The organism is Nocardiopsis mangrovi (assembly GCF_042653925.1).
GTDB classification, from domain to species: domain Bacteria; phylum Actinomycetota; class Actinomycetes; order Streptosporangiales; family Streptosporangiaceae; genus Nocardiopsis_B; species Nocardiopsis_B mangrovi.
This window is the reverse complement of the sequence record NZ_JBHSFQ010000015.1, coordinates 1-57215: the sequence shown is the minus strand read 5'-3', so window position 1 is coordinate 57215 and position 57215 is coordinate 1. Positions and strand designations below refer to the sequence as shown.

Here is a 57215-nt window from a genome sequence, read left to right as displayed (position 1 = left end):
TCCTGGTCGCGGCGATCGGCGAACTGTCGGGGGCCGTGCGTGCCGCACTCGCCGACGGCATCGAGACGGCTTCGGTGCGGGTGCCCGCGCTGGGCGGTACCTTCCGCGGCGACTACGTGCTGAGCATGCTGGTCGCCGAGGCCGTGGTGCACGGCTGGGACATCGCCCGCGCCACCGGTCAGGCATGGGACCCCGACCCCGCCGCGTCGGAGCAGGCGCACACGCTGCTCGCCGACCAGATCAAGCCGGAATACCGGGGCGAGGGCATGCCCTTCGCCCCTGAAGTGCCCGTGAGCGTGGACGCCACGGCGCTGGACCGGTTGCTGGGCTTCGCGGGCCGATCGCCGGAGTGGACACCGGCACCCGCCACCGAGCGCGGGTGAGCGGTGCGGCGGACCAGGAGGGTCCCGCCACACCGCTCACCGCCGGATCGACTCCTTCAGCGCGGTGCCCCTCGCCCGTGGACGTGCCGGTCTGCGGAGGCGATCCGCCGGCCAAGGCGGTGGCGATCGGGCTGACGCGCGCGATCTGCGGCCACGACGGTAGCGACGTCGGCGTCGCCTACCGGGCACCTCGCGGACGACCGTCGCGCCGGTGGCGAAGACCGCCGGGACCTGGCCTTCGGCGTCGGCCGTTCGCGGCGATGGTGTGGCCGGGCACACGCTTGGCGAGCTTGGGCATGCGGCGCCGCGCCGGTTCCGGCGGGGCGCCGCGTGTGTCGGGCTCTTGGTGGCCGAGCCCGGCTGGGTCAGCCCGCGAGCCGCTTCTTCAGGGCCTCGGCGTCGTGGACGGCCGACATCTGCACGAACTTGCCGTCGCGGATCCGGTAGATGGCGAACTCGTCGATCTCGATCGGAGCGCCCGTGGGAGCCACCCCGAGCCATTCCTTGGTGGGGGTGCCGTGGTTGACGGAGTGGCAGGCCAGGGTTTCTCCGTTGATCGCCACCTCCTTGATCTCCCAGTGGAAGTCGGGGACCGCGTCGGTGATGCTCTTGAGCGCCGCGACGACGTCGGCGCGAGTGGCCGGCTCTCCGTGCGAGAGGATGGACTCGTGGACGAACTCGTCCATGCGGTCGAACTCATGCGCGTTGAGCGCCTCGCAGTAGCGGTCGTAGAACTCGCGCATGTCGAAGTCGGACATGACTGCCCTTCTCGCCCGGTGGCCGGGCCGTATTCGTGTGCTCATGGTTCACGTGCGATACCCGTCGCGATCTCGTCGGCCGTCTTGGTCCGCACGTAGCGTTCGGGGTCGGAGGGCGACGGTCGAGGCGCGGGGGAGCGCCGCGGAGGTCTCGACGTGGGGGAGTCGTTCGCGCACCACCCCACGGCCATGACCGCCGGCATCGCCACGGCCCGCGCCGTCGCCGCACGAGTGCGCCCGGGCGATGGTGGCGGCATGGAGCCGGGGCCGCTTCGGATGCCGCGCAGCGTGGGGCGCCTGCTCAGATCTGGTTCTCTCCGCCGTCGACGTAGAGGTTCGCGCCGACGACGTAGCTGCTCTGTTCCGAGGCGAGGAAGGCAATGGCCGCGGCTGCCTCCTCAGGCTGGCCCATGCGGCCCTTGGCCACGGTCGCGGCGACATTCTCCTTGACGGCCCGGGCGGTCTCCTCGTCGCCGAAAGCGGCGGTGCCCCCGGGAGTCTCGATCCATGCCGGCGAGACCACGTTGACCCGGATGCCGCGCCCCTTGAGCTCGTTGGACCACGTCCGCGCGAAGGACCGGACGGCCGCCTTCGACGCCGCGTACGCGCCGAACGCCTCCACGCCGCGGTCGGCCGCCGTGGAGCCGGTGAGGATCACCGAGGCTCCGTCGTTGAGCAGCGGGAGCGCCTTCTGCACGGTGAACAGCGTGCCGCGGGTGTTGACCGCGAAGGTGTGGTCGAAGTGCTCCTCGGTGGTCTGCTCCAGCGTCACGAACGCACCGACCGCCGCGTTGGCCACGAGCACGTCCAGCCCCTTGCCTCGGGCCCGGACCGCGTCGTAGAGCCGGTCCAGGTCGGCCCCCTTGGAGATGTCGCCGGCCACTCCCGTCGCCCGGTCGGTTCCGATGGTCTTGACGGCGGCCTCCAGTTCGGATTCGCGTCGGCCGGTGACGAACACGTAGGCGCCCTCGTCCGCCAGCCGCAGGGCGGTGGCCAGGCCGATACCGGTGCTGCCCCCGGTGACCACCGACGTCTTGCCTTCCAGCTGTCCCATGTGGGTGTCTCCATCACTGTCTCGATGCCGATCCGTTCGACATCGATACTGCGGGAGATCGGCGATACTATCCATGATGCAGAATCCGCCATTCTTTACGTATCGTCCAGGAGGTGTCGTCGGTGCTCGGCTTTCGGGATCCCGTGGCTGACGCGATCAGCCTGCTCCGGCCCCGCACGGTGATCGGGCCCAGCCTCCGGGCCGCGGGGGGGTGGGCACTGCGCTTCGACACGTTCCCGCACGTGCGGATCGGCGGGCTCGTGCGCGGCACGTGCTGGTTGATCCTCGACGGGCACGAGCCGGTGCTCCTGCACGAGGGTGACACCTTCATGCTGGGCAACCCGCCGCCCTACGTGCTGGCCAGCACGCCCGACGCACGCCCGCGCCCTGCGCAGCCGGTGTTGGCGGGCGCCGAAGACGGGTTCGTGCGGATCGGCCCGGAGTCCGAGGAGGACCTCTACCTCTGCGTCGGGCACATCGCGTTCGACGACGAGAACGCGGCCCTGCTGACCGATCTCCTGCCGCCGCTCGTGATCGTCCGCGTGGCCGATCCTCATGGCAATCGGCTCGCGCAGCTGATCGACCTCCTGGCCACCGAGGTCGGGGTCGCCGCCGCCGGCGGCCCGCTGGTGCAGAACCACCTCGCACAGATCCTGCTCGTGCACATGCTGCGCGCTCACGCCGGTCAGACGGACCGGCCCACAGGTTGGCTTGGCGCCCTGAACGAGGACGGCATCGGTGCCGCCCTGCGCGCCGTGCACGCGGACGTGGCCCACTCCTGGAGCCTCAAGGAGCTCGCCGACATCAGCCACATGTCGCGTTCCGCGTTCGCCCAGGCATTCAAGAGCCACGTCGGGGTCCCGCCGTTGGAGTACCTGATCCAATGGCGCATGAGCCTCGCCCGCGACGCCCTCGCCCGCGACTCGTTGTCGATCTCGGAGCTCGCACGGGCCACGGGCTACTTGTCCGAGAGCGCGTTCAGCACCGCGTTCCGCCGCGTGGTCGGCTCATCGCCCGCACAGTTCCGGAACCGGGCACGGCAGCCACCGCGCTCGGCCGCGAATGCGAGCTGAAGGAGGCGTCCTGTGCTCGGCTGCGCCACTCACGCCGGCGACGAACACACCGGCACACCGACCACCGACACCACCACCAGCGACGCGGACACGCGTCATGAACGCGACTGTGCTACTGGGGGCTGGCTCTGTCGATCACGAGCAGGAACACTTGTGCACGTCTTCGAGTACATCCGCGGTCGATCGGCCGCGAAATGTCGATGGGATTCAGTAGCAGCGCAGAGCGGTCGTCGCGCATGAGGGCGGTGCCCCAGCAGGTGGTGCGGGTGTTCTTAGGAAGCCGGTGGCCTTGCTCAGGCACGTGTCCCGGGTGGAGGGACCAGGCCGCAGGAGCGCTCAGGGGCGGCGAAGTCCCCACCCACTGCGGCTACGTCGACAGCCGTGGCCGCGGTGCGGCACGGCCGGCCGGCCGGTCCGTGTGTCTCCAGAAGTCGCTGCCCGTAGTTCCAGGTCCGGGACCTCGTGTTTCCAGAGGCTCAACGCTGTCCGTTGCTTCTCGACGCGCCGCGACACACCGCCGATTTGCCCCTGACACCGGTGTCAGGTCCTAACGTGGCCGGGTAATCCGTGCGCCCGCGTATGCCCGGACGCCGGAGGGCCACCACGAGGAAGAGGAACAGGCGATGTCGACTCTGGGGATCATCGGAAGCGGGAACATCGGGACCGCGGTCGCGCGGCTGGCGGTCGCAGCGGGCATCGACGTGGTGATCGCCAACTCGCGCGGCCCGCAGAGCCTGGCAGGACTGGTCGAGGAGCTGGGGCCGCGCGCCACCGCCGCCACCGTGGACCAGACCGCCCGCGCAGGGGAGTCGACCCTGCTCAGCATCCCGCTGACCGCCTACGGCGCGCTGCCCGAGGGGCTGCTGCGCGGGCGGACCGTGCTGGACACCGGCAACTACTACCCCCACCGCGACGGCCGCATCGCCGAACTCGACTCCGAGGAGGCGACCACGACCCAACTCGCCCAGCGGCTCCTGCCCGGCGCCCTGCTGGTCAAAGCCTTCAACAACATCATGGCCCACCACATCCCCCAGCTCGCCCGCCCCACCGGGGCCCCCGACCGCAGCGCCCTGCCCATCGCCGGCGAGGACCCCGGCGCCAAGGCCCGGGCGGCCGAGCTGATCGACCGGCTCGGCTTCGACACCGTCGACGCCGGTACCCCGGCCCAGAGCTGGCGCTTCGAGCCCGAGTCCGGCGCCTACACCCAGATCTACCTCGCCGACCCCGAGGTGCCCCTCGACCAGATGATGCAGGCCCCCGCCGCCCCGGTCTCGGCCGACGAACTGCGTGCCCTGCTGGAGTCGAGCCGGCGGGTGAGCGTGGCCGAGCGCACCTTCTGAGCACCCGGGGCCAGGACTCCACTGGTTCTGCGGTGGAGTCCTCGCCTGCCTCAGGGCGCCTCGTCCAGGATGCCGGGGGTGTCATGGGCCACGACGCTCTCGTGCAACGGCACACGCCCCATCCGGTACCGGTTCGCGGGACCCTGGGGGTCGGGCCAACCGAAGGAGACGCCGAAGAGCAGCTTCATCTCCGGCTGGATGCCCAGGGCCTCGCGCACGACGTCAGCGTAGAAGCCCAGCATCGTCTGTGGAATGCCCGCCAGGCCGCGCGCCTGCAGCGCGAGCAGGAAGGTCTGCGCGTACATGCCCATGTCACCGGCTACGCGCACCCCGTCGCCGAACCGGGGCATGAACAGCAGCGCCACGTGGGGGGCGTCGAAGAACTCCAGGTTGCGCAGCGCGGCCGCGTGGCGCCCGTGGGCATCGGAGCGCTCCACGCCCAGCGACCGGTAGTAGGCCGCGCCCTGCTCCCTGGCGCGCCGGCGGTAGGTGCCGTCGCCGAAGTCGGCGTAGTCGAAGCTGAAGTCCGGTGAGGTCCGGCCGTCCCTGTCCGCCTCCAGCAATCGGGCGCTCAGGGCGTCACGGCGCGCACCCGAGACGATGTGCACCTGCCAGGGCTGGGTGTTGCAGTTGGAGGGCGCCCTCTGGGCGTCCTCCAGCACCGCGCGGATGTCGGCCGCGGGCACCGGGTCGGGGACGAATCCCCGGACCGAGCGCCGCGCGCGCACGATGTCGGTGAAGGAGCGGGCACTGCTGGACACAACGGGTTCCTCTCGTGCGGCGGCGGCTCGGTCGTGCACCGCGAGACCGCGCCTGCCGGCTCGGGGTGGACGCGCCGCTACACTAAGACCTGACATCGGTGTCAGGGGCAAATCGGGGGGAGGTCGTCCGTGCGGATCGGGGAACTGGCCGAGCGGACCGGGGTCAGCGTGCGCTCCCTGCGCTACTACGAGAAGCAGGGCATGCTCTCCAGCCAACGCAGCGCCAGCGGGCAGCGCCACTACGATGAGCATGGCGTGAGCCGTGTGCTGTTGATCCGTCAGTTCTTCTCCGCCGGGATGAACAGCAAGACCATCGCCGCGCTCCTGCCACACGTCAAGGACCCAGGTGAGCGCTGCCCGCCGGCTGTCCTGCGCCAACTCACCGCCGAACTCGACCGCATCGACGCCCAGGCCGAGGAGATCGCCCGCGCGCGCCGGACCCTCGCCGATTTGATCAGGGCCACACAAGAGGCCATGCGCGCTACCCGGACCAGCGAATGAACATCAGGGTGAAGGGCGGCGCCGTTGCCCCGCCCTTCACCCATGGGGCGGCGGATGACCCACGACCTGAAATTCCGGCGCCACCGACATCGAGCGGAGAGACGCCTAGGCGCGCCGGGGGAGGCGCTTGCGCGCCGCCTGTACCGCGTTCCGGATCTCGTCGACGCGCAGGAGGTGGCCGGTCGCGAGGAAGAGCGGCGCGCCGATCGCGCAGCCCAGGAGAGGTCCCCCGAGGAGGACCGGAAGTTCTTCGGCCGACCATCCTCCGATGAGCCATTGGACGGCGACGGCGGCGGCGACGCAGGGCAGCGCGGCGCTGTAGAGCCGGGCGATCGTGGAGCCGATGCGCCACCCGTCCAGTCCGCCGAGGCGTCGGCTCAGGATTCGGCCGCTGACCGTCAGCCCCCACAGGTAGGAGAGCATGAAGCCCGCTGCGATGCCCATGAGGACCCGGTCGGAGGGCAGCAGCACGTAGGAGGCCGTCCCGATGGTCCCGTGCACGGCGGCGTTGGTGACGGCGATCAGCGCGGGGGTCCGGGTGTCGCCCATGGCGTAGAAGACCCGCAGCATGAGCTGGTAGACGGTGAACGGGATCAGGCCCAAGGCGAAGACCGTCAGCACGCTTCCGATGACCCGGGCGTCGTCCACCGACGTGCTGCCGCGCGCGAACACCGCGACGCTCAGCGGTACCGCGTACACGGCCAGCGCCAGACCGATGGGGACCAGGACGACCGATGACATCCGCAGCCCGCGGGAGAAGTCGCCGCGCACCTTCGCCCAGTCGTGTTCGGCCGCGTGCGCGCTCATCCGCGGCAGGAGGACCGTGATCACCGAGACCGCGATGATCGCATAGGGCAGCTGGAACAGCTGGTAGGCGTAGTTGTAGGCGGTCAGGCCGCCGCCGACTCCCGCGCCCTCGGACATGGCGACGCCAGCCCGGTTGGCCAGGTTGGCGGTGATGAGGAATCCGGTCTGCATGGCGCAGACCAGGACGAACATCCAGCCCGCCGCTTTCAGGGCCTCGCCCAGGCCCGATCCGCGCAGGTCGAGTCGGGGGCGCCAACGGAAGCCGGAGCGCCACAGGACGAACTGGACGACCGCGGCCTGCAGGAGCAGTCCGCCGGTCGTCCCCAGCCCCAGCAGAGCGATCTGGCCGTCGGTGACCGTATCGGGCGTGGCGCCGGTGCCCGCCGTCCAGATGAAGGTCGCGCCCACGCAGATGATCACGAGGTTGTTGAGCACGGGGGCCCACACGGGGGCGCCGAAGCGGTTCCGGGTGTTCAGCATGGCGCTCGACAGTCCGCTGACCCCGACGAAGAAGATCTGCGCCAAGAGGTAGCGGGCGAGCAGGACCGCGACGTCGAACTGCTCGGGGGTGAACCGCCCCGCATACAGGCGGATCAGTGCCTCGGCGGCGAGGACGGCGGTGACCGTCAGGGCGAGGAGGGCGATTACGGCGCCGGTGAACAGGCGCTGTTCGGTCGCCGTGCCGCCGTCGGCATCGGACCGGCGGCGCTTGACCAGGAACGGCACGATGACGCTGGCCATGAGCCCGCCGATGAGCAGGTCGTAGACGATGAAGGGGATGGTGTTGGCGGTGTTGTAGGCGTCCCCGAGCAGCTGTGTGCCCAACGCTGCGGCCAGCACGATGGTGCGTGCGAATCCGGTGATCCGGGAGGCCGTCGTGCCCACGGCCATCACCGCGCTGGACTTGAGGACGCTTCCCCCCGCTCCGGCGGACTCATCCGCCGGGGCTCGCTGATCGGCGGAGGGGGCCTCGGCGTGCGGCAGCGTCACGGTGCCGCTGCGGTCTCGGCCGTCGTCGGTGGTGGTCTCGCCGGACATCGGTTCCAATCTGTGCGGGGGCGGGCGCACCTGGCACAACGCGGCCGCCCGGTCCGCGGCCTCTCGGTGAACAGCGGTGGGGCCGGATCATGAGCCCGTGATCGTTGAAACGCGCCGCCGCGGGGCTCGGGCTGCGCCGGTCCCTGGTGCCGTGGGACGGCGCGGAAAACCTACTACACATGTAATTTTCCGTCGTCCGCCACCCCGGCCGAGGGGGTGGAGGCGCGACGCGAGGGCTCAGCGTCGCACAGACGGCGATGGGCTGCATGGATTCGCGCCCATGTGGACGACCGCCCACGCCGATGCGGGGGGCCTACGGCACACACGTACGCGTCACCAGCGCGAAACCCGCCCGGATCCGGCGCGAGAGCTCGGAATGCCCCCGCCTTGCTCACTCTTCGGTGCCGTTGATCGTGTACAGGTCCACCCTGCCGCGCGCTTTCGGTTTCGGACGCAGAATGGCCAGGTAGAGCCCCGGTGCATCGGCGTCCATGCCGGTGGCGACGACCCGGTATCCGCGGCCGCGCGGTCGCATGATCGTGCCCGCCGTCCCCGCGGCACCCGCAGCGGTGACCAGGTCGGTCGCCGGGGTGTGCGACATGTGGCGACTCGCCTTCTTCTACTACTTATTTAGTAGATAGTATCGGCGGCTCACGGCCGCCCCATCGATCGGGCGCGGTGCTCTCGGCAGTCTAGCTATTACACGTGTAGTAGGTTGACGCCATGACTTCCACCTCGACCACGGAGGCCCCGAGGGTGTCTCTTCGCGTTATGGAACTCAGTGACGTTCCGGCTGCCGTGCACCTGCACCGGTCCAACCTGCCGACGGGGTTCTTCGTCGAACTCGGGGAGCGGTTCCTCGGCCGCTACTACCGCACCTTCCTCACCAGCCCAGCCGCGGTGGCGCTGGTCGCCGAAGTCGAGGGGCGGCCCGCCGGCTTCCTCGTCGGCTGCACCGACGAGATCGTGCACCGCCGCCACATCATGCGCCTGGACCGCTGGCGGCTCGCCCGTGCCGGCGCGGCCTCGCTGCTGGTCCGGCCGGAACTGACGGCGCGCTTCATGCGCACCCGCGCGCAGCGCTACATCCGCGGGATGCGGCGCGCCACTGAGGGACAGACGGCGGTCACTTCCGGCCGCACCGGGATGCTGAGCCACATCGCCGTGGACGCCTCCCATCGGCGCACGGGTGTCGGCGCGGCACTCGTGGCCGGGTTCACCGACATCGCCCGCGTGCACGGGGTGGACCGCCTGCGCCTCTACACCGCCGGAGACAACGAACCCGCCCAGCGCTTCTACGAGCGCCTGGGCTGGGAGAAACAGGAAGAGCAGCCCGACATGGACGGCAAGCTGTGGACGCACTTCGTCCTGGAACTGACGTGAGACCCTGGATCCTCCTGCCGCTCCTCGCGGTGACACTGGCAGCCACCGCGTGCGGGGGCGGGTCCGGCCCCGCGGACGCCCCGCCGCCGTCACCCACCGCGGCCGTCCTGCCCGATGTGGCGTCCTACACGGTCGCCTCCACCGAGCCGGCGCCGGACGTCAAGACAGCGGCGGCGGCCTACCTGGAGACGCTCCTGCGCTATGGAGCGGGTGACGGAACGCGGGAGGCGGCGCAGCAGCGCCTCGATGAAGCGGGGCTACCGACCGCCCCGTTGGACGGCGCGGCCGACCTGCTCAGCGGCTCAGCGGCGGGCACCGCGGAGATCATCTATCCGCAGCTGGGGGGTCTCACCGGGAACCGGGCCTCGGTCATGACCGTGGTCACCGTGCACCTGCTCGACGGGGGCGAGCCGACCTCCACGACGCGCGTGGTCGACGTCCGCCTGGCCAAGACAGGGGAGACCTGGGCGGTCTCCTCGATCGAATCGATCGGCGGCGGCCCCCCTGCCGAGGCCCCGCCCCCCGCCGGTCCGTCGCCCTCGGCGGGGACATCGACCTCGGACGCCGCGGCGGCAGCGGGTGATGACCCGGGTTCGGCCGTGCTGAGCTCACAGCGACTGGATCTCCCCGACACCGTGAAGTGGGACATCCTCAGCGGCGCGATCGACGACCGCGTCCTGCGCATGCTCCTCACGCTCGGCGAGGACCACGAGCTGTCCGTCGCGGTGCTGTCGACCGGCCATCCGCACAACGTCTTCGACAGCGCATCGGTCAGCAACCACGTCCAGGGCCGCGCGGTCGACATCTGGGCCATCGACGGCGTCCCCGTCGCCGACCTCGCGGGAAGCGGGGAGCCGGACAACCCCGCGCGTACGCTGATGGAGCGCGCACTGGCCGAAGGCAGCGACGAAGTGGGCGGACCCTGGGCACTGTCGACCGCCGACGGGGCGACGTTCACCAACACCGTCCACCAGGACCACCTGCACGTAGGCTTCAAACGGTGACGCGGGCCCCTACGGCGCTCCGCGTCGGCCATAGGAATCCGGCCCAGGGCGCCTACGGGTGGCCGCCCACCCCAGGGGCCGGCGGATCGGAATGAGCTTGAGGTCGCAATCGATGCCACGGCGCAAACTCGGACAGCTCGAAGCGGAGGTCCTCGCGGTCCTGGCCGGTGCGGGCGATCACCTGTCCACGGCCGAACTGTGCGCCGAGCTCGACGGCGACCCCGCGTACACGACGGTCAACACCGTCCTCTTCCGCCTGCTCGACAAGCGCATGGTGGACCGCATACCCCGGGGCCGGGGGTACGCCTACCGCCTGGTCGTCGACGAATCCGAGGTCGCGGCGGAGCGCATGTTCGGCCACCTGCGCGTCGCCAGCGACCCCTCCGGCGTCCTCAACCAGTTCGTCAGCGGCCTCCACCCCGAGGAGGCCGAAGCCCTCCGAGCAGTCCTGGATCAGCGACGGGAGCCGTCATGAGCTGGCCTACGTTCGTCCCGGCGCTGGCGCTGACCGCGTTGAGCCTGGTCCTGGCGCGCCGCCCCCTGCCGCTCCACCCCTCCTGGTCGTCACGGCTCCTCCTCGTCATCGCCGTGACGACGGCCTTCACCGCGATCAGCACGATCACGCTGGTCGCGGCGGTGTTCGTCGCCGGGCTCCTGCCGGCCGACCTGGTCGCGGCCAGCGTCAAGGGGCGCCTGCTCATCGGGCACGGGCCGGTGAACCCCGTGATGGGATCCGCGGCGTGCGCGATGCTCGTGGTCGGGGCAAGCCGCTCGGCCTGGCTGCTGTGGCGGCAGCACGGGGAGCGCCTGCGCCTGGCGGACACGGGCGTCGTGGACGACGACCGCCCCTTCGCCCTGGCGCTTCCGGGCCCCGGCGGCGGCGTGGTCGTGTCCCAGGGACTGCTGCGGCTCCTGAGCCGGGAGCAGATGCAGGTCGTGTTCCGCCACGAACACTCCCACCTCCGGCACCGGCACCACCTCTACACCACGGCCGGAGCGATCGCGGCGCGCCTGTTCCCACCTTTGGCGGCCGTCGAGGCGGCGCTGCGGCTGAGCGTGGAGCGGTGGGCCGACGAGGACACCGCGGCGGCGGTGGGCGACCGCGCCCTCGTCGCCCACACCATCGCCGAGGTCGCGCTCGCCAACCCCGCGCCGAGCCCCACGTGGCACCCCGCGCTCGCCGGCTCCCACGTCCTCCTGCGCGTCCATGCGCTCCTGGGCGATGCCCCCTCGACGAACCCGATCGTCGGTCCCGCGCTCCTGAGCGGAACCGGCGTCGCCACGAGCGGCATGGCCTCCTCAGCCCTGCAACTCCACCACGCCGCGTCGCTCCTGCTGATCTGACGGAACCGCCGGAGCGGGGACATCGACCGCGCGTCGCCGATCCGGTCGGCCAAGTGCACCGGCATCCGCCTGCGTGCCGATACGGCTCAGGTGTCCCAGTGCACGTCGAGCCGACGCAGTGCCCTGAAATACCACTCGGGCGACCAATCCGGCTCATACCCTTCGGGCAGGCGCAGCCCCGGCAGCCGCGACAGCGCCTCCACCGCGATGCGGATCTCCAACCGTGCCAGGGCCCGTCCCAGGCAGCGGTGGATGCCCGCCCCGAAGGCCACGTGCTGCCGGGCGTTGGCGCGCCCCGGGGTGAAGTCGTCGGCCGCCGCGAACACATGCGCGTCGCGGTTGGCGGACCCGAAGAGCAGCAGCACCCGCGAACCGGCCGCCATCTCCACCCCGCCCAGGACGGTGTCCGAGACCAGGACCCGCATCATCCCCCGATGCGGGGCCTCATGGCGCAGCGCCTCCTCCACCAGCCCGGCCACGGCGCGCGGATCCGATGCCTGGTCCCAGAGGCCGTGGGTGAGCGCGGACATCACGGTGACGGCAATGGCGTCGCGAGTGGTGTGGATCCCGCCGGCGTAGAGGCCGCGAACGAACATCACGGCGTCGGCCGGATCCATGTCGGCGTCGTCGTCGGCCACCAGGCGTGCGAGTTCGGTGAGGATGTCCTCGCGCGGTTCCCGGCGGCGGTCCTCGAGGGCGTCGAGGATGTGGGCGTCGTAGTCGAGCAGGGCGTGCGCTGCCGCGACCTTGGCCGCGGGGTCGCCGACGGGGGCGGCCAGAGTGAGGAAGGCGCCGTTCCACTCGTCGAGCCGGTCGGCGTCGGCGTGGTCGAATCCGGTCAGTTCGGCCAGGGCGGTGCGGACGAAGGGGTGGGCGTATTGGGTGAGGAGGTCGGCGTGGCCGTCGGCGGCGAAACCGTCGACGAGGTCATCGGCGAGGCCGCGCAGGGCGGGGATGGCGGCGCTGATCCGCCGCCCGTGGAGGATGCGTTCGCCCACGGCGCGCAGGGGCGCGTGCTGGGGCGGGTCGGCCTGGACCATGTGCGGTGGTAGGGGGAGATGGTCCAGGATGCGCAGGATCTCGGGAGGGAGGGCATCCAGCGGGGTGAACGACTGGGCCGAGGAGAACATGTCGGGTCTGCGGAGGACCTCGGTGACCAGCTCGTAGTCGGCGACCAGCCAGACGCCGATCTCCTCGGACCAGACCACGGGGGAGTGGTCGCGGGCCCAGCGGTAGAAGGTGTGCGGGTCGGTGCGGTGTGTCCCAGTGGGGTCATAGGAGGACACTGAGTGAGGGCAGCCGGTCGAGACGGCTCGGGGGTCGGTCATGCGGTCCGCCCTTTATTGGGGGTCGAGGGCACGGAAGCCGGACGCGCCACGGGTGGCGCGCACGGGACCGCCGACGATACAGCCTGGCACTGCCTCCCCGGCGCGCGTGCGGTCGCCGCCGCGTGTGGAAGTACACGTTGACCTCGGTGGTCCCGGGCGAAAGCCGCCAGGATCGGGGGGATGGCAGTGCCCGCGGCGCTCGTGTGCGCGGCGGCTGCGTGATGAATCCAGTGTCGTGCGGTCTGTGGTGGACGGTCTCCTGAATCGCGTGCGTGAATGCGGAGATGCCGGCGCGCGAGCGCCGGCATCTCCGCACGGTCGAATGGAGCCCGGAACGCGGCGCACGGTAGGAGCTGTTCCGGCTCACCGTGCCCGGCGGCGCCCCCTGGTGCGCGACCGGTGCTTCTCGATCGTGCCGACGGGCGTCTCGGGCGGCTCGGGAACCACGCGGACACGGCGCGGCACCATGACATCGGGGCCGCCCGGCCGGCACCGGGCGGTTCGGCAGGGCAGGTCCGTCAGTGGTGGGCGATGCTGACCGAGCGGGTGTTCAGGTAGGCCTCCATCGCCTCGGGGCCGCCCTCGGAGCCGTAGCCCGAGTCCTTCACGCCCCCGAACGGCATCTCGGCCGACGGCATCGCCGGCATGTTGACCCACAGCATGCCCACCTCGACCCTGCGGGTCAGCTGGTCGGCGGCCGACAGCGACCGCGTGAAGGCGTAGCCGGCGAGCCCGTAGGACAGCCGGTTCGCCTCCGCGATCGCCTCGTCCAGGTCGCGGAAGCCGCGGATGGCGGCCACCGGGCCGAACGGCTCCTCGTTGAACAGCCTGGCCCCGGCCGGCACGTCGTCGAGCACGGTGGGCGCCCAGAAGTTGCCCGCGTCGCCGATGCGCCTGCCGCCCGCCAGTACCGTGGCGCCCCGCTCGACGGCATCGGTGTGCAACGAGGCCATCGCGTCGATCCGCCTGGTGTTGGCGAGGGGTCCCATCTCGGTGCCCTCGGCCAGCCCGTCGCCGACGTTGAGGCCGGTGGCGAACTCCGCGAGCGCCTTGGCGAAGTCCTGCCGCGCGCCCTCGTGCACGAGGAACCGCGTCGGGGAGATGCAGACCTGGCCGGCGTTGCGGAACTTCGCCTTGCTCATGGTCTTCACCGCGAGCTCGATGTCGGCGTCCTCGCAGATGATCACGGGCGCGTGCCCGCCGAGCTCCATCGAGACGCGCTTCATGTGCCGGCCCGCGAGTCCGGCGAGCTGCTTTCCGACCGCCGTCGACCCGGTGAACGTGACCTTGCGGATCACCGGGTGGGCGATGAGGTACTCCGAGATCTCGGCCGGGTCGCCGAACACCAGCGCGAGCACGCCGGCCGGCAGGCCCGCGTCCTGGAAGGCCCTGACGAGCGCCGCCGGGCTCGCCGGCGTCTCCTCCGGCGCCTTCACGACCATCGAGCAGCCCGCGGCGAGCCCGGCGGCGAGCTTGCGCACGACCTGGTTGATCGGGAAGTTCCACGGCGTGAAGGCGGCGACCGGGCCCACCGGGTCCTTGATCACCTGCTGCCGGATGGCGGGGTTGGCGCGGTGCGGGACGAGGCGGCCGTAGACGCGGAAGCCCTCCTCCGCGAACCAGTCGATGATGTCCGCGCCCGCCAGGATCTCGGCCTTGGCCTCCGCGAGCGGCTTGCCCTGCTCCTGCGTCATCAGCGCGGCGATCTCGTCGACGCGGGCGCGCACGAGCTCGGCCGCCCCGCGCATGATCCTGCTCCGCCGCGCGGGGGTGTGGTCGCGCCACACCTCGAAGCCGCGCCGCACGGACTCGGCGGCGCGGTCCAGGTCAGGGCGGGCCGCGTGGGCGACGCGGCCGATCACCTGGCCGGTCGCCGGGTTGTGCACGTCGATCGAACGCCCGTCGGCGGCGTCCAGCCACTGATCGTCGATGAAGAGCCGGGTGTCCGGATAGGTCATCGGGAAGCCTCCCTCGTGGCGCGCCGCGGCACGCGGCGTCGGTGGACGGTATTCGGCATCGCTCCCGACCGTAACCCGGAGCGGCGGTCGGGCCGCCATGTGGCCGGTCACCCGAACTCCAACCCGAACACCTCCAGCACGGTGTAGACCGCGAGCAGGAAGATGCCGATGGTGCTGATGACGAACGCCGCGGTGAGCCACCGGTTCCGCCTGAAGCGCGGGTCGACCTCCAGGGTGCGCAGCCGCCACACGGCGATGAGCACGGCGAGCAGGAAGATCCCCGTCGCGATCGCGCCGATCTGCATCATCACGAGCGGCGACCGCACGAACAGGAACATGAGCAGCCAGATCACGGGCAGGCAGGCGGTGAAGGCCCGCAGGGCCCGCGCCCGGACCCTGACGTCGTGCCAGTCGATCACGCCCAGCAGGCCGAGGGTGTCGGTCCACAGGCGCGGCACCGCGGCCGCGGACGCGATGTTGGTGGAGAACAGCACCGCGATGGCGCCGATCAGGAACAGGCCCTCCGCCCACGGGCCCAGTGTGTCGGTGTAGATCCTGGACACGGTGGTGATCACCGCGTTGCCTTCGGGAACGAGGTTCTGCGGTTGGAGCACGCTGGCGCCGACCACGTAGAAGGACAGCGTGCAGACCGTGCAGATGAGCCAGGAGACGAACACGTCCAGCTGCATCACTTTGATCCAGCCCCCGGCGCGCCGGGCACGCTCCTCGCTGCCGTCGTCGGGCCCGGTCCAGCGCCCGTACCCCTTCTCCAGGCACCAGTACGTGTAGTTGGTCATGTCGTCGGCCCCGACGCCCGTCGAGCCGAACATGGCGATCGCGAGGCCGAGGGTGCCGGCCGGGATCGCGAAGCCCAGCCCGTCGGCGAAGTCACCCGGGCTGTAGGCGAAAGGGGTGAACGGCAGCACCAGCACGATCGCCACCGTGCTCAGGGTGAAGATCGCGACCGACCAGGTGGTGATCACCTCGACCACGCTGTATCTGTTGCTCCGCAGCAGCCCGATCGTCAGCGCCGTGATGATGACGGCCCAGACGCCCAGGGAACCGCTGCTCAGCGGCTCGCCCACGATCGGCCACAGGATGGAGCAGGCGGCGGCAGTGCCGCCGATGACGCCGCCCCGCTGGAAGTTCTTGGCGACGTCGAGCCCGATCCACAGCCAGTTGATCCAGCCCATGCGCCCGATCCTGGGCGGGACGGTGCTGTACCCGGCGAGGGCGGTCCTGCCGTTGAGGATCGCCCAGCGAGCCAGTTCCATCTGGACCCATACCTTGACCGTGGCGCCCACGATCACCATCCACAGCAGGACGAACCCCGCGCGGGCACCGAGCGACGTGGTGACGATGAGCTCGCCCGAGCCCACCACGGACGCCGTCAGGATGATGCCCGGGCCCAGATAGCGCAGCCTGCCGCGCAGCGTCGTCGGCGCGTCCCTGGTGTCCTCGGCGCGGAGCCGGTAGGCGTCCTCGGGTTCCGCCTGCGGCATGTCCTGGGTCGACATGGAGTGCCTTCCTTTCCACGGCGCCGTCGCCGGTGTCCGCCGCGCGACGACGCCTGTTCACCGGGTGGCGTCGACGAGGCGCCGGGTCTGCGCCCTGAGCGCGTCGGCATCTCCGAGATCGCCGAGCAGCTGGACGCCCACGCCGACTCCGGCGCACCCCTCGGCCAGGCACGCGCGAGCGAGGTCGGCCCCGACGCCGCCGGTGGCCAGCAGCGGCACGTCGGGCAGCGGGCCCTTGAGCTGCCGGAGGTAGCCGGCTCCGACCGGGCCGATCGGGAAGACCTTGACCAGGTCGGCGCCGAGGCGCACGGCGTGGACGATCTCCGTTGGCGTGAACGCGCCGGGGACGACGCCGAGGCCGAGCGCCTTGGCCCGCTCGATCACCGCCTCGTCCACGTGCGGGCAGACGATGAACCGCGCCCCGGCGTCGGCGGCCCGCGAGACGTCATCGGCCGTCATCACCGTCCCCGCGCCGATGGGGACCTCGTCCCCGTACCTCTCGCGCAGCGCCGTGAGCGCGGCGAAGGGCTCACCGCTGTTGAGCGTCACCTCGAACAGGCGGATTCCTTCGCTGTACAGCAGATCGGTCAGCTCCAGACACCGCTCGGCGGGCTGACCGCGGTAGATCACCATCGCGCGGTGCTCCCGCACCAGGCTCAGGACGTCGTCGGACATGTGGCTCCCCTCTCGGGCCGTCAGAGATGCCTGCGGGGCACCGCGTGTCCGCGTCTGCCCGCCAGGAAGTCGAAGTCGGCACCGGTGTCGGCCTGGCGCACGTGCTCGCGGTACAGCCACGCGTAGCCGGATCCGGTGTCGTCCGCCTTGGCCGGCCCGCTCGCACGGCGACGGAGCTCGTCGTCGGGCACGTCCATGTCGATCCGGCGGGCGGGGACGTCGAGCGTGACCCGGTCGCCGGTGCGCAGCAGCGCCAGCGGGCCGCCGACTGCGGACTCGGGCGCCACGTGCAGCACGACGGTTCCGTACGAGGTACCGCTCATCCGGCCGTCGGTGATCCGGACCATGTCGCGGACGCCCGCTTCCAGCAGCTTCTTCGGGATGGCCAGGTTGCCGATCTCGGGCATGCCGGGATATCCGGACGGGCCCGCGTTGCGCACGACGAGCACGGTCGCGGCGTCCACCGGGAGGTCGGGTGAGTCGGCCTGCTCGTGGTACTCCTCGATCGTGTCGAAGACCAGTGCCGTTCCGGTGTGCCGCAACAGCTCCTCGGACGCCGCCGACACCTTGATCACCGCTCCGTCCGGCGCGAGGTTGCCGCGCAGGACCGCGGTGTGGGCGCCCGGTTCGCGCAGCGGCTCCGCGCGGCAGCGGATCACCTCGCGGTTCCAGTTCTCGGCGCCGGCGCAGTTCTCGCCCAGGCTCCGGCCGGTGATGGTGGCCGCGTCGGCGTGCAGCAGGTCGCCCAGCTCCCTGACCACCGCGGGCACTCCACCCGCGTAGGCGAACTCCTCCATGAGGAACCGGCCGGACGGCAACAGGTCCACCAACAGCGGGACCTCCGCGGCCAGGGCGTCGAAGTCGTCGAGCGAGAGCTCCACCTCGGCCCGCCCCGCGATCGCGAGCAGGTGTACCACCGCGTTGGTGGAGCCGCCGATGGCCGCACTGACGCGGACGGCGTTCTCGAACGACCTCCGGTCCAGAACGGACGAAGGGGCCAGGCATTCCTCGACCATGGACACGATCCGGCTGCCGGCGTGCTCGGCGATGCGGTGCCGCCGTGCGTCCACGGCCGGGATCGCGGCGCTGCCGGGCAGGGAGAGGCCGAGCGCCTCGGCGAGGCAGGCCATGGTGGACGCGGTGCCCATCGTGGTGCAGTGGCCGGCGCTGCGCGAGAGGCATGCCTCGGCCTCCGCGAAGTCGGCCGTGCTCATCCGGCCGGCGCGCACCTCCTCGCTGAACCGCCACACGTGTGTGCCGGATCCGGCGTCGCGGCCGCGGAACTTGCCGTTCAGCATCGGGCCGCCGGTCACCATCACCGTGGGCAGGTCGGCGCTGAGCGCGCCCATCAGCTGCGCGGGCACGGTCTTGTCGCAGCCGCCGAGCAGCACGACGCCGTCGAGCGGGTTGGCGCGCAGGCTCTCCTCGACGTCCATCGCCATGAGGTTGCGGAACAGCATGGCCGAGGGCCGCATCAGCGTCTCGCCGAGCGAGATCGTGGGGAACTCCAGCGGAGTCCCGCCCGCCATCAGCACGCCGCGTTTCACCGCCTCGGCCACCTGCCGCAGGTGCGCGTTGCAGGGCGCGAGGTCCGACCAGCTGTTGCAGATCCCGATCACCGGGCGCCCGTCGAACATCGGCGACGAGTACCCCTGGTTGTACATCTTCGACCGGTGGACGAAGCCGAGCTTGCCGTCGAGGCCGAACCACGCGGCGCTGCGCCGGCCGGACACGTCGTCGTCTGGATGCATCATCGCTCCACAGTGAGGCACATCTGCATGCAACGCAGATAGCGCAGCATATATATGTACAGTTTTACATGCAATCCTTTGGCGCAGGTCTCCCACTCGGAAACCGCGACCGGGGTCAGCTCCGCGACCCCGCGCTCACATCGGCCACGGTCACCGCGGCCACCGATGCCTCGTCGAGCCGGGCCCCGAGGCCGGGCAGGCCGGGGACGGCGATCCAGCCCTGTTCGGGTTTCGGCGGGGCGACGAGCAGCGGGTCGCGCAGGGGGTTGTCCCTGACGTCGTACTCGAGCCCGGCGACCGGTGCCGCCATCGCGGCCAGCTGCAGCGTCGCGGCCAACGCCACCGCGCCTCCGTACAGGTGCGGCAGCACGGACGTGCCGTGGGCGGCGGCGAGCTCGCAGACGGCGAGCACCTCGGTGAGCCCGCCGGTCTTGGCCAGGTCCGGCTGCAGGACGGCGATCGCGGGCGACGCCGCGAAGGCGCGGAACTCCGCGACCCCGTAGAGGTTCTCCCCGGTCGCGATGGGCAGCCCGGTGCGCCGGTGCAGCTCCTCGAGTCCGGCGAGCGGATTGCCCCGCAGGGGTTCCTCGATCCACTCCACGCCCGCGCCCCTCAGCGCGGGAGCCATCGCGACGGCCTCCGGCACGTCCCACGCCTGGTTCGCGTCGGCGTACAGCGCCACGCCCGGACCGATCGCCTCGCGGGCCTCCGCCAGGTTGCGTTCGTCCGTCGCCCGGCCGAAGCCGACCTTGAGCTTCACCGCCGTGTGGCCGGCGCCGACGCACTCGCGCGCCTTACGGCCGACGTCCTCGGGTCCGAGGCTGCTGGCGTAGACCGGGATCCGGTCCCGGACCCGGCCGCCGGCGAGCGTGCTCACCGCCGCCCCGGCCCGCAGGCCGGCGAGGTCCCACAGCGCGAGGTCCGCCCCGCTGATCGCCTGCCTGATCGGCCCTGGGGCGCCCCACTGCCTGCCCAGTGGTTCCAGGCGTGTGCACAACCGCCGGTGCACCGCCGAGATCCGGTCGGCGTCCTCGCCGAGGAGCAGCGGGAACACGCCGTCGCGCAACGTCGCGACGCGCTCGTGCGCCGCCCACGGCGGGTAGTTGATCCAGCTCTCGCCCCGGCCGGTGAGGCCGTCCTCGGTGGTCACCTCCACCAGCACGATCGATCGGTCGCGCAACGCGGAGAACGACATCGCGATCCCGTCGGCCGCCGGCGCGCGCAGCACCCGCAGGCGTGCGCCGACGATCCGCGTCACTGGCCGTCCTCCAGCTGCCGCTGGAGCACGCTGCGCAGCCGGAAGATGTGGGCCCTCGCGGCCTGTTCCGCGGCCACCGCGTCTCCGGACTCGATGGCGGTGAGGATCGCGCGGTGGTCGTCGACGGCCTGCCGCGGGCCCGCAGTCACCGTCGTGGAGCGCATGGCCAGCCGCACCTGGGCCTGCACGTCGTCGAGCACCCGGATCACCTCCGGGTTCGCGGCGGCCTCCCGGATCAGCCGGTGGAAGCGCAGGTCGGCTTCGGTGCTCGCGGCGAGGTCGGCGGTGCGCAACGCCGCCTCGTGCTCGTCGAGCGCCTCCCGCAGCGCCCGCACCAGCTTTCGGCCGGCGTTCTCGACGGCCAGCCGGGCGGCGAGCCCTTCGAGTACCTCGCGGATCTCGTAGATCGCGACCAGTTCCGCGATGCCGACCCGCGCGACGACGGCGCCGCGCCGCGGCTCCTCGCGGGCCAGCCGCTCCTGTACGAGCCGGAGCACCGCGTCGCGTACGGGGCTGCGGCTGACTTCGAGCGACTCGGCGAGGGCGGGCACGCTCAGGCGGGCGCCCGGAGGGAGCTCGCCGGTGAAGATCTTCTCGCGTAGGCGTTCGTAGACCTCATCGGCGACCCTGGCGCGGGTCGCGGGTTTCTCATTCACTCCGACCATGCGGGGAGTTTACATGTAACAAGAAAACATTACATTCCAACGGCGCCGTCGGGTCGGCGGCGCGGACCGCCGACGGCGATCGTCGGCGTCCTCGGTTGCCTCGCGCGACCCGACCCGGCGCCTACGCTGAGATCCGCCGCGCATGAACGACGACTGGACGGGCCGTGATTCCACTCGCACTCCGCTATTTCCTCGCCACGGTCGACTGCGGATCCATCAGCGCCGCTGCCGAACGGCTCAAGGTGGCGCCGTCGGCGGTGAGCCGGATGCTCAAGAAGCTCGAGACCGAGCACCGGACCGCCCTCATCGAACGGCGACCGCGCGGCGTGATCCCCACGGAGTCGGGACAGATCCTCGCGGACTACGCGCGGCGACTCCTGATCGACGCCGAACGCACCTCCATGGACATCGCGGACCTGCGGGGGGTCGGGAAGCGGAACATCGCGATCGCCGCCAATCAGTCGTTCGCCCTCGAGCTGCTGCCCGGTCTGATTCGCGAGTACCAGGAAGAGGCTCCTCAGCTGTTCTTCAGCCTCGAAGTCGCGACCTCGGACGCGATCACGCAGCAGGTGCGCGAGGGCGTGGTCGACGTCGGTGTGAGCTATGGCATCCGCCAGCCCGACGGCGTCGCGATCCTCCATGCCCAGAGGATTCCGGTACTGGCGACGATGGCCGCCGACCACCCGCTCGCCGACCGGTCCCGATTGCGCCTCACCGACGTCATCGCGTACCCGATCGCGCTCATGGGCCCCACGAGCACGCTCCGCGCCGTCATCGACAAGCGCGCGGAGGCGGAGCAGGTGACGCTCCGGCCCACCTTCACGAGCAATAACGTGGGCGCGCTCCAGGCCTACTGTTCCAGCAGCAATGCCATCGCGTTCTTCGGCCGCTCCACCGTGACGGACTCGATCGCCTCGGGGGCCCTGGCCGCGATCCCGCTGGCGGACGGCGACGTGAGCCTGCGAGACATGTACATCCAGGTCATGGACGGACGCGCACTGCCGGCGAGCGTCATGGACTTCGTCGATCGGCTGGTGGCGCGACTCAGCGAAGACATCTAATTTATGGATGTATAGTCTCTAGTTTTTCTACTTTTCATATGTCTTGCGCTCCACTAACGTTCCTTGAGCTGCCGTGATGCCCGTCACGGTCGACCGCGGAAAGTGGAGAGACCGATGAACAGTACGACGGTGCCCGCACGGCCGGACGGCGCCGAGACGAGCGGTCAGCGGATCCAGCGCCGGCTCATCGGCGCGGCGACCGCGGGGATGGTGATCGGCTGCGTCGCCGTCGGTTTCGTCTCCGACGGGCCGACCGCCTGGGGCCTCCTGCCGATCGTCCTCTACACCTTGCTCTGCCTCTGGGGGGTCAACATCCTCCTGGCGACGGTCGCGGCACTGCTGTCCGCGTTCGCGATCCTCCAGCCGTCCCCACTGGACGCGGCCACGGTCCTCACCGACGGTCTCGCCGACAATGTCACCGCGATCGGCCTGATCAGCGTCCTCGGCGCAGGTCTCGGCGAGGTGCTGCGGACCACCGGGGTGGCCTCGCTCCTGGTCCGCGGCGTCATGCGCGTCATGGGTGAGAAGAGCGGGATCGCGGTGATCATCGGGATGATGGCGGCCAGCCTCATCACGGTGGCCATGCTCGGCACCGTGGGCGGATCCCTCGCGATCATCGCGCCGATCCTCATCCCCATCGCCGCGCGCATGGGCATCACGCGCGCGACGATCGCCGTCATCTTCCTCTACGCCGGCTGCGCGGGCCTCGCTCTCGGCCCCTTCGCCGGGTCGAACATAGCGATCATGGAGGCCGCGGAGGTGAGCTACGGCCAGTACCTCCTCCACGGCGCGATCCCCCTGGCCCTGCTCTCCGTGACCGTGGGCTACTTCATCATCCTGTGGGTGCAGAAGCGCTCCTTCGCCGATCAGGACTTCTACAGCGAGGCCGAGACGGTCGGCGACGAGCCTCCCCCCGCCGTCCGTTCGAGGTTCGCCACGGGAGTCTTCGTCGCCGGCCTCGTCGCCTTCATCGCCTACGCGATGATGAACGAGGCCAGCACCGCTCTGCCCCTGCTGGCGCTGCCGAGCATCGCACTGCTCACCGCACTCGCCGCCGGGCAGTCGCTGACCGCCACGGTCACGCACTTCTGCCGGGGAGCCGGCGCGTACGTCCATCTGTTCCTGCTTTTCTGGATGTTGGCGACGATGTTCGCCCTCATCGACCGGATCGATCCCTTCACGCCCATATTCGACGCGTTCGGCGGCCAGCTCTCGGCGACTTCCCCCTTCGCGTTCTCCGTCCTCGTGGGCCTCGTGGGGCTCATCGGCGTGCCGGGTGCCTCCGCCGCCGTCGTCGTCCTCGTCGACCAGGTGTTCGGCGACGCCGCGGCGGCCACCGGCATATCGCCCGCGGCGTGGATCGTCGTCCTCCTCTTCGCCTCGAAAGGTGACACCTACGGACCGTTCCCGAACCCGAACATGGTCACGTGCATGGGCATGGCCCGGTACGACAGGCTGCGCTTCATGCTGCTGAGCGGGTGGATGCTCCTCATCCCCGCAGCGCTGATGTACACCGCCATCCTCTTCTTCATCACGTGACACCCCGCGCACGACCGTGCCCCCAGCCCGGCACGACAGCAGAAGGACACCGAATGTCAGTTCTCACAACCGCCGGCACGTGGGCCTCAGCGCACGACGGACGCTGGAGCGGTGTCGTCCTCGAGCGCGCCGAACACGGCGTCGCCGACACCCTCGCCGCCATCATCGCGGCCGGCTCCGACCCCGTCACACGGAAGGTGCGCGACGCGGCGGCGGCCTCGGGCGCCGGCGCCTCGCGCACCGTCGGTTCGGAGCAGGCGCTGACCGCATCCTCGGCGGCGCTGGTCAACGGCACCGCCGCCCACGTGCTGGAGCTGGACGACAACTTCTATCCCGCGCTGACCCACGCGTCGGCCGCCATCCTGCCCGCACTCCTCGCGATCGGTGACGAGACGGAGGCCTCGGGCGCGGACGTCCTCGACGCCTACATCGTCGGCCTCGAACTCCACGCGCTCCTGGGCCGCGGAGTCAACCGCTCGCACTACTTCGCGGGCTGGCATCCCACGGCGACGGTGGGCTGCATCGGGACCGCGGGGGCATGCGCCCGCCTGCTGGGGCTCGACGGCGAGCGGACGACGCAGGCGATGAGCATCGCGGTGAGCATGGCGGCGGGGAACAAGGCGCAGTTCGGAACCGAGGTGAAGCCCCTGCAGTGCGGGACCAGCGCCCTGCACGCCGTGCTCGCGGTGCGGCTCGCCGAGGCCGGGATCGAGGGCAACCCGGAGGTGCTCGAGGACCCGCAGGGGTTCCTCGCCCTCTACGGCGGCCCCCATCCGCGCGGGTGGGACGAACCATTGCGCAAGCTCGGGAACCCGCTCGCGCTCGACGAGTACGGACTGGCGCCGAAGCGCCACGCCTGCTGCGGGTCGGCGCACAACACCCTCGACAACCTCCTCGATCTGCGCGCGGAACACGGCTTCGCCGTCGAGGACATCGAGGAGATCGACGTGCTCATCGGCGCGAGCAACCGCAAGAACCTGCGCTTCGACGACCCCCGCGACGCATTCGAGGCGCGCTTCTCCCTGCAGTACAGCGTCGCGGTGCTGCTCCTGCGGGGTGAGGTCACCCTCAAGGACTTCACCCCGGACGCCGTGGCCCGTCCGGAGGTGAGGGCGCTGTTCGGCCTCACGAAGATCAGGGCGCTGTCCTTCGATGAGGAACCGCTCGACCCGGACGTGCGGCCGGCGCACAGCGTGCGGGTCACCCTCAAGGACGGACGGGTGCTCACCCGGGAGAGGGTCTTCGCCAAGGGCATCAAGCAGGACCCGTTCAGCGACGCCGAGCGCGCGGCGAAGGTCCGCGCCTGCACCGAGGACCGGCTCGAACCGTCGGCCTACGCCGCACTCGTCCGCGAGCTCGCGTCGATCCGCTCGCTTCCGTCGATCCGCTCGCTCACGGCGATACTCGCGGAGGCGAAGGCATGAGCCTGGAATCCGCCACCCGCTCGCTCACGCGATGGTTCGACGACGGAGGATTCGCCGCCGACCTCTCGCGCCGCATCGGCTACCGGACGGTGAGCCAGGGCACGGCCCACCGGGCCGACATCGACGCCTACCTCGCCGAGGTCGTCGTCCCCGAGCTCACCGCGATGGGCTTCACCTGCCGCGTACTCGCCAACCCCGTACCCGGCGGCCCGCCCTTCCTCCTGGCGGAGCGGCACGAGGGCGGACATCGGCCGACCGTGCTCACCTATGGCCACGGCGACGTGGTCGACGGCCAGGACGCCCTTTGGTCGGCCGGCCTCGACCCGTGGACGATGACCGAACGCGATGGCGCGTGGTACGGACGCGGAGCGGCCGACAACAAGGGCCAGCACGCGGTGAACTTCGCCGCCCTCCGCGAGGTGATCGCCGCACGGCAGGGGAGCCTGGGCTACAACGTGAAGGTGCTCTTCGAGATGGGGGAGGAGTGCAGCTCGCCCGGTCTGCGCGAGGTCGCCCGGGCGCACGAGGACGAACTGCGCGCGGACCTCTTTCTCGCCTCCGACGGTCCGCGGCTCGTCGAGGAGTCGCCCACGATCTTCCTCGGCTCACGCGGGTCGGTCGTGTTCGAACTCTCCTACAGCGCTCGTGAGACGGCACTGCACTCCGGGAACTGGGGCGGCATCGTCGCCAACCCGGCGGTGGTCCTCTCCCACGCGATCAGCGGTCTCGTCGGACGCCGAGGGCGGATCGAGGTCGCCGGCCTCCTGCCCCCGGAGATCCCCGAGGATGTGCGAACCGAGTTGGCCGCGCTGCCCATCGACAGCGCTCACCTGGGCCGGAGGATCGACGAGGACTGGGGGCAGCCCGGTCTCACGCCCGCCGAACGGCTGCTCGGGTGGAACACCCTGGAGGTGCTCACCCTCCACGCGGGCGACGACGCGAAGCCGGTCAACGCCGTGCCAGGCACCGCTCGCGCACACTGCCAGCTGCGGTTCGTCGTGGGTACCCGGTGGGACAGGCTCCAGGAGTACGTCCGCGCCCATCTCGACGCCGCGGGGTTCCCCGAGGTCGAGGTGCGCATCGTGCGCGGGTCCCCCGCCACGCGGGTGTCTCCCGGTGATCCCTGGGTGCGGTGGGCGAAGACGTCCATCGAGGACGCCATGGGACGGCCCCCGCTCGTCAATCCGAACCTCGGTGGGACCGTGCCCAACGACGTGTTCGCCGAGATACTCGGGCTGCCCACGGTATGGGTCCCGCACTCGTACCCGGGATGCCGCCAGCACGGGCCCGACGAACACCTCCCCGTCGCCGTCGCTCGGGAAGGGCTGGCCGTCATGGCCGCGCTGTTCTGGAATCTCGGCGTGACCGACCCGATCACCGCAGGCGGCGCCGGAGCCCGAGGACGAGCGGGGTCTGCTGATGGTCCGGTCGACTCCACGACCGGTCCGGCCGCGACCCCCGGCTGACGCCGGCCGCCGCGCCCGTCCTCGCGTCATGTGGCGGGCGCGGGGGCGCCGCGGTGCGTGCGGCGGCGGCTCATGCCAAGGCCACATGGGTCTCGAAGATGAGGCTGCAGAGGACACCGTATGCCGCCAGAAAGGGCCAGAAGCCGTTCCAAGTCCTCATGCGGGCGGGTAGGTGCGGGGATCTTCCGGGCGCTCGCCGCGGCAGGATCCACAGACCCTCGAGGGTGAGGTGGGAGAGGGCGAAGACGCAGATGATGCTCGCGGACGGCATAACGGCCGTGGCCACCGTAGAGAGCACCCCAGCCACGCGGTCCAATTCCAGCATCGTGTCCGCGGGGACGGCGGACCACTCGCCCCGCCATGGCGAGGACCGGTCGATGGGGATCCACAGGACCGCGGCGGCGACCGTCGACCATACGAGCAGTAGCGCTGAGATCACCCCCAGGCCGGCGCGGAACCGCGCGGTCGAGGTCCGCCGTTGTGCGACACGGGTTCCCAGGAGCGTGAAGCAGAGGGCGAGCAGCACCGTGACCGCGGCCAGCACGGTGCTCTGGGCCTCGAACGGCCGGAGGGCAACGCCCACCAGCGAGAAGCCGACGAAGAAGGCGGGGATGCTCCTGCACATCAGCACGAACCAACGCGCCGTGATCGGGGCGAGGAAGCGGTCGGTGATTGTCGGGACCGGCGGGAGGTCGTCCTCCGCGCCCTCCGTCTCCGGGGACCGTAGTTCCGATAGCAGATCGAACAGGGTCTCCGGACGCCGCTCGCGGAAGTCGAGCCACTGTCGTCGGCGCAGCCCTTCCGCGTCGGGGGGCACGCGGATGGTGTCGAGCAGGACGCAGATCGCACGCGGTCCCGCCGCCTCGATCTGCCGTGTCGCCTCCGGCCACGGGGTGTGGGAACCCACCAGCACCAGGACGTGCCGTGCCGTAGAGGGGTCCGCCGCCATCCCCGCCCGCCGGCAGGCCCATCGGATGTGGTCGGCGACGGCCGCGTCCACCGGGGACGTGCACATCACCGCGACCGTCGCCGGCACCGCCTCCCCGGTGGCGGGCGCGAGCGGCGGAAGGCGGTCGCACAGGAGCGCCCACCGCAGCACGAAGTAGGTGTCCATGCCGGCGGTGCCGGGCGCCGACTCCGTGGTCCACACGGCGCGGTGCTTCCGCAGTTCGGCGGCGAACTGCTGCCGGGTATGCCTCCTGCGGGTGACCTGGGCGCGGAAGAAGTCGGCGCTCGTCCCGGTAGGTGACCACAGGTGCAGCGTGCGCGACCTCCCGGCCACGGCCGCCCCGGCGGCCGAGAAGACGATCGTGCCCGCGACGGGCACGGTGAGCGCCTCGGCCGCGTCGGTGATGTGGGGCGGGACCGGGTAGGCGATCTCGGCGAAGGCAGGATCCCCGAGGAGGCCGTGCTCCAGGAACAGCACGGTCCCCACGAGCAGGAGTGCGCCTACGGCCGTGCTCGCGAGGAAGCCCACCGCCAGCGCACCGCGGCCGGTTCTGCGCCGCAGTAGGCCCGTGCCCGGGACGAGCACGCTCGGCGCCAGGGGCACGACGAAAGCGGTCATGCCGAGGAGGATGAACATCAGCGTGGTCCACCGCCAGCCCTGCAGGACGTCCCAAGCGGTGCCCCGGTCCTCCCAGACTGTGCTGTCGTCCCAGGGGTTCCACGCCAGGCGCATGATGGCGATGTCCAGGTGCACCAGTGCTGCGGCCGTCCACGCCAGACAGGCCGCCGTGAGCACGGACAGCGCCACCGCGGCGGCGATCGGGGCGGGAACGCGCGCGGGGATCCCCAGGCGTCCGGGGCGGGGAGCCGGCGCGGCCGCCGGCTCCGTGGCCCCCCTCGCGATCGCCTCCGCCACGGCGGGGGCGCGGGCGAAGAACCGCGTGCGCAGATCGTGAACGGGGAACCCGGCGAGTTCGGCGGGGAGCTCCACCGCCTCGACGACACCGATGTGGAGAGGGACGCCCCGTTCCAGCGCCCGGGTCCACTCGCGGCGCACATGCTCCGAGGCGAGGGCGGCGGGTGAGGCCAGGAGCAGGAGGGCGCCGGCGCGCTCCAGGCTGTCGTCCAGCGCCGCGGCCCAGTCCATGCCCGGCCGCAGCCGTTCCACATCGAACCAGGGGTCGAGCCCGGCCTGGAGCCGGAGGGTGGCGGCCATCGCCTCGGCGATGTAGAACTCCCGGCGGGAGTAGCTGACGAACACGGTCGTCGTCCGGCTCGCGCCGCCCGCCGGCGGGGGCGGGCCGTCGTGCCGGGCCCCTGGCGGCCGCGGCACGGATGCGGCTCCGGCGCGGCGCCCCGCCGCCCGACCGGCTCTTCGATCGTGCACGCGTGTCCTTCCGCCGTGCGTCCACCATGGCCGCCCGCCCGCCCGAGCGGGCCCGGCACCCGGCACGAGGGGCCGGGTCAACCTCCGCTGTGGGAGGCGCGCCACAAGGTGTGCTCCCGCGAGATGGCCTCTTCCGCGTCGGAGACGAAGAGCGCCCACTCCTCCTCGGTGACGCTGTGGTCGGCCCGAGCCCGGATCAGCGAGATCTCATGGCTGGCGACTCCGTACGCCGTGGCCAGGTTCTGGTGCTGCCTGGTCTGCACCCACGCCGCGCCCGCCGCGGCCAGAGCCGCCGCGAAGCCCAGGAGATCGACCTCGAACAGCCCCGCGGCCCGCGCGATCCCCAAGGCGAGTCCGGCGAGCTCCACAGCGGCCAGGCCCACCGACCAGAGCGTGGAGCGCCGTGCGTTCCACCGGGACTTGCCCGCGTACCAGGCGCGCTGATCGTCGAGCCGCTCCCGCAGGTACAGGAGGCGCCGGTCGGCGAGCGGCAGTGCGCGGGCGCGCCGCATGGCGGTGGTGATCTCGTCCGCGGACCCCCGCGCGGGGACCAGCCAGCCGGCGTCCAGGTCCGAGGAGATCTCCCGGAAGCGGTCCAGCAGCCGCGTGTCGGCGCCGTCTCCGCCGGCGCCGCGGATCCCGAGGGGGGCGCCGCCCACCATGTACCGCCACGTGAGGGTCTTGGCCGACTCCGCCACCGCACGCCCCGCGTACCACAGGCGGTCGGGCCGGTCTTTCAGGCGGAAGACCTCGGTGACCAGAGCGGTGCCGAAGGCCACGGCCGCGAGCACGGCCGCGGCGTCGCCCGCCCACCCGCTCAGGCTGAGCATCCCGAGACCGGCCGCGGCGATCAGGGACGTGAGCTGCACCCGGGTGATGAGCAGGAGCCGGCGCTGGCCGGCCAGCGAGTTGGTATCGGCGGCGCGCAGCAGTGCCGGCAGGTCGTCGTACCGGATGCGTTCCACGGGGTTCTCCTGTCGTCCATGGACCTGCGCCGTTCGGGGCGGATCGCGGTCGCGGCCGCTCGGCGGACGGCTCGGTCTTCTCCCGGTCCCCGCCGTCCTCGGTGGTGCGCCGGGGGCGGTAGGCGATCACGAGTAGGGCGGCACCGCCCAGGCCGCGATGGAGGAGTTCCGGGGGGCCGGGCCGCGGCGCCGGTCGGCAGCGGGCTCGCGGTGCCCGGACCCGCGAAGGCGGCCGGAGCCGTCATCGGACGCCCCTCGGCCCGTGTCCCAGCGGTCTCCCACCGGATGGCGGCCCGGCGGATGAAGTGCGCGGGCGACGGGCGCGGGGCCGTGGTGTCGCGGAGTCGGCGAGGGGGGTGTGCTCGGGCATGGGTTGAACCGTAGCCAGCCGCGCACGGGCGGTCGAGGGGTGCGCCGGATCCGGCCAGGAGTTCTGCCGCCCGCGCCGATGACGTCCCGGCGACCACACCGGCGGTCGAGGCGCGCACGTGGTCGACCGGCACGCGGACCCACTCCGCCAAATGTCCCCGCTGGGGATCCGCTCGGCGCAGGTGTACTCCCTCTTCGTCAGGGGCGGCCGCGAGGGGCAGCGCGCCCGGAAGGGGGCCTCCCGGCGGGGGCGGGGCGAGGTGGGCATGCGGTTCAGGCCCGGCGGTCGCGGCGACCGCCGGGCCTGATGCGGGACTCCGTGCCGGCTACCGGTTCCTCAGCCGGTGGCCTGGGTGGTGACGAGGTCGATGGCCTCGACGGCGACCTCAGGCTCGTCGACGTAGATGTAGTGCCCGCTGTTCTCGGCGGTGCTCAGCTCGCTGTTGCCGGACACCCCCAGCCAGTCCTCCTGGCCCTTGGTCCAGTCCTCCTCCAGGCCCTGCCCGTACTCGGGGACCTCGGCCAGGTACTGCTGCCCGTGCTGGATCACCTGCGTCGGGATGTCGCCGGCGGATTCGACCTCCCCGTCGGTGAAGACGAGCTGTTCCGGGTTCTCCCCGCCATAGATGGCGAGGGTCTGGGCGCGCAGGTCGCCCGCCGGGCCGGAGGCGTCCTCGGGGATCCGGGCCTCCAGGTCGGCGACCGCGGTCGGCGAGGTGGAGTCCAGCAGGACCAGGCCGCCCACCCTGTCCTGGTGGTCGGGGGCGTACCGGGCGGCGATCAACCCGCCCATCGAGTGCCCGGCCAGCACGGCCGGCCGCCCCCCGGCGACCTCGTCGAGCACTGCGGTCAGCGTCTCCCCGATGTCGGCGTAATCCTGGGGGCCGGCCGGCCGGTCGCTGGCGCCCGCGCCGAGCCGGTCGTAGGAGCAGACCCGGCCATCGGCGCTCAGCGTCTCCTGGAGGCCGGCCATCGCGGTCAGGTCGTCGCCGCCGCCGTGCAGCAGGACGACGACCGGCCGGTCGGCGACCGGGTCGCCGGAGCAGGAGACGTTCACCGAGTAGTCGCCGGCGGTGATCTTCTCGGTCCCGTTGACCATGTCCTCAGCGGCGCCCCCCGCGGCCTCTCCCACACCCTCCGCGGCCTCCCCGGCGGCCTCGCCGAACTCTCCCGCGGCCTCACCCACGGACTCCCCGAAATCCTCCGCGGAACAGCCGACGAGTCCCACGCCCGCCACGGCGCAGGACAGTACTATCGCGGCGGATCGTCCGATGTTGGTGCGGGTCACGGTTTCCTCCACTGGGGTGTTTCACTGATGAAATGGGCGATTCATGCGGCGAGGGGATCCCCTTGCCGCATGGATGTGGAATGACGAGCCCGCGCGGCGGGTCAGGTGGGGCCGGAGTACCCGGTGAAGAGCACGAGCAGCGGCAGCACCGCGTTGTTGACGGCGTGGACGGCCACCGCGGGCCAGATCGATCCGCTGCGGCGCATCAGCTCGGCGGCGATGATGCCGACCAGGATCGCCACGGGCAGGATGATGTTGATGCCGTGGGCGACGGCGAAGATCACCGAGCTGCCGAGGACGCCGATGACGGGGCCGTAGCGCAGCAGCGCGTTGGCGATCACACCGCGGAAGAGGAACTCCTCGCCGATGGGCGTGAGCACGGCCAGGAACAGCAGGGTCAGGAGTGCGGCCAGCGTGCCGCCGCCGGCCGCGTCGTAGTACACGCCCTGGGGGTCGGTGTCCCCGAAATCGGTCAGCATCGTGATGGCGGAGACCACCACGAACTTGACGACCAGGGCGACCAGCCCGCCCAGGACGCCGAGCGCCATCCAGCGCCAGGTGGTGCGGCGCACGCTGAAGGCGCCCCAGGAGCGGACGCGGATCAGCGCGGCCGCCGCGAAGCCGGCGAGACCGATGACACCCGACCACGCGGCCACGAGCAGCCCGTAGGCCACGGGGTCCGCGTCCAGGCCGAGGCCGAGCGGACCCAGGAACGGGAGCACGGCGGTGGCGGCGGCCATGGCGGCCAGGCCGACCGCGATCTCGGGCCAGCCCGGCCGTGCCGGGGAGTCGGTGCCGGCCGGAGCCGGGTGGTGGGGGTGCGGGGTCGACATGGTGGAACTCCGTGCTGTCGCTGGTCTCGGGCGGCGCCGTCCTGCGGGCGATCGCGCTACAGGCGTTCGGCCTCAGCGGATGGTCCGGGGCGCATGTGTTCATTCCAGCGCTCTCCGTGCTCATCCGGCAGTGCGGCCACGTCATCACCCCGCCGTGACGTTCGTGCGGATCGAGGCATGACGTGGTGTCACTGGTGGTGCTCCCGGGAGTGGTCGGGCCGCGCCGGTCCGGCGGGCGGTCGTGGCCGCGCCGGCCGCGTCGCGCGGATCGGGGAGGTCGGCGTCGGCGTGTGCGCGTGGTGCGGTACGGACCGGCTCGTGCTCGCGGCGTTCCGTGCGGGTGATCGTGCTACGGGTACCGCCGCCGACGGCGGGAGCGGTCGGCGCGGCATCCCCGTCCTCCACCGGGCCGCGGCCGTTCCGGTCGCGGAGCGGCCGGGCGATGGCCGGCCCGGAGACAGCCGGACCGCGCGTCGAGCCCGCGGACCGGGGCGGTATCGGGATCGAGCCCGTTGCCGTCCGGGGCGGCATCGAGTAGGAAGCCGCATCGCGGCACTGTCGCATCCATGGCGTCCCGCTCCTCTCGTTCGTGTTCGTGACGGGGGAGGCGGGTACTAGAACTACGCCATGCCGTTACGGCATACTCAAGATCACGAAACTATGAGCCAGGTCACATGCCGGTTCGATTCGGGCGCACCGCATCGCGCACATCGCTCACGAGCGGTCGTGAAATGAGGGGTGCGCCGCGTATCCGGTGACGCATGCGGCGCGCCCGGCCCCGACCGGGGCGCCGCCGGAGGCGCGCTCGCGCGGCAGCGCCGCCCACGGCGGGGAGACCGGTCCGGGCGGCCGATTCCCCCGGCAGGACGGCGGGCCGCTACCGGGGCGGCTCCGGGTGCGGCGGTGGACGGCCGGGGGCCGCGTATGGGGCGGATCGGACCCGGCGGTTCAGCCCGCGTCCGCGGCGGTGGCCGTGCGGGCGGGGTCGAAGGTCGACAGGTCGCTTCCGGGATCCTCGCCCAATGCCAGCCGGGCGGCGACCGCCCCCTGGTAGGGGCCGAGCGTCAGGCCGACGGCGCCGAGCCCGGTGGCCACCACTACGCCGGGCAGAGCCTCGGGGATGCCCAGGATCGGCAGGCCGTCACGGCTCGCGGGGCGCAGCCCCACCCGGGTCTCCACCACGGTGGCGTCCTCCAGGCCGGGGGCCATTTCCAAGGCGTCGGCCAGCACGCGGCGCAGCCCTTCGGCGGTGACGCGGCGGTCGAACCCGGCTCCGGGCTCGCGGGTGCCGCTGAGCACGATCCGATCGGGCGCGAAGGACAGCAGGTAGCGGTCGCCCCGCGCCAGCCGTACCACGGGCCAGCCGCCGGTGTCGTGTCCGGGCACGGCGACGTGCGCGATCTGGCCGCGCACGGGGTGGACCGGAACCTCGACGCCGAACGGGCGGAGCAGGTCGGCGGTCCACGCCCCGGCGGCGACGATGACGGCGTCGGCCGCCAGGTCCTCGCCGCCGACCCGGACGCCGGTGATCCGCCTGCCGTCCCCGATCAGCCCGGCGTCGCCCGCGCGGCGGCGCAGCCCGCGCTCCTCGGCGGCGTCGACCAGGGCGGCACAGGCACGGGCGCCGTCGACGCGGGCCATGCCCTCGACGGCGACGCCGGCGATGTCGGGGGGCAGCACGGGGAAGCGGGCGGCGGGCTCACCGGGGGCCAGGCGGCGGATCCCGCGCAGCCCCTCGTATCCGGGCCGGGCGGCGAGGCCGGTGAGTAGGGCGTGGTCCTCGTCGAGCACGGCGGGGTCAGCGGACACGGAGATGCCGCCGACCACCTCGTAGCCGGTGGACAGGCCGTCGTCGGCGAGCTCGTGCATGAGCCCGGGGTAGTGCGCGGCGGCGGCCAGCCCGAAGTCGCGCACCTGGGGCGGGTCCCAGGGGAAGGGCCACGGGAAGACGATCCCCGCACCGGCGGGCGTCGCCCGCCCGGTGTGCGCGGCGTCGACGAGCGTGGTGGACACCCCGCGCCGCGCCAGGTGGTAGGCCGCGCTGGCCCCGACGATGCCTCCGCCCACAACGATCACGCGCATCCGTACAGCATGGCAAGGGGCGCGGGCGGGCGCCAGTGCCGCGCGCGGCGGGTCAGCGGCCGCCGGGCCGCGGGGGCAGGCCCCCAGGGCACCGTCGTCCGCCGGGCGCGGGCACGGGCGCGGGCGTGCTCCGGTGCGGGGACGGAGGGCAGTACGGTCTGACGGGTGACGAACCAGCGAAAGCCACGGGGCCCGTACCGCAAGAGCGCGGAGCGGCGGGAGCAGATCCTCCAAGCGGCCTACGAGGCCGTCGACGAGCACGGGGAACGGGCCTCCCTGCACGACATCGCCGACCGTGTGGGCGTGACGCAGCCGGCGCTGACGTACTACTTCCCGACGCGCGACGCCCTGCTCCTCGCGGTCCTGGATCGGCGGGACGTGATGGGCAGGGCGTTCGCCGGTGGCGCCGGGGACCGCCGGACCATGATCGACGCCGTTGTCGCGAGTACGCGCCTCACCACCGAACACCCCGGGCTGGCCAAGCTCTACATCACGCTCTCGGCGGCGGCCACCGATCCGGAGAGTCCCGCGCACGGCTACTTCGCCGACCGCTATCGCGACCTCGCATCCGAGATCACGCAGTCGGTCGAGGACGGACAGCGCACCGGCGTGTTCCGGAGCGATGAACCCGCCGAGCACCTGGCGCGGATGGTGCTGGCGGTGCTGGAGGGCCTGCAGATCCAGTGGATGCACGACCCGTCGGTGGACATGGCCGCGGTCGCGGAGACGCTGACCCGCATGCTCGTGCCGCCGGCCGCCCCCGAAGGGGAGGCCGCGGCGGGCGAGTGACGGGCCGGCCCGGCGGCCGGCACCGAGGCACATGGGAGCGCTCCCGTTCGACGTCGGCCGCCCGCGCGGGGGTGCCGTCCGCAACCGCCCGCCTGTGTGGGCCCCTCCGCTTCCTCCTGTCCGTCCGCGCGTGAAGGCTCCCCGCCCGTAGCCGTCCTGTCTCGGCGGTTCCCCGTTCGCATCCACCGGCCTCGGCGGTGGATCGATCGGCGGAGGCCGCTCCGGCGTCGTCGCGGTGAGTGAGATCGGGGTCACTGTGACTGTAATTTTTTAGGATGATAGATTTTCAATGTCGCCGTTCGTGCGCAAGTGCGAACGCTCGTGTGACACCACGCCCCGGAACCACCGCAGAGAGGACGAGGGAACACGGTGCCCGCCTCCCACACCACCTCCAGCCGCATCCCGACCGACCCGCAGGACCTCGGGTTCGACCCCGATGCGCTGCGCGCCCGCTACCGCGCCGAGCGCGACCGGCGGATCCGCCCCGACGGCAACGCCCAGTACCGCGGCGTCGGCGGCGAGTTCGGGTACTACGACGACGACCCCTACGCCGATCCCGACGCCGACCGGGAGCCCCTGCACGACCGGGTCGATGTCGCGATCATCGGCGGCGGGTTCGGCGGCCTGCTCGCCGCCGCCCGGCTGCGGCAGGCGGGCATGGAGTCGATCCGGGTGATCGAGAAGGGCGGGGACTTCGGCGGCACCTGGTACTGGAACCGCTACCCCGGGATCCACTGCGACATCGAGTCCTACGTCTACCTGCCGCTGCTGGAGGAGACCGGCTACGTCCCCGGCTGGCGCTACGCGCCGGGGGAGGAGATCCGGCAGCACACGCGCGCCATCGCGCGCCACTTCGGCCTCTACGGCGACGCCTGCTTCCAGACGCAGGCGACCGAGCTGCGCTGGGACGACGCGGAGTCGGAGTGGATCGTGGCGACCGACCGCGGCGACCGCATGCGGGCCCGCTACGTGGTCACCGCCACCGGAACGCTCAGCCAGGCGAAACTGCCCGGGATCCCCGGGATCGAGACCTTCAAGGGCCACACCTTCCATACCAGCCGCTGGGACTACGCCTACACCGGCGGCGACGCGAACGGCGGCCTGACCGGCCTCGCCGACAAGCGCGTCGCGGTCATCGGCACCGGTGCCACCGCCATCCAGGTCGTGCCGCACCTCGGCGCGGACGCCCGGCACCTCTACGTCTTCCAGCGCACGCCGTCCACGGTGGACGTACGCGGCAACCGGCCCACCGACCCCGAGTGGGCGGCGTCGCTGGAGCCGGGCTGGCAGCGGCACCGCAGGGACAACTTCCTCGAGGTGGTCACCGGTGTCGGCACGGGCGAGGACCTGGTGAACGACGCCTGGACCGGCAGCGCCCGCCTCCAGCAGAAGCTCACCCCGTCCAACGCCTACGCCGGCACACCCGCCGAAGAGCGGGAACGCGCCTACGAGATCGCCGACTTCCAGAAGATGAACGAGATCCGCGCCCGCGTGGAGGGGATCGTCGAGGACCCGGAGACCGCCGAGAAGCTCAAGCCCTGGTACCGCTACATGTGCAAGCGGCCCACCTTCAGCGACGGCTACCTCCAGACCTTCAACCGGCCCAACGTCACCCTCGTCGACACGGCCGACACGCACGGCGTGGAGCGGATGACGGAGACCGCCGTCGTGGTCGGCGACACCGAGTACGAGGTGGACTGCGTCATCTTCGCGACCGGCTTCGAGACCGGTATCTCCGGGATCCTTTCGGGGCGGCTTCCGGTCTACGGAAGGGGCGGCGTCCACCTCTTCGAGGCGTGGGCCGACGGCCCGAGGACCCTCCACGGCTTCTCCAGCCACGGCTTCCCCAACCTCTTCCAGCTCGGCCCGTTGCAGAACGCGTCGTCGGTGAACTTCGTCCACATCCTCGACGAACAGGCCCAGCACGTCGCCGAGGTGGTCGCCGAGGCGCGCAGGCGCGGGGCCCGGTACGTCGAACCGACCCCCGAGGCGCAGGACGCCTGGGTGGCCTTCCTCCGGGAGAACGGGCCCGACCTGCACGCCTTCCTGGCGGAGTGCACCCCCGGCTACTACAACAACGAGGGCAGGCCCGGCGGGCGGAGGGAGTCCTATGCCGACGGGCCGGTCGCCTTCCACGACCTGCTCCGGCACTGGCGCGCGAACGGCGGTATGGACGACGTGCTGGTGGAGGCCGAGGCGTGAGCCCCCCGCTCCCCACCCGGTTCGACGCGACGGGTGAACGGTCCGTCGCCGGCGCGCGCTGGCGCGCCGAGCGCCTCAACCCGCCCAGCCGGCTGTGGGGTTCCAACGGCGTCGCCTTCGGCCCGGACGGGCGGCTCTACGTCGCCCAGTTCCTCGCCGGGCAGATCAGTGCGGTCGACCTTGCCACCGGCGACGTGGACGTGGTCGTGCCGATGGACGGCCCGGTGCAGTCGCCCGACGACCTCGCCTTCGGCGCGGACGGCTCCATGTACATCGCCGACCTGGTCCCGGGCCGGGTGTGGCGCCGCGCCCCGGAGGGCGCCTGCACGCTGGTCTCGGACGAGGTGAAGGTGCCCAACGGCATCACCTGTGCCGGCGACCGGCTGTTCGTCAACGAGATGCGGCCCGGCGGACGCCTCATGGAGCTGTTCCCGGACGGCGGCGAGGCGGCGGTGCTCACCGAGGGGCTCGCGCTCGGCAACGCGATGCAGCTCGGTCCGGACGGCCACCTGTACTACCCGCACATGATGACGGGCGAGGTGTGGCGCATTCCGCCGGACGGGGGCACGCCCGAGGTGGTCGCCGAGGACGTGCACCACCCGGTGGCGGTCCGCTTCGACCAGGGCGGCGTCCTGCACGTGCTGTCGCTGGGCGCGGAGGGCATCGTCACCCGCATCGACCTGCACGGCACCGGTACCCGCACGCTCGTCGCCAGCGGCCTCACGGGTCTCGACAACGCCGCGTTCGACGCGGACGACCGCATGTTCGTCTCCAGCTACGCCTGCGGCGGCATCACCGAGTTGTACCCCGACGGCCGCACCCGCGAGATCGTCCCCCGGGGCCTGAACGGGCCCTACGGCGTCACGGTCGACCTCGGCGGCACGGTGTACGCGGCCGACCACTACCGGCTGACGAGCCCGGCGGACCCGGACGCGTCGGGGCCGGACACCGCCCGGCGAACGGGCGGCGACGGCATCGCCTCGCTCACTCTGCTCTCCCCCCTCGTGCACGGGGCGGCCCACGCCTCCGGCCTCGTGCACCTCACCTCCCAGTACGGCGGCGTGCACACCTACGACCCCGCCGAGGGGACCACCCGGGAACGCGCGGCGGGCCTGGCTCGGCCGGTCGGTATCGCGGTGGGCCCGGACGGCACGCTCGTCGTCGCCGAGGCGGGCGCCGGCCGGGTCGTCGCCATCGACGAGAGCGACACCGTGACCGTCCTCGCCGAAGGGCTGGACCATCCCGTGGACGTGGCCGTCGATGCCGACGGGCGCTGCTACGTGAGCGACGACCGGATCGGCGCGATCCTGCGGATCGGTCCGGACGGGCGGGACGGGGCGCAGGTCGTCGCGGACGGGCTCGGCGCACCGCAGGGGCTGGCGATCCGCGGCGACGAGCTGTTCACGGTCGACGTCGAGCACCGGCGGCTGCGGGCGGTGTCGCCCACCACGGGGGCGACCCGGGTTGAGGCCGAGGACCTGCCGGTCGGGGCGCCCCCCGGCACGGCCGCCCGCGCCGAACCCGCGCTCTTCGCCCACGGCATGGTCGGCCGGCCGCGCCCGTTCGCCGGCCTGGCCGTCGACCCGGACGGCCGCCTCCTCCTGTCGGCCAACGGCGAGGGGAGCGTGTGGCGGTTGACGGCGCGGGACACGCATTCGCGGAGCGACCGCGGGGGAACGATGGAAGGCGCAGGTGTGTGACATGAGCGGTACGGATTTCACGGGCCGTGGGGTCGTCGTCACCGGCGCCGCGTCGGGTATCGGGCGGGCCGCCGCCCTTGAGTTCGCGCGCAGGGGAGCGCGCGTCCTGGTCGCCGATCTCGACGAGGCGGGCGCGGAGACGACCGTCGGGGAGATCGGCGCCGCGGGGGGCACCGCCGTCGCGGTGGTGGGCGACCTCAGCGACCAGGAGGTCGCGGACACGGTGGTCGACCGCGCCGTCGACGCCTTCGGCGGGCTGGACGTCCTGGTCAACAACGCGGGGATCATGGACCGCATGTCCGCGCTCGGCGAGACCGGCGACGCCGAGTGGGAGCGGGTCATCCGGATCAACCTGACGGCGCCGTTCCTGCTGACCCGTGCGGCGCTGCCGCACATGCTCGCCGCGGAGCGCGGCTCGATCGTCTTCACGGCCTCCGAGGCCGCTCTGCGCGGAAGTGCGGCGGGCGCCGCCTACACCGCGGCCAAGCACGGGATCGTCGGCCTGGTCAAGAACCTCGCCGTCATGTACCGGGCGCAGGGCATCCGCGCCAACGCGATCGCGCCGGGCCCCACGTCGACCGGCATGCGCGTCGACGCCGACGGCGAGGCGCACGGCCCCGCGGTGGTGGGGCGGTTCATCGGCACCAACATCGGCCGGATGGGTACCGCGGAGGAACAGGCGGCGGCCGTGGTGTTCCTGGCCTCCGACGCCGCCGCCTTCGTCAACGGCGCCGTGCTCCCGGTCGACGACGGCTGGGCCGCCGTCTGACGGCCGGTCCGCCGGCGGCGCCCCGCGCCGAGAGCCGCCGGGGCCGCCCGGCCGCGGCCGGGGCCCGGATGACCGGGCCGGCCCGGTGCGGCCGGCTCAGCCCGGCTCCGCGGCCGGCGCCTCCGGGCGCGGCCGACGGGTGGCGGGGGCGGCGCACCGGGAGGACGCCGAGGGGGCGCGGGGGAGCGGCGTGGCCCCCTCGGGCGACAGGGCGTCCATGATGAGCGTGACGTAGCGGCTCCAGCCGCCGCTGCCGGGGTCGGTGGACCACAGCACGCCGGTGAGCATGCCCATGATCCGGTGCATGTCCTCGGGCAGGACGTCGGAGCGGATGAGGCCGGAGTCCTGGCCGCGGCGGGTGAGCTCGACCAGGGAGTCCAGGAACGGCGCCGCGATCTCGGCGGTGAGGGCGCCGGAGTTCTCCGCGGCGGCGATCGTGTTGCGCTCGCCCGCCACCAGGGCGAGGGTGGCGTCCATCAGGGTGCTCAGGCCGCGCCTGGGATCGTTGTCGGCCAGCGCCTGCTCGATGGCGGGGGCGAGGCGTCCGGTGATGCTCTGCTCCAGGGCCGCGCGGACCAGGGCCTCTTTGTTGGGGAAGCGCCGGTAGAGGGTGGCGATGCCCACCCCCGCCCGCCGGGCGATGTCGTCGAGCATCGCGTCAGGGCCGCTGTCGGCGTAGACCTCCCGGGCGGCCCGCAGGATCTTCTCGGAGTTGCGGGCGGCGTCCGCCCTCAGGGGCCGCGGCGCTTCGGGGGTCATGGCCGAAGGATAGCGTCCGAGGGCCGGATCTCATCGGCGGTCTCAGCCGTGTTCGCCGGCCTTCCGTCCCTTGCCCGGACGAAAGGGGCGGAATCCGGGTGGCCAGGTGGCGCGGGTCGGCCACCGTCGGATACCGAAAGGGAATTCGGCCGGACCGCCCCGATGCGGACGCCTTTCCCGCGGCGGGGTGATCGCGGGGGCCGCCCCGACCTGGACATCGTTCCGATCGCGCTCGGCCGCCGGCGACCCCGGATCCCGTGTGCGGGTCATTGCCTCTCACCCGTCGGCGTTCCCACAGGTGGAAAGGGCTTGACGGGCGGTCCTTAACGAGGTTGTAATTGGCCCGCCTTTTCAGCGAAATTCGGGGCGCGGGGGACGTGCCGCCTGATTCGGGGAACAGATCGTCTTCATCGGTCGGTAGGGATCCGGCCCCGCCCATTCGACGCGCCTCTTTTTCGTGTGCGCGCGCCGCATCCCCGCGCCGTTCTTTCGCGCTCGAAATCACGTCGTTTCCCGACGTGTGTCCGGAGCACCTGGAAAGAAGTGCGTGATGGAATCGTCGCAGAACGCCGATCAGCCGTCGTCCCCTGATATCCCCGTGCCCGGCCGTCCGGCCCCGGAGCCCGAGCCGACCGGACCGCCCAATTGCAAATGGTCGCGCGTGAACCGCGGGAATCCGCAGAAGGCCATCCCCGCCGATATCAAGCGGCGGATCCACGCCCTGCACCGCAGGCGGAGCAACTGGCGCGGACTGCTCACGGTGGCGTTCGACTGGGCGGTCATCGCGGTCGCGGCGGGGGCCGCCCTGCTGAGCGGCTACCACCCGGCCGTCTACGCGCTGGCCGTCGTGGTGATCGGGTCGAGACAGCGGGCGCTGCGCAGCCTCCTGCACGAGGCCAGCCACCACAAGCTCATGCGCAACCGGCGGGCCAACGTCTGGGTCGGCCGGCTGTTCACGTCGTTTCCCCTGCTCGAAGGGTTGTCCTCGTATCTCTGCGCGCACTGCGAGCACCACCGCAACCTGTGGCACGAGCAGCGGGACCCCAAGCGCCGCCAGTACGCCGCGCTCGGGCTGATCCGCCCGCGCGATCCGGTGCGGTTCCGCCGCCGCCACCTCATCGGTCCGCTGTTCCTGGTGCACGTGCCCCGCAACATCGCGTCGGCCCTGTCCTGGAGCGGCGAGGACCGCGACGAGACCGTCGCCCGCTTCGCCTTCCTGGGGGCGGCCGGCACCGTCGTGGTGGCGGCCGGGTGGACGGTCCCGGTCGTGCTGCTGTGGCTGGTCCCCTACGTCACCGTCTACCAGGTGCTGCGCTACTACAGCGACATCGCCGACCACGCGGGGCTGGAGTCGTCCGACCCGTGGCGGGCCACCCGCAGTTATGACGCGTCCCCGCTGGTCCGCGGCCTGCTCGCACCCCACGACGACAACCTGCACCTGGCGCACCACCTCTTCCCCGCGGTTCCGCACTACGCGGGTGCCGAACTGCACCGCATCCTGGCGGAGGTCCCCCACTACCGCAACGGGCACCACTGCGGCGGCTTCTTCCGCCCGGCCGGTCCGGGGCGACCCTCCGTGATCCAGGACGTCCTGCACCCGGAGCACCTGGCCGACTACCGTTCGGGGGAGAGGACCAATCCGTCGTCGCGACTGCGCACGGTGCTGGCCCGGCTCACCCCGGGGGCGCTTCGCGCGTGGTCGGCACCCGACCTGCCGGACGCCCCGGACCCCTGCGCGGGCTGCCCGCTGACCGCGAAGGGCAACGATGCCACAGGCTGACCTCGCCCGCCGGCTCTCGGCCATGGCCGCGGCCGGCGGCTCCAGCATCGCGGTCGGCTCTTCGGTGGCCGCGAGCACCGTGATCCTGGCCTACCCGTGGTTCGCGGGTCAGGCGCTGCGCTACGCGCTGGGCGCCGTCCTGCTCGTGCTGCTCCTGCACCGGCGGCTGCCCCGGCTGCGCCTGGCGCAGGTGCCGCGGCTGCTGGGGCTGGCCGCCGTCGGCATGGCGGGTTTCAACATCTTCCTGATGGCCGCCCTCCAGCAGGCCGACGCCGGGACGGTGGGCGCCATCGTCGGCGGCGTCCCGGTCGCGCTCGCGCTGCTGGGCCCGCTGCTGCGCGGTGAACGGCCGGTCCTGCGCGCGGTGGTCGCGGCGGTCATCGTGTCGGGCGGGGCGGCCCTGGTGAAGTACGCCGGGCCCGCCGACACCACGCCCGCCGGAATCGCGCTGGCCGTTGCCGCGCTCCTGTGCGAAGTGGGGTTCTCGGCGCTCGCGCTGTCGCTGCTGCGCGAGCTGGGCCCCGCCGGTGTCGCCACCTACGGGTCGGCGGCCAGCGCCCTGATGCTCGGGGCCGCCTCCCTCGCCGTGGAGGGGCCGGCCGCGCTGCGCCCGCCGACCACGGCCGAGGGCGCGGCGCTGGCCTACCTGGCGGTGGTGGTCACCGCCGCGGCGTTCCTGCTCTGGTACACCGCGCTCACCGTCCTGCCGGTGGAGACGGCGGGCCTGTTCGCCGGGCTGGTGCCGGTGGCGGCCCTCGGCGCCTCGGCGCTGGTCGGCGCCATCGGGATGACGCTGCCGCGCATCCTCGGCATCCTGGTCGTGGCGGGCGGGGTCGTCCTGGGCGCCACCCGGTCCCGCCGCCCGCCGCGGTCGGCCCGCGTCCGGTCCGCGACGGCCGCCCACCACCACGACACCTGACCGCTGCCCCGCCGGGGCGAACGGGGCTCCCCGGCCCGGGCCGCGCGACCCGCCCGGCCCGGCCGCAGCCGAGCCGGGCCGGCCGTCACCGCGGCGCCGCGGCCGGCCCCGGGGAGCCGGGCGCGCGCACGTCGGTCATCCCCGCAGCGCCCGGATCGCCGAGGCGGGGCAGAGCATCGCCGCCTCCCGCGCTCCGGCCGCGCGCTCCGGGGCGGGGGCGTCGTCCAGCAGCACCACCGTTCCGTCCTCGTCCCGCTGGTCGAACAGCTCCGGTGCGATCAGTACGCACTGACCCGACGCCACGCAGCGGTCGGTGTCGACTTCCATCCGCATGTGATCGGTCCTCCTCGGTCCTGGGGGTGTCGAGCGGTCACCACGTGACCGGCAGCCGGTGCACGCCGTAGATGGACGCTTCCTTGTAGGGCAGGTCCTCGATGGGGGCGGTGACCCGCAGGCCCGGCAGCCGCCGGAAGATCGCGGGCAGCATGATCTGGAGTTCGGCGCGGGCCAGCGACTGGCCCAGGCACTGGTGGACTCCGTAGCCGAAGTTGACGTGGCGGCGCGCGTTGGGCCGGCCGAGGTCGAGGCGGTCGGGCTCGGGGAAGGCATCGGGGTCCCGGTTGGCCACGTTCAGCGGGATGATCACGCCCTCGCCGGCGCGGATGGTGACGCCGCCGACGGTCACGTCCTCTAGGGCGCGCCGGCGCAGCCCGGCCTGGATGACGGTGACGAAGCGCAGCAGCTCCTCGACCGCGAGCGCGGTCTCTTCGGGGCCGATGAACAGCCGCGGGATCTGGTCGGGGTGCTGGAGCAGGGTGATCGTGCTCAGCGCGATCATGTTCGCCGTGGTCTCGTGCCCGGCGAGGAGCAGGAACGCGGCGAGCTCCGCCGCGTCGTCGTCGGTGATGGATGCGCCGTCGACCTTGCGGGCGAGCCGGCTCATCAGGTCGCCGCAGGGCCGGCTCCGCCGCAGCAGGAGCAGGTTCAGCAGGTACTCGGCGATCGACCGCTCCGCCGTCTCCACCTGTTCGGCCGTGGAGGAGTTGTCGACGAGGGTGTTCGCCTTGTCCTGGAAGAACGGGTGGTCCTCGTAGGGCACCCCGAGCAGGTCGCAGGCGACCAGGGTGGGCAGGGGCAGGGCGAGGTGCTCGACCAGGTCGACCGGGCCGTCGAGGGCGGTCATGTCGTCGATGAGCCTGTCGGCGGTCTCCCGGATGGAGGGGCGCAGTTCATCGATCCGCTTGACGATGAACTCGCGGGTGAGCGCGCGGCGCATCGTGGTGTGCACGGGGGCGTCGTGCGCCTGGAGCGCTCCGGGCGGGGACGGCGGCATGCCGGGGCGCAGGTTGGGGAATCCGGGCAGGGAGTCCTCGCTGCTGAACGCGCGGTTGCCGAGTACGGCGCGGGCGTCGGCCCACCGGGTGACCAGCCACGGGGTGAGCCGGCCGTCCCAGATGGAGACGCGGGTGATGGGCTGTTCGTCGCGCAGCCGGGCGAACTCGGGCGGCGGATCGAGGGGGGCCTTCTTCGGCCGGTCGAGCGGGAGGCCGGGGGCAGGGGCCGTGACCATCGACATCGTCCTCATGTGTAGTAGAGCACTGACAATGCGTGAGCGATGAACGCCGTTAGGCGCTCGGCCGAGATGCTAACACCGTTAGGCGGAGAGCGGAAAGCGGTCTCCGGAAACTCTGAAAACATGGGCCGTGTCAATGACGCAGACCCCCCTCTTTGGAAGCGGGGCCGATGGAGGAGGACCGCGTGGTCTCGGCGCCCCAGGAACGGCGAGTGCCCAACCGCCTCGGTGAAGGCGAGCGTCTCAGGCAGGAGATCCTGGACACGGCGGCCCGGATCCTGGAGGAGTCCGGTAGCGAGGACGCCCTGTCGCTCCGCGGGATCGCCCGCGAGGTGGGGATCGCCGCCCCCAGCATCTACCTGCACTTCAAGAACAAGGCCGACCTGCTCTGGACGCTGCTCGCCGACGCCTACACGCGGCTCGCCGCGGCCATGGAGGCGGCGGGCCGCGCGGCGGAGGCCGAAGGGGCCGACCCCTGGGGGCAGCTGCTGGCCACCTCGGCGGCCTACCGCAGGTTCGCCGTGGACAACCCCGGCCGGTACCGGCTGATGTTCAACGTCGCGACCCAGGTGTCCGCGGAGCACCGGGTCGCCGACGTCGACCCGCTGGCCCGGCTGCTCGACATCTGGGTCGGCGTCATCGGCCGGTATCTGGAGGCGGTCTCGCCCGAGCGCCTGGAGGAGACGGAGACCCTCGGCGTCCTCGTGTGGACCGGGATGCACGGCCAGTACACCCTGTGGCACGCGCTGCCGCCGCACTACGCCGAGGCCAACGAGGCGGTGCTGGCGAAGTTCGAGCACGATCTCATGCGCGACCTGTTGCGGCCGGGCTGAGGCGGCCGCGGCGCGGGCGCGGAGCGGATACCCGTGCGGCCGAGGTCAATCGATAGTTGACTATCGATATGAGGTCGGGTTTCCTGCATGCGGTGCCGATAGCCGGATAACGGGCGCCCCCGTCCACGCACCAGGAGACGTGACGCCTTGACCCAGACCCTCGGACTCATCGGCAGCGGCATGATCGGCGCGACACGCGGACGAGGGACGGACGGGGTATGGGAACGGGAGATGACGACACGGTGACCTCCGGACACGGCGGCGGCGCGCGACCGGTCGACGGCGGACGGCCGGGCTCCGGCGCCCGCCCGGGTCTCCTGGGCGGCGCGTTCGCGATCATCGGCGGCCTCTGGCGCCCCCTCTACGGCTTCGCTCTCGCCGTGGCCGCGCTGGCCGCCTGCGGCGTTCTCGCGATCACGGCGCTCGGATTCGCCCTGGCCTGGCAGGCGTTCGACGTCTTCGAGGAGGCCGTGGAGGGAAACATCGAGAGGGAGGAGCCCGCTTTCTCCAACACGGGGGACTCCGATGTGGCGTTCTTCTGGGCCGGTGCCGTCGTCGTGCTCCTGCTGCTCCTGCTCGTGGCCGCCGTCCTGTCCCTCCTCGACGGCGCGCACGCCGTCGCCGTGCGCCACGCCCTCGACGGCCGCGGGGTCCCCGGAGCCGCCGTGCTGTGGCGGCACGCGCGCCCGTTCCTCCTCCGCATCGCCGCGACGCGGCTGCCGACCCTGCTGTGCGTCGCGGCGACCGCACTCGTGGGGATCATGCTCTTCGACGCGCTGGCGTCGGGCCTGATCCCCGGCATCGAGAGGCCGCGCTCTCCGTTCACCGGCTTCAGCGCACTGGACTGGGTGGCGGGCCTGGGCCTGCCGCTGCTCGCGGCCTGTGTCGGCCCCTTCCTGTTCGCCCGGTTCTCGCTGGCCGGCTCCGTGGTGGTGTTCGAGGACGTCCCGGCGCGAACGGCACTGCGCCGCTCCTGGCGGCTGACCCGCGGCTCTTCGGGGCGCGTGTTCGGGATCTGGCTGGTCATCACGGCAGCCGTCGCGCTCGTGTCCACCCTCCTCCGGTACGCGGCGGCCCCGCTCACCCACGTGGCGGAGCCGGCCATGATGCGCCTCAGCGACGGCAACGTCTTCACCACCGCGACGCTGGTCCACTACACGCCGCCCGCGGTGGCCTTCGCCCTGCTGCCCGCGGCCGTCATGGTGCCGGTATGCCTGGTGCTCTCCCTGCTCTACACGCGCCTGCGCACCCGGGAACGGGAACGCGCCGCCGACCGGGGGCCGGTAGCGGCCGGGCCGCCGGACTGAGCGGCCCGCGGCCCCGTCCGGGGCCGCGGCGGACCGGCGTCCCGCACCGTTGCCGTTCCGGTCGGCCCCTTCCGGGGCCGCACGCGGTGTCCGTTCCGCGGGGGCCGGCCTCACCGGCGCGGGATCCCGGCGGCCGGCCCGGCGGCGCCGCATGCTGGAGGCATGGACCTCGACGCCACCGCAGCCGACACCGCGCCCACCTACGACGACATCGAACAGGCGGTCGCCCCCTATCTGCCGTTGGACGCGGCGCGGACGCCCTTCGCGGTGTGGATGGAGCTGGAATGGGGCGACTACGCCGAGGAGGCCCCCGGGACCACCGTCGGCGAGGTGCTCTCCGCCGGACTACGCGACTGGCGCGGTTCGGGCACGCCGCGCGAGCTGCCGTCCTGAGCACGGCGGTGGGACGGGGTCCCCGCCGGTGCCCCGGGCGGCGCGCGCGCCGGACAGCACCGGGCCTCGGCGATCCCCGGCCGCCCACCGTGCGGAACGACCATGGGTGACCGGTTCCGGCATCGGCGATCGCGGTTCGCGGCGGGTGACCGCCGGACGGAGGCACCGGTGGCCCCGGCCACGCGGGTGCCGCTGATGCGGATGTACGCCACCGACGCCACGCTGCGCCTGGGCGTGTCGCACCCCCGGGCGGTGCTGCCCGAGCTGCTGGACTTCGTCGCCCGCACGGGCTTCGCCGCGGAGCGGGCCATCACGCTCACCGCCGACTGGGAGCAGGCCCCGACCGCCTACGCCGCCCGCTCCACCAAGGTCGTGCTCCGGCGCGCACCGCTCGCGGCGGTGGAAGCGGACGGCGACCAGCCCGGGCCGGCGCCCGCCCGCCCGGCCCGCACGTCCCGGGTGCCCGCGGCGCTCCCGTGCACCGGTGCCCCCCCGGGCGCGCTCCGTAGACTATGGCGGTCATCATGGCCGGAGGGGGTCGTACACGTGGCCGACAGCAGCCCCCGGGCACGGGAGCGGATCGTGGCCGGGGCGGCCGAGATGATCGGGCGGCGCGGCCTGAACGCCACCAGTATCCGCGAGACCGCCCGGCACGCCAGGGCGCCGCTCGGCTCCACCTACCACTACTTCCCCGGCGGCAAGGGCCAGCTGGCCGCGGAGGCCGTCCGCTACGCCGGCGGGGCCGTTGCGCGGAGCCTGCGCGCCGAGCTGCGGGCGGGTCCGGCCGCGGGGCTGCGCGCGTTCCTCGCCCTGTGGCGCGCGATGCTCGTCGGCGGCGATTTCCGGCTCGGCTGCCCCGTTCTGGCCGTGTCCGTCGAGGAGCCCCCGGACGGGGAGGTGCCGGCGGCGCTCGCGGCGGCCGCGGAGGCCTTCGGCGAGTGGGAGGACCTGCTGGCCGCCTCGCTGCGGGAGCACGGTACGGGAGCCGAACAGGCCGAACAGCTCGCGACGCTCGTCGTCGCCTCCGTCGAGGGGGCCGTGGTGATGTGCCGCGCCACGCGCAGCACGCGGCCCCTCGACCGGGTCGCCGAGCGGCTCTCGGCGCTGATCGGCGACGCGGTCGGGGGCTGAGCGGACCCGGGGCCGGCGCCCGCGGGCGTCACACGCCGGCGGGCGCGATGAGGGTGTCGGCGAGGCAGGAGACGAGGCGGTCGTTCTCGACGGTGTCGAGGACGTCGGCCGGCGGGACGTCGGGGATGCTCAGGCCGGCGGGCCGGCGTCGGCGGTTTCCGCCGGCGGATCCGCCGCCCGCGGGAACCCGGTCGCCGCCCTGAGCTGGGATGTCGTGGGGCGAAGTTCCCGAACGTCCACCTTCGGCACACATCGCAGCCATCCGGATTCCAGGGATTCGGCGCACCATCGTGGTGCCATGTCCCTGAGTGGATGGACGCGAAGCATGCCAACGACCGACCGGAACACATCCCTCAACCGCCGGGGCTTCCTCGCCCTGACCGGAATCAGTGCGGCGGCGTTCACCATGGGCACCGGTGTCCCCGCGCACTCCGCCCCCTCGCGCGGCCCCGTGCCCGCCGACCCCTACCGGCTCGGTGTGGCCTCCGGTGACCCCACCCACGACGGTGTCGTCCTGTGGACCCGGCTGGCCCCCGACCCCCTGGCCGAGGACGGCCACGGCGGGATGCCGCGCCGCGACCTCACCGTCGAGTACGAAGTGGCCACCGACGCCCGATTCCGCAGAGTCGCCGCGCGCGGCCGGGCCGTCGCCGTCCCCGAACTCGCCCATGCCGTGCATCCGCACGTCAAGGGGCTCGACCCCGGGCGCGAGTACTTCTACCGGTTCCGCGCGGGCGGCGAGATCAGCCCGGTCGGCCGTACCCGCACCGCCCCCGCTCCCGGCGCCGAGCCCGACCGCCTCTCCTTCGCCATGACCTCGTGCCAGGCGTGGTACCACGGCCACTACACCGCCTACCGCGACATCGCCGAACAGGACATCGACCTGGTGCTGTTCCTCGGCGACTACATCTACGAGTACGGCATCACCGCCGCCAACCTGCGCCGCCGGGGCGCCGGCGACCTCAGCGGGGCGCACGCCGCGGCCGTGGTCACCCTGGAGCAGTACCGGCTCCGCTACGCCCTCACCAAGTCCGACCCCCACCTCCAGGCCGCCCACGCACGCGCGCCCTGGCTGGTCACCACCGACGACCACGAGGTCGAGAACAACTACGCCGCCGACGCCTCGCAGTACGGCGCCACCCCCGAGGACTTCCAGCGGCGCCGCGCCGTCGCCTACCGCGCCTGGTACGAGAACCAGCCGCTGGGGGAGGGGTCGCTGCCCTCGGGCCCCGACATGCTGCTCTACCGCCGGGCGCCGTTCGGCCGCCTGGCCGAGTTCAACGTGCTCGACACCCGCCAGTACCGCCACGACGTCCCCTCCGACGGGGGCGTCCCCGGCGGCGAGCACACCGACCCCGCGCGCAGCATCCTGGGCGCGCGGCAGGAGGAGTGGCTCTACTCCGGGCTGCGCGACAGCTCCGCCACCTGGAACGTGCTCGCCCAGCAGGTCGTCATGGCCGAGATCGACCGCGACACCGGCGACGGCGTCACCTACAGCATGGACCAGTGGGACGGGTTCACCGCCAACCGCCGCCGCCTCTTCGACACGATCACCGGGCACGGCGTCGCCAACCCGCTCGTCGTCACCGGCGACATCCACCGCCACGCGGCGGCCGAGCTGAAGGCCGACTTCGCCGACCCCGACTCGCCCACCATCGGCACCGAGCTCATCACCACCTCCGTCGCCTCCGACGGGGACGGCTCCGACACCGACAACCTCGAACCCATCTGGCTGGGCAACCCCCACGTGCGGCTCTACAACGCCCGGCGCGGCTACGTGCGGGTGAGCCTGACCCCCACCGAGGCCACCTCGGAGTTCAAGGTCCTCGACCACATCGAGGCCGACGACGCCGGCACCGTCAGCACGGCGACCCGGTTCGTCACCGAGGCCGGCCGGCCCGGACTCAACCCCGTGAGCGGAGGAGACCAGTGAGCCCCACCCCCCGGCCCGTGACCGGCGTCGCCGCCGGCGGCCGCATCGGTGCCATCGACCTCACCTGGACGCACGCCGCCTGGGAGCCGCTGGTCGACCACTACGCCGTCCACGCCTCCACGACCCGCGACGTCGCCACCACCCACGACACCCTGATCGGCACCACCGTCTACAGCCGGCTCACCCACGACACCCTCGGCCCGGAGGCGCAGACGCGCTACTACCGGATCGTCACCGTCGACGCGTCGGGCCGGCGCAGCGCCCCGTCGGCCGTGGCCGGCGGCACCTCCACCGAATCGCTGGTGGTCGGCGGAACGCCGGTCGCCACGGTCGGCGAATTCGACTCCAAGAGTCTGGAACTGGCCCTCGCCCCCTCCGGCGGCCAGTCGGGGTTCCGCACCGCCTTCCCCGACGGCGTCGACTTCACCTACGGCAGCAGCGACCCCGCCGCCGACTGGTGCTACCTGCACCCCGGACCCGCCGACGGCTGGGGCGGCCGCCGGGAGCACACCTTCCGGCTCCGGTTCGACCTGGAGGAGGCACCCGGCGCCGACCTGGGCCTGGCGATCTGGCTCATCGACGCCCACGCGAGCCTGCCCGGCACCGCCGTCCTCGCGGTCAACGGCGCGCCCGCGGGCGAGGTCGCCTTCGAGCGCGGCGCCACCCGCGGCTCGCTCGAAGGCGACGCCACCGTTCCCGGCAGCGCGCTGCGGCCGTCGTTCGTCGAGCCCGTCCTCGACGCCGCGCTCTTCCGCTCCGGGCAGAACACGCTGGACATCACCAAGAGCGACGGGTCCTGGCACGCCTACGACGCCGTGGGGGTGTTCCGCCCCGCCTGACCCCGTCCGCGCACCGCGGCCGCGCCACCCGGGGACGGGTGACGCGGCCGCCGTCATCGCATACCGTGGTACTCGCACACACGCACACACGGACCGCCGACACGCCCGGGAGTGCGTGTCCGAGAACGGCGGTCGAAGGTGATCGATCCGCCCCTGACATGGGGCTTGCGGATGGACGGCCCGGAGACCGGACAACTGTCGAAGAGGTTCCACGACGCGCCGATGGGTGTCGTTGACGCTGCCCACCGACCGGCTTACCTTCATTGTCGAAGGCACCCGCGGCGCAACCCTTCGACCCCCCCTGTCAACCGCCGTGGGCCGAGGAGCCGGAGGTTCGGCGTGGCGGTTACTAGCGGCAAGCATCAGACCTCCGCTCTCACGCGATCAGCTATACGGCGAGCTGGAGAGCAGGGCCTGCTGTGCGAAGAGGACGTGGTGGCGCTGCCTATGGACGTCGGTTATCGCGGCCCCACGGCATGTGCGGCCGCCGGGATCACCTACCGCCAGCTCGACTACTGGGCCCGCACGGGCCTGGTGCGGCCGAGCGTCACACCTGACGACGGCGGCGGCGCGGCGCCGCTGTACAGCTTCCGCGACATCCTGGTGCTCAAGGTCGTCAAACGGCTGCTCGACACCGGGATCTCGCTCCAGCAGATCCGCACGGCGATCGAGCACCTCAGGTGCCGCGGGACCGCCGACCTCGCCCAGATCACCCTGATGAGCGACGGTGTCAGCGTCTACGAGTGCACCTCCCCCGGGGAGGTGGTCGACCTCCTCCAGGGCGGCCAGGGCGTATTCGGTATCGCGCTCGGCCGTGTCTGGCGCGAACTCGAAGGGTCGCTGAGCGACTACCCCGGCGAACGCCTGGCCGAGCCGCTGCCCGCCGACTCCCACCCGGCCGACGAGCTCGCCCGCCGCCGCCGCGAACGCAAGACCGGGTGACACAAGCCGCCCGTCCCGCCCTGAACGCCCCGAACGGGACACCGCATCCAGTACCGTCGAATGAGGACGCCGCGCACACGCGGCCGGAGACCCCACCCCGGCCACGTCCCGGCACGGCGGCCCGTGCACAATGCAGTGACCGATCAGTGAGAACCGGCCGCCGATACCACGCGGGAGAGACCCCTTGACGGGGCGCCGACGGGGCAATACTCCCCAGTAACCTCTCAGGCACCAGGGACCGCGTGGAGAAGGCCACTCTGGAACGGTGGGCGCGTCGCATCCGCGCCGCGACCGTGCGTGACAGAGGGGGAGACCAAGAGCAGCCGAGCGTATCGGCCCATGCGAGGAGGTCTCCATGCCGGAGCAGCCCAGACGTCCCGGAACCGAACCCGCGCGCAGGTTCGCCGACCGGCACATCGGGCCCGACCCGTCGGAGCTGGAGCGGATGCTGGCCACCGTGGGCTTCGGCTCCACGGCCGAGCTCATGACCGCGGCCCTGCCGGCGTCCATCCTCTCGGCACCGGGCGGCTCCGCCCCGCTGCGCCTGCCCGAGGCCGCCGACGAGACCGGGGCCCTCGCCGAACTGCGCGCGATGGCCGACCGCAACCAGGTCCTCACCTCGATGATCGGCCAGGGGTACTACGACACCGTCACCCCGCCGGTGATCCTGCGCAACATCCTGGAGAACCCCGCCTGGTACACGGCCTACACGCCCTACCAGCCCGAGATCTCCCAGGGGCGCCTCGAGGCGCTGCTGAACTTCCAGACGATGGTCGCCGACCTCACCGGCCTGCCGGTCGCCGGCGCCTCCCTGCTCGACGAGGCCACCGCCGCGGCCGAGGCGATGACGCTGGCCCGCCGCGCCTCGCGCGGGAAGGGGGCGGCGTTCATCGTCGACTCCGATGTCTTCCCGCAGACCCTGGCCGTGCTGCGCACCCGCGCCGAGCCGCTGGACATCGACATCGTGGTGGCCGACCTGTCCGCCGGACTGCCCGACGCCGACGCGTTCGGCGTCCTCGTGCAGTACCCCGCGGCCGGCGGGGCCGTCCGCGACCCGCGCGCCGTCATCGGGGCCGCGCACGAGCGGGGCGCGCTGGCCGTGGTCGCCGCCGACATCCTCGCCCTCACGCTGCTGCGCAGCCCGGGCGACCTCGGCGCCGACATCGCCGTCGGCTCCACCCAGCGCTTCGGCGTGCCCATGGGGTTCGGCGGCCCGCACGCCGGCTACATGTCGGTGCGCGAGGGGCTCCAGCGCCAGCTCCCGGGCCGCCTGGTGGGCGTGTCCGTGGACAGCGAGGGCAGGCCCGCCTACCGGCTCGCCCTCCAGACCCGGGAACAGCACATCCGCCGGGAGAAGGCCACCAGCAACATCTGCACCGCCCAGGTGCTGCTGGCGGTCATGGCCGGGATGTACGCCGTCTACCACGGGCCGTACGGCCTGCGCGCGATCGCCGAGCGGGTCCACGGGCACGCCGCGGAGCTGGCCGACGGCCTGCGCGCCCGCGGCCTGGAGGTGCTGCACGACGAGTTCTTCGACACGCTGCGCGTGCGGGTGCGCGGCCGGGCGGCGTCCGTCGTGGGCGCCGCGCGCCGCCGCGGGGTCAACCTGCTGCGGGTGGACGACGACACCGTCGGCGTCTCCTGCGACGAGGCCACCACCCCGGCGCACATCGGCCTGGTGCTCGCCGCGTTCGGCGGCACCGAGGGCGCGACCCGCCCGGCGGCGGCCGAGCGCGGCGCCACGCTGCCCGACGCGCTGCGCCGCGATGTGGACTACCTCGACCACCCCGTGTTCACCACGCACCGCAGCGAGACCTCGCTGCTGCGCTACACGCGCCGCCTCGCCGACAAGGACCTCGCGCTGGACCGGTCCATGATCCCGCTGGGCTCGTGCACCATGAAGCTGAACGCCGCGGCCGAGATGGAGTCCATCACCTGGCCCGAGTTCGCGCGGCTGCACCCGCTGGCGCCGCTGGACCAGGCGGCGGGCACCGTGGCGCTGGTACGCGACCTGGAGAAGTGGCTCGCCGAGGTCACCGGCTACGACGCGGTGTCGCTCCAGCCCAACGCCGGGTCGCAGGGCGAACTGGCCGGGCTGCTCGCCATCCGCGGCTACCACCGCGGGCGCGGCGACACCGGCCGCGACGTCTGCCTGATCCCCAGCTCCGCGCACGGCACCAACGCCGCCAGCGCGGTCATGGCGGGGATGCGGGTCGCCGTCGTGGCCTGCGACGAGGGCGGCAACATCGACGTGGCCGACCTGCGCGCCAAGATCGCCGGGCACGAGGGCGCGATCGCGGCGATCATGGTGACCTACCCCTCCACCCACGGGGTCTATGAGGACACCATCACCGAGGTCTGCCGGCTGGTGCACGAGGCCGGCGGCCAGGTCTACGTCGACGGCGCCAACCTCAACGCTCTGCTGGGCTGGGCCAAGCCGGGGGAGTTCGGCGCCGACGTCAGCCACCTCAACCTGCACAAGACCTTCTGCATCCCGCACGGCGGCGGCGGTCCCGGGGTGGGCCCCGTGGCGGTGCGGTCGCACCTGGCCGGGTTCCTGCCCAACCACCCCGGCCAGCCCGACGCCGGGCCCTACACCGGCGTGGGACCGGTCTCGGCGGCCCCGTTCGGCTCGGCGGGCATCCTGCCGATCTCCTGGGCCTACATCCGGATGATGGGCGGCGACGGCCTGCGCGCGGCCACCGAGGCCGCCGTGCTGGTGGCCAACTACGTCGCCAAGCGGCTGGAGCCGCACTACCCGGTGCTCTACACCGGCGAGGGCGGCCTGGTCGCCCACGAGTGCATCATCGACCTGCGGGCGCTGACCAAGAAGACCGGCATCACCAACGAGGACGTCGCCAAGCGGCTCATCGACTACGGGTTCCACGCCCCGACCATGTCGTTCCCCGTCGCGGGCACGCTCATGGTGGAGCCGACCGAGAGTGAGAACCTGGCGGAGCTGGACCGGTTCATCGAGGCGATGATCGCCATCCGCGGGGAGATCGACCGGGTCGCCGAGGGCGGCTACGACCGCGAGGACAACCCGCTGAAGAACGCCCCGCACACCGCCGAGGCGCTCACCGCCGACGACTGGAAGCGCGCCTACCCGCGCAGCGAGGGCGGCTACCCGCTGCCGGAGCTGCGGCAGCACAAGTACTGGGCGCCGGTGGCGCGCATCGACCAGGCCTACGGCGACCGCAACCTCGTCTGCGCCTGCCCGCCGCCCGAGGCGTTCGAGGTCTGAGGCCCGGCCCCCGCGCCGGTTCCCGCCCACCCGGGGACCGGCGCGGGGGAAAGCGATACCGGACGACTCGGTGCACTCGATATGATTCCGCCGGAAATCACCCGCTGAGAATCGAGCGCACGATGATCGTCTGGCGCGGCTGGGGCATCCTGGTCCTGCTCATCGCGGCCGTGCTGGGCGGCCCCGCGACGCTCCTGGCCGAAGTCCTGCTCGGTCCCGAGCTGATGAACTTCGGTACGGCCGGCGGGCTGGCCGTGGCGGGTGTGGTGGTCTTCTTCGCGGGCAGCCGGCTCAACGCGCCGCACCCCGGCTACGACCCGCGGACGGGAGCGCCGGTCATGGCCGGCGGCGGCCACACGTTCTTCTTCGTCCCCATGCAGTACTGGGGGTTCGTCCTGCTCGCCGCCAGCCTGGTCACCACGGTCGTCACCCTGCTGGGCGCCTGACGCCACGCGCCCGCTCCGGACGATCGCGGACACCCGGGCGGGGGACATCTGGGGAAGGGCCCGGAGGCGCTACCCTCCCAGGGAGAAAACCGCGTCGGCCGCCGCCATGGGCGACCGCCGGGTGACCGCCCCCGTTGTGGAAAGTGGCCTGTATGACCGCGACGTCCGGAACCTCCACCTTCGACGCCGCAGGGGACGAATCCGCGTTCGCCGACCTGTGCGACCAGGCGCGGGACCTTGCCGAAGCCGGCCACTCCAAGCGCGCGGCACGGGTCTACGAACAGGTGCTGGACGGCGGCTCGCGGCAGTACCGCGCGCTGGCCGCGCTCGGCCTGGCCGTGGTCCGCCACGACCTCGGCGAGATCCGCGCCTCGCGCGCCGCCGCGCAGACCGCCATCGACACCGGCCACGCGGAGTTCGCGCCGCGCGCCGCCTACCACCTGGCGCTGTCCTACGAGGGCGAAGGGCTGCTGGACGAGGCGGCATCGGCCTGGGGCAGAGTGCTCGGCTCGGGGAACGAGCGCTACGCGCCCGCCGCCGAATACGGGCTGGCCCGGATCGCCGAGTCGCGCGGGGACACCGCCGCCGCGGACACCCACTGGGAGAACGCCCTGGCGGGCGACGACCCCGGCACCGTCCCCGAGGCGGCCCGCGACTTCGCCGAACGCCTGCTGGCGCGGGGCCGCGCCGAGGACGCCGCCCGCGTGGTCGAACGCGGCCTGGCCGTCGGCGAGCACCCGGGGCTGCGGCTGCTGCTCGGCGCCGTCCACGTCGAGCGCGCGATCGAGGCGTTCGCCGCGGTCGCCGAAGGGCCCGCCGCCGGGGCCGGCGCGCCGGGGCCGCCCGCCGATCCGGCGACCGCGGCCACCGCCGTCGAACTCCTCGCCCGGCTGCTCGCCGTCCGGGGGGACGCGGACGCGGCCGAACGCGTCTGGGAGCAGGGGCTGCTGCACAGCGGCGAAGCCGTGGCCGAGGAGGTCCGGGGCCGCCTGCGCCGCGGGTTCCTGGCCCCCGGGTCCGAGGACGGCGACACCGAAGCCGCGGGCGCCGGAGAGGCCGCGTGGTGGGACCCCTTCGTCGAGGCCGCCGTCGCCCAGGACAGCGCGCCCATGCTCACCGGCGAGCTGTTCCTCGCGCTCAACCGGATGTACAGCGGGCTGGCGGTCGCGCTCGCGGGCAACGAGTCGCACGCGGCGGCCCTGCGCCGCACCGTTGAGGAGGCGGTGCGCACCCCCAGCGACTACGTGTGGGGCCGTTCCCTGCACGACGACTTCCGCGAACGCCTGCGCCTCGCCGCCGGATCCGACGCCGACATCCTCCCCGCGGACTGGCCCGACGCGGGCTAGATCGTTGATGGGGGTTGGTGTGTGCTGCTCAGTGGTCGTAGGCCACGAGCGAGCGCTTGACGGGTGCGTCGATGAGCCAGTTGTGCCAGATCGCGGCGTTGAGGGCGAGGATGCGCTGGCAGGTGCGCGCCCAGAGTCCTTCCTGGGTGCGTGCGGCGTGGCGTTCCAGGCCGAGCTGGTTCTTCAGCGTCCAGATGACCGCCTCGATGCGCTGGCGCAGCCAGCCCGGGAAGGCGCCGGAGCCGTCCTCGTCGCGGCGGGCCGGGCGGATGAGCACGTGGCCCAGGGCAGCCGCGGCCCTCTCGATCCCGGCCCCGGCGAACCCCTTGTCGCACACGATGGGGCAGGGC

At 72.6% G+C, this 57215-nt stretch carries 50 protein-coding genes, 1 pseudogene and 1 riboswitch (1 of these 52 running past the window's edge); of the genes and pseudogenes, 29 read left to right on the top strand and 22 right to left on the bottom strand.

Translation table 11 applies throughout. The annotated features are described in order from the left end of the window. Nucleotides 1–383, top strand: partial view of a TIGR03086 family metal-binding protein gene (locus ACFO4E_RS16275; RefSeq protein WP_378575703.1) — the 3' portion only. The gene continues 226 nt to the left of window position 1, outside the view; the window shows 383 of its 609 coding nt (coding positions 227–609); its start codon lies off the left edge, out of view; it ends in the stop codon at nt 381–383. 365 nt (nt 384–748) lie between these two features. Here the strand turns inward: ACFO4E_RS16275 and ACFO4E_RS16270 are convergent, their stop codons facing one another. Together ACFO4E_RS16270 and ACFO4E_RS16265 are read right to left on the bottom strand one after the other, a co-directional pair. Further along, complete coding sequence (locus ACFO4E_RS16270; RefSeq protein WP_378575700.1) at nt 749–1141, bottom strand: ester cyclase; 393 nt, start codon at nt 1139–1141, stop codon at nt 749–751. A 301-nt stretch (nt 1142–1442) separates the two neighbouring features. Then, nucleotides 1443–2195 (bottom strand): SDR family NAD(P)-dependent oxidoreductase, encoded by a 753-nt coding sequence (locus ACFO4E_RS16265; protein WP_378575697.1) that lies wholly within the window; start codon nt 2193–2195, stop codon nt 1443–1445. Between the two features lie 143 nt (nt 2196–2338). Here ACFO4E_RS16265 and ACFO4E_RS16260 point away from each other — a divergent pair, with 143 nt between their 5' ends. Together ACFO4E_RS16260 and ACFO4E_RS16255 are read left to right on the top strand one after the other, a co-directional pair. Continuing rightward, complete coding sequence (locus ACFO4E_RS16260) at nt 2339–3268, top strand: AraC family transcriptional regulator (RefSeq protein WP_378575694.1); 930 nt, start codon at nt 2339–2341, stop codon at nt 3266–3268. Between the two features lie 563 nt (nt 3269–3831). After that, complete coding sequence (locus tag ACFO4E_RS16255) at nt 3832–4608, top strand: NADPH-dependent F420 reductase (protein ID WP_378575868.1); 777 nt, start codon at nt 3832–3834, stop codon at nt 4606–4608. 50 nt (nt 4609–4658) lie between these two features. Here ACFO4E_RS16255 and ACFO4E_RS16250 read toward each other — a convergent pair whose 3' ends face one another. After that, nucleotides 4659–5369, bottom strand: coding sequence for a nitroreductase (locus ACFO4E_RS16250; protein ID WP_378575691.1), 711 nt, complete (start codon nt 5367–5369; stop codon nt 4659–4661). Nucleotides 5370–5498: 129 nt separating this feature from the next. On the opposite strand from ACFO4E_RS16250, the gene ACFO4E_RS16245 reads away from it, so the two are divergent. Next, entirely contained in the window at nt 5499–5870 is a 372-nt protein-coding gene (locus tag ACFO4E_RS16245; protein ID WP_378575688.1) for a MerR family transcriptional regulator, read from the top strand. 105 nt (nt 5871–5975) lie between these two features. On the opposite strand, the gene murJ is transcribed toward ACFO4E_RS16245, so the two are convergent. Further along, the gene (murJ, locus tag ACFO4E_RS16240) at nt 5976–7715 is read right to left on the bottom strand and encodes a murein biosynthesis integral membrane protein MurJ (protein WP_378575685.1); all 1740 of its coding nucleotides are present in this window, start codon (nt 7713–7715) and stop codon (nt 5976–5978) included. A gap of 391 nt (nt 7716–8106) precedes the next feature. Beyond that, the gene (locus tag ACFO4E_RS16235; RefSeq protein ID WP_378575683.1) at nt 8107–8316 is read right to left on the bottom strand and encodes a hypothetical protein; all 210 of its coding nucleotides are present in this window, start codon (nt 8314–8316) and stop codon (nt 8107–8109) included. Nucleotides 8317–8486: 170 nt separating this feature from the next. Here ACFO4E_RS16235 and ACFO4E_RS16230 point away from each other — a divergent pair, with 170 nt between their 5' ends. From ACFO4E_RS16230 to ACFO4E_RS16215, 4 genes are all read left to right on the top strand, one after another. Then, nucleotides 8487–9098 (top strand): GNAT family N-acetyltransferase, encoded by a 612-nt coding sequence (locus tag ACFO4E_RS16230; RefSeq protein WP_378575680.1) that lies wholly within the window; start codon nt 8487–8489, stop codon nt 9096–9098. Further along, nucleotides 9095–10102 (top strand): hypothetical protein, encoded by a 1008-nt coding sequence (locus tag ACFO4E_RS16225; protein ID WP_378575677.1) that lies wholly within the window; start codon nt 9095–9097, stop codon nt 10100–10102. The genes ACFO4E_RS16230 and ACFO4E_RS16225 overlap by 4 nt, the downstream gene beginning before the upstream one ends. Before the next feature lie 112 nt (nt 10103–10214). After that, entirely contained in the window at nt 10215–10577 is a 363-nt protein-coding gene (locus ACFO4E_RS16220) for a BlaI/MecI/CopY family transcriptional regulator (protein WP_378575674.1), read from the top strand. Beyond that, a complete protein-coding gene (locus tag ACFO4E_RS16215) occupies nt 10574–11446 on the top strand; it encodes a M48 family metalloprotease (protein ID WP_378575671.1) in 873 nt (290 codons plus the stop codon). The genes ACFO4E_RS16220 and ACFO4E_RS16215 overlap by 4 nt, the downstream gene beginning before the upstream one ends. An 86-nt stretch (nt 11447–11532) precedes the next feature. On the opposite strand, the gene ACFO4E_RS16210 is transcribed toward ACFO4E_RS16215, so the two are convergent. The 7 genes from ACFO4E_RS16210 to ACFO4E_RS16180 all read right to left on the bottom strand — a co-directional run bounded on the left by ACFO4E_RS16210 (nt 11533) and on the right by ACFO4E_RS16180 (nt 20598). After that, the gene (locus tag ACFO4E_RS16210) at nt 11533–12732 is read right to left on the bottom strand and encodes a cytochrome P450 (protein WP_378575668.1); all 1200 of its coding nucleotides are present in this window, start codon (nt 12730–12732) and stop codon (nt 11533–11535) included. A gap of 560 nt (nt 12733–13292) precedes the next feature. Continuing rightward, a complete protein-coding gene (locus tag ACFO4E_RS16205; protein ID WP_378575665.1) occupies nt 13293–14732 on the bottom strand; it encodes an NAD-dependent succinate-semialdehyde dehydrogenase in 1440 nt (479 codons plus the stop codon). Nucleotides 14733–14839: 107 nt separating this feature from the next. After that, on the bottom strand, nt 14840–16249 hold the full coding sequence (locus ACFO4E_RS16200) for an Nramp family divalent metal transporter (RefSeq protein WP_378575662.1): 1410 nt from the start codon (nt 16247–16249) through the stop codon (nt 14840–14842). A gap of 57 nt (nt 16250–16306) precedes the next feature. Further along, complete coding sequence (locus tag ACFO4E_RS16195) at nt 16307–16924, bottom strand: bifunctional 4-hydroxy-2-oxoglutarate aldolase/2-dehydro-3-deoxy-phosphogluconate aldolase (protein ID WP_378575660.1); 618 nt, start codon at nt 16922–16924, stop codon at nt 16307–16309. Nucleotides 16925–16944: 20 nt separating this feature from the next. Further along, a complete protein-coding gene (locus tag ACFO4E_RS16190) occupies nt 16945–18678 on the bottom strand; it encodes an IlvD/Edd family dehydratase (RefSeq protein WP_378575658.1) in 1734 nt (577 codons plus the stop codon). A 112-nt stretch (nt 18679–18790) separates the two neighbouring features. Next, nucleotides 18791–19933: a mandelate racemase/muconate lactonizing enzyme family protein gene (locus ACFO4E_RS16185; protein ID WP_378575656.1), complete on the bottom strand. Its 1143-nt coding sequence runs from the start codon at nt 19931–19933 to the stop codon at nt 18791–18793. Further along, nucleotides 19930–20598, bottom strand: a complete 669-nt coding sequence (locus tag ACFO4E_RS16180) for a GntR family transcriptional regulator (RefSeq protein WP_378575653.1) — start codon at nt 20596–20598, stop codon at nt 19930–19932. The genes ACFO4E_RS16185 and ACFO4E_RS16180 overlap by 4 nt, the downstream gene beginning before the upstream one ends. Nucleotides 20599–20762: 164 nt before the next feature. On the opposite strand from ACFO4E_RS16180, the gene ACFO4E_RS16175 reads away from it, so the two are divergent. From ACFO4E_RS16175 to ACFO4E_RS16160, 4 genes are all read left to right on the top strand, one after another. Then, nucleotides 20763–21659, top strand: a complete 897-nt coding sequence (locus tag ACFO4E_RS16175) for a LysR family transcriptional regulator (protein WP_378575650.1) — start codon at nt 20763–20765, stop codon at nt 21657–21659. 114 nt (nt 21660–21773) lie between these two features. Then, complete coding sequence (locus tag ACFO4E_RS16170) at nt 21774–23198, top strand: SLC13 family permease (protein WP_378575648.1); 1425 nt, start codon at nt 21774–21776, stop codon at nt 23196–23198. A 53-nt stretch (nt 23199–23251) separates the two neighbouring features. Next, on the top strand, nt 23252–24622 hold the full coding sequence (locus ACFO4E_RS16165; protein ID WP_378575645.1) for an MmgE/PrpD family protein: 1371 nt from the start codon (nt 23252–23254) through the stop codon (nt 24620–24622). Next, the gene (locus tag ACFO4E_RS16160; protein WP_378575642.1) at nt 24619–26088 is read left to right on the top strand and encodes a M20 family metallopeptidase; all 1470 of its coding nucleotides are present in this window, start codon (nt 24619–24621) and stop codon (nt 26086–26088) included. The genes ACFO4E_RS16165 and ACFO4E_RS16160 overlap by 4 nt, the downstream gene beginning before the upstream one ends. Before the next feature lie 70 nt (nt 26089–26158). Here the strand turns inward: ACFO4E_RS16160 and ACFO4E_RS16155 are convergent, their stop codons facing one another. The 4 genes from ACFO4E_RS16155 to ACFO4E_RS16140 form a co-directional block, all read right to left on the bottom strand. Then, the gene (locus tag ACFO4E_RS16155; RefSeq protein WP_378575639.1) at nt 26159–28297 is read right to left on the bottom strand and encodes a toll/interleukin-1 receptor domain-containing protein; all 2139 of its coding nucleotides are present in this window, start codon (nt 28295–28297) and stop codon (nt 26159–26161) included. A gap of 203 nt (nt 28298–28500) precedes the next feature. After that, a complete protein-coding gene (locus ACFO4E_RS16150; RefSeq protein WP_378575636.1) occupies nt 28501–29388 on the bottom strand; it encodes a DUF4231 domain-containing protein in 888 nt (295 codons plus the stop codon). Between the two features lie 706 nt (nt 29389–30094). Further along, a complete protein-coding gene (locus ACFO4E_RS16145) occupies nt 30095–31045 on the bottom strand; it encodes an alpha/beta fold hydrolase (protein WP_378575633.1) in 951 nt (316 codons plus the stop codon). A 101-nt stretch (nt 31046–31146) separates the two neighbouring features. Then, entirely contained in the window at nt 31147–31878 is a 732-nt protein-coding gene (locus ACFO4E_RS16140; protein ID WP_378575630.1) for a CPBP family intramembrane glutamic endopeptidase, read from the bottom strand. Between the two features lie 11 nt (nt 31879–31889). On the opposite strand from ACFO4E_RS16140, the gene ACFO4E_RS16135 reads away from it, so the two are divergent. After that, nucleotides 31890–32036, top strand: a complete 147-nt coding sequence (locus tag ACFO4E_RS16135; RefSeq protein WP_378575627.1) for a hypothetical protein — start codon at nt 31890–31892, stop codon at nt 32034–32036. 790 nt (nt 32037–32826) lie between these two features. Here the strand turns inward: ACFO4E_RS16135 and ACFO4E_RS16130 are convergent. Then, the gene (locus ACFO4E_RS16130; RefSeq protein ID WP_378575624.1) at nt 32827–33960 is read right to left on the bottom strand and encodes an NAD(P)/FAD-dependent oxidoreductase; all 1134 of its coding nucleotides are present in this window, start codon (nt 33958–33960) and stop codon (nt 32827–32829) included. Nucleotides 33961–34125: 165 nt separating this feature from the next. On the opposite strand from ACFO4E_RS16130, the gene ACFO4E_RS16125 reads away from it, so the two are divergent. The 4 genes from ACFO4E_RS16125 to ACFO4E_RS16110 all read left to right on the top strand — a co-directional run bounded on the left by ACFO4E_RS16125 (nt 34126) and on the right by ACFO4E_RS16110 (nt 39420). Further along, nucleotides 34126–34749 carry a TetR/AcrR family transcriptional regulator gene (locus ACFO4E_RS16125; RefSeq protein WP_378575621.1) on the top strand — a complete coding sequence of 208 codons (624 nt, stop codon included), beginning with the start codon at nt 34126–34128 and terminating at the stop codon, nt 34747–34749. Nucleotides 34750–35118: 369 nt separating this feature from the next. Then, nucleotides 35119–36951 carry a flavin-containing monooxygenase gene (locus ACFO4E_RS16120; protein ID WP_378575618.1) on the top strand — a complete coding sequence of 611 codons (1833 nt, stop codon included), beginning with the start codon at nt 35119–35121 and terminating at the stop codon, nt 36949–36951. After that, the gene (locus tag ACFO4E_RS16115) at nt 36948–38651 is read left to right on the top strand and encodes an SMP-30/gluconolactonase/LRE family protein (protein WP_378575615.1); all 1704 of its coding nucleotides are present in this window, start codon (nt 36948–36950) and stop codon (nt 38649–38651) included. The genes ACFO4E_RS16120 and ACFO4E_RS16115 overlap by 4 nt, the downstream gene beginning before the upstream one ends. A gap of 1 nt (nt 38652) precedes the next feature. Beyond that, on the top strand, nt 38653–39420 hold the full coding sequence (locus tag ACFO4E_RS16110) for an SDR family NAD(P)-dependent oxidoreductase (protein ID WP_378575612.1): 768 nt from the start codon (nt 38653–38655) through the stop codon (nt 39418–39420). A 96-nt stretch (nt 39421–39516) separates the two neighbouring features. Here ACFO4E_RS16110 and ACFO4E_RS16105 read toward each other — a convergent pair whose 3' ends face one another. After that, nucleotides 39517–40179, bottom strand: coding sequence for a TetR/AcrR family transcriptional regulator (locus tag ACFO4E_RS16105; RefSeq protein WP_378575609.1), 663 nt, complete (start codon nt 40177–40179; stop codon nt 39517–39519). Between the two features lie 661 nt (nt 40180–40840). Between ACFO4E_RS16105 and ACFO4E_RS16100 the strand changes: the two genes are divergently transcribed. After that, nucleotides 40841–41959 carry a fatty acid desaturase family protein gene (locus tag ACFO4E_RS16100; RefSeq protein ID WP_378575606.1) on the top strand — a complete coding sequence of 373 codons (1119 nt, stop codon included), beginning with the start codon at nt 40841–40843 and terminating at the stop codon, nt 41957–41959. Beyond that, entirely contained in the window at nt 41946–42878 is a 933-nt protein-coding gene (locus ACFO4E_RS16095; protein WP_378575603.1) for a DMT family transporter, read from the top strand. Before ACFO4E_RS16100 ends, ACFO4E_RS16095 begins: the two co-directional genes overlap by 14 nt. Before the next feature lie 135 nt (nt 42879–43013). Here ACFO4E_RS16095 and ACFO4E_RS16090 read toward each other — a convergent pair whose 3' ends face one another. Together ACFO4E_RS16090 and ACFO4E_RS16085 are read right to left on the bottom strand one after the other, a co-directional pair. Beyond that, complete coding sequence (locus ACFO4E_RS16090; protein ID WP_378575600.1) at nt 43014–43211, bottom strand: ferredoxin; 198 nt, start codon at nt 43209–43211, stop codon at nt 43014–43016. A 37-nt stretch (nt 43212–43248) separates the two neighbouring features. Then, nucleotides 43249–44454, bottom strand: a complete 1206-nt coding sequence (locus tag ACFO4E_RS16085; protein WP_378575597.1) for a cytochrome P450 — start codon at nt 44452–44454, stop codon at nt 43249–43251. Between the two features lie 209 nt (nt 44455–44663). Between ACFO4E_RS16085 and ACFO4E_RS16080 the strand changes: the two genes are divergently transcribed. From ACFO4E_RS16080 to ACFO4E_RS16065, 4 genes are all read left to right on the top strand, one after another. Then, nucleotides 44664–45284: a TetR/AcrR family transcriptional regulator gene (locus tag ACFO4E_RS16080; RefSeq protein WP_378575594.1), complete on the top strand. Its 621-nt coding sequence runs from the start codon at nt 44664–44666 to the stop codon at nt 45282–45284. 218 nt (nt 45285–45502) lie between these two features. Beyond that, complete coding sequence (locus tag ACFO4E_RS16075; RefSeq protein ID WP_378575591.1) at nt 45503–46591, top strand: hypothetical protein; 1089 nt, start codon at nt 45503–45505, stop codon at nt 46589–46591. Nucleotides 46592–46753: 162 nt separating this feature from the next. Further along, a complete protein-coding gene (locus tag ACFO4E_RS16070) occupies nt 46754–46984 on the top strand; it encodes a hypothetical protein (protein ID WP_378575588.1) in 231 nt (76 codons plus the stop codon). A gap of 168 nt (nt 46985–47152) precedes the next feature. Beyond that, a complete protein-coding gene (locus ACFO4E_RS16065) occupies nt 47153–48115 on the top strand; it encodes a TetR/AcrR family transcriptional regulator (protein WP_378575585.1) in 963 nt (320 codons plus the stop codon). 28 nt (nt 48116–48143) lie between these two features. On the opposite strand, the gene ACFO4E_RS16060 is transcribed toward ACFO4E_RS16065, so the two are convergent. Continuing rightward, nucleotides 48144–48377, bottom strand: coding sequence for a hypothetical protein (locus tag ACFO4E_RS16060; protein WP_378575582.1), 234 nt, complete (start codon nt 48375–48377; stop codon nt 48144–48146). Between the two features lie 63 nt (nt 48378–48440). On the opposite strand from ACFO4E_RS16060, the gene ACFO4E_RS16055 reads away from it, so the two are divergent. The 6 genes from ACFO4E_RS16055 (at nt 48441) to ACFO4E_RS16030 (ending at nt 56865) form a co-directional block, all read left to right on the top strand. After that, nucleotides 48441–50048: an alkaline phosphatase D family protein gene (locus tag ACFO4E_RS16055; RefSeq protein ID WP_378575579.1), complete on the top strand. Its 1608-nt coding sequence runs from the start codon at nt 48441–48443 to the stop codon at nt 50046–50048. Further along, the gene (locus tag ACFO4E_RS16050) at nt 50045–50887 is read left to right on the top strand and encodes a polysaccharide lyase family protein (RefSeq protein WP_378575576.1); all 843 of its coding nucleotides are present in this window, start codon (nt 50045–50047) and stop codon (nt 50885–50887) included. Before ACFO4E_RS16055 ends, ACFO4E_RS16050 begins: the two co-directional genes overlap by 4 nt. Nucleotides 50888–51226: 339 nt before the next feature. Then, nucleotides 51227–51829 (top strand): MerR family transcriptional regulator, encoded by a 603-nt coding sequence (locus ACFO4E_RS16045; protein WP_378575573.1) that lies wholly within the window; start codon nt 51227–51229, stop codon nt 51827–51829. 161 nt (nt 51830–51990) lie between these two features. Continuing rightward, nucleotides 51991–52080, top strand: a riboswitch (glycine riboswitch). 104 nt (nt 52081–52184) lie between these two features. Then, the gene (gcvP, locus tag ACFO4E_RS16040; protein WP_378575570.1) at nt 52185–55073 is read left to right on the top strand and encodes an aminomethyl-transferring glycine dehydrogenase; all 2889 of its coding nucleotides are present in this window, start codon (nt 52185–52187) and stop codon (nt 55071–55073) included. A 122-nt stretch (nt 55074–55195) separates the two neighbouring features. Next, nucleotides 55196–55519: a hypothetical protein gene (locus ACFO4E_RS16035; protein WP_378575567.1), complete on the top strand. Its 324-nt coding sequence runs from the start codon at nt 55196–55198 to the stop codon at nt 55517–55519. 152 nt (nt 55520–55671) lie between these two features. After that, the gene (locus tag ACFO4E_RS16030) at nt 55672–56865 is read left to right on the top strand and encodes a tetratricopeptide repeat protein (protein WP_378575564.1); all 1194 of its coding nucleotides are present in this window, start codon (nt 55672–55674) and stop codon (nt 56863–56865) included. Nucleotides 56866–56893: 28 nt separating this feature from the next. Here the strand turns inward: ACFO4E_RS16030 and ACFO4E_RS16025 are convergent. Next, a pseudogene (locus ACFO4E_RS16025) lies at nt 56894–57215 on the bottom strand (IS982 family transposase); the annotation flags it as partial.

What these genes read in the sequence shown, in the direction of transcription:
- ACFO4E_RS16270 (WP_378575700.1), bottom strand. Translation starts at nt 1,141, where the DNA reads ATGTCCGACTTCGACATGCGCGAGTTCTACGACCGCTACTGCGAGGCG.
- ACFO4E_RS16265 (WP_378575697.1), bottom strand. Translation starts at nt 2,195, where the DNA reads ATGGGACAGCTGGAAGGCAAGACGTCGGTGGTCACCGGGGGCAGCACC.
- murJ (WP_378575685.1), bottom strand. Translation starts at nt 7,715, where the DNA reads ATGTCCGGCGAGACCACCACCGACGACGGCCGAGACCGCAGCGGCACC.
- ACFO4E_RS16235 (WP_378575683.1), bottom strand. Translation starts at nt 8,316, where the DNA reads ATGTCGCACACCCCGGCGACCGACCTGGTCACCGCTGCGGGTGCCGCG.
- ACFO4E_RS16230 (WP_378575680.1), top strand. Translation starts at nt 8,487, where the DNA reads ATGGAACTCAGTGACGTTCCGGCTGCCGTGCACCTGCACCGGTCCAAC.
- ACFO4E_RS16220 (WP_378575674.1), top strand. Translation starts at nt 10,215, where the DNA reads ATGCCACGGCGCAAACTCGGACAGCTCGAAGCGGAGGTCCTCGCGGTC.
- ACFO4E_RS16215 (WP_378575671.1), top strand. Translation starts at nt 10,574, where the DNA reads ATGAGCTGGCCTACGTTCGTCCCGGCGCTGGCGCTGACCGCGTTGAGC.
- ACFO4E_RS16205 (WP_378575665.1), bottom strand. Translation starts at nt 14,732, where the DNA reads ATGACCTATCCGGACACCCGGCTCTTCATCGACGATCAGTGGCTGGAC.
- ACFO4E_RS16200 (WP_378575662.1), bottom strand. Translation starts at nt 16,249, where the DNA reads ATGTCGACCCAGGACATGCCGCAGGCGGAACCCGAGGACGCCTACCGG.
- ACFO4E_RS16195 (WP_378575660.1), bottom strand. Translation starts at nt 16,924, where the DNA reads ATGTCCGACGACGTCCTGAGCCTGGTGCGGGAGCACCGCGCGATGGTG.
- ACFO4E_RS16190 (WP_378575658.1), bottom strand. Translation starts at nt 18,678, where the DNA reads ATGATGCATCCAGACGACGACGTGTCCGGCCGGCGCAGCGCCGCGTGG.
- ACFO4E_RS16180 (WP_378575653.1), bottom strand. Translation starts at nt 20,598, where the DNA reads ATGGTCGGAGTGAATGAGAAACCCGCGACCCGCGCCAGGGTCGCCGAT.
- ACFO4E_RS16170 (WP_378575648.1), top strand. Translation starts at nt 21,774, where the DNA reads ATGAACAGTACGACGGTGCCCGCACGGCCGGACGGCGCCGAGACGAGC.
- ACFO4E_RS16165 (WP_378575645.1), top strand. Translation starts at nt 23,252, where the DNA reads ATGTCAGTTCTCACAACCGCCGGCACGTGGGCCTCAGCGCACGACGGA.
- ACFO4E_RS16160 (WP_378575642.1), top strand. Translation starts at nt 24,619, where the DNA reads ATGAGCCTGGAATCCGCCACCCGCTCGCTCACGCGATGGTTCGACGAC.
- ACFO4E_RS16140 (WP_378575630.1), bottom strand. Translation starts at nt 31,878, where the DNA reads ATGTCGACCCCGCACCCCCACCACCCGGCTCCGGCCGGCACCGACTCC.
- ACFO4E_RS16130 (WP_378575624.1), bottom strand. Translation starts at nt 33,960, where the DNA reads ATGCGCGTGATCGTTGTGGGCGGAGGCATCGTCGGGGCCAGCGCGGCC.
- ACFO4E_RS16110 (WP_378575612.1), top strand. Translation starts at nt 38,653, where the DNA reads ATGAGCGGTACGGATTTCACGGGCCGTGGGGTCGTCGTCACCGGCGCC.
- ACFO4E_RS16105 (WP_378575609.1), bottom strand. Translation starts at nt 40,179, where the DNA reads ATGACCCCCGAAGCGCCGCGGCCCCTGAGGGCGGACGCCGCCCGCAAC.
- ACFO4E_RS16095 (WP_378575603.1), top strand. Translation starts at nt 41,946, where the DNA reads ATGCCACAGGCTGACCTCGCCCGCCGGCTCTCGGCCATGGCCGCGGCC.
- ACFO4E_RS16090 (WP_378575600.1), bottom strand. Translation starts at nt 43,211, where the DNA reads ATGCGGATGGAAGTCGACACCGACCGCTGCGTGGCGTCGGGTCAGTGC.
- ACFO4E_RS16085 (WP_378575597.1), bottom strand. Translation starts at nt 44,454, where the DNA reads ATGTCGATGGTCACGGCCCCTGCCCCCGGCCTCCCGCTCGACCGGCCG.
- ACFO4E_RS16075 (WP_378575591.1), top strand. Translation starts at nt 45,503, where the DNA reads ATGGGAACGGGAGATGACGACACGGTGACCTCCGGACACGGCGGCGGC.
- ACFO4E_RS16070 (WP_378575588.1), top strand. Translation starts at nt 46,754, where the DNA reads ATGGACCTCGACGCCACCGCAGCCGACACCGCGCCCACCTACGACGAC.
- ACFO4E_RS16060 (WP_378575582.1), bottom strand. Translation starts at nt 48,377, where the DNA reads ATGGCTGCGATGTGTGCCGAAGGTGGACGTTCGGGAACTTCGCCCCAC.
- ACFO4E_RS16055 (WP_378575579.1), top strand. Translation starts at nt 48,441, where the DNA reads ATGCCAACGACCGACCGGAACACATCCCTCAACCGCCGGGGCTTCCTC.
- gcvP (WP_378575570.1), top strand. Translation starts at nt 52,185, where the DNA reads ATGCCGGAGCAGCCCAGACGTCCCGGAACCGAACCCGCGCGCAGGTTC.
- ACFO4E_RS16035 (WP_378575567.1), top strand. Translation starts at nt 55,196, where the DNA reads ATGATCGTCTGGCGCGGCTGGGGCATCCTGGTCCTGCTCATCGCGGCC.
- ACFO4E_RS16030 (WP_378575564.1), top strand. Translation starts at nt 55,672, where the DNA reads ATGACCGCGACGTCCGGAACCTCCACCTTCGACGCCGCAGGGGACGAA.